Origin of the sequence: Streptomyces sp. G45 (assembly GCF_049542095.1) — a bacterium.
In the GTDB taxonomy this organism is placed as follows: Bacteria; Actinomycetota; Actinomycetes; order Streptomycetales; family Streptomycetaceae; genus Streptomyces.
Genome location: NZ_JBMUZU010000001.1, coordinates 5914375 through 5972045, shown reverse-complemented (window position 1 = coordinate 5972045; position 57671 = coordinate 5914375). Strand labels below are relative to the sequence as shown.

General features: G+C 74.2%; 36 protein-coding genes, 1 tRNA gene and 6 pseudogenes (2 of these 43 only partly in view). 19 read left to right on the top strand and 24 right to left on the bottom strand.

The annotated features are described in order from the left end of the window. The 3 genes and pseudogenes from ACOBQU_RS25155 to ACOBQU_RS25145 form a co-directional block, all read right to left on the bottom strand. A protein-coding gene (locus tag ACOBQU_RS25155) for a single-stranded DNA-binding protein (protein WP_423629747.1) crosses the window boundary here: on the bottom strand, window positions 1–223 show its beginning. Its footprint begins 305 nt before the window's first position; the window shows 223 of its 528 coding nt (coding positions 1–223); it begins with the start codon at window positions 221–223; its stop codon lies off the left edge, out of view. Between the two features lie 321 nt (window positions 224–544). Beyond that, window positions 545–2604: pseudogene (locus tag ACOBQU_RS25150) on the bottom strand (GTPase). A 5-nt stretch (window positions 2605–2609) separates the two neighbouring features. After that, window positions 2610–4261 (bottom strand): annotated as a pseudogene (locus ACOBQU_RS25145) (dynamin family protein). 308 nt (window positions 4262–4569) lie between these two features. On the opposite strand from ACOBQU_RS25145, the gene ACOBQU_RS25140 reads away from it, so the two are divergent. Together ACOBQU_RS25140 and ACOBQU_RS25135 are read left to right on the top strand one after the other, a co-directional pair. After that, window positions 4570–4645 (top strand) — tRNA-Arg (locus ACOBQU_RS25140). A gap of 390 nt (window positions 4646–5035) precedes the next feature. After that, window positions 5036–6778 carry a hypothetical protein gene (locus ACOBQU_RS25135; RefSeq protein WP_423629745.1) on the top strand — a complete coding sequence of 581 codons (1743 nt, stop codon included), beginning with the start codon at window positions 5036–5038 and terminating at the stop codon, window positions 6776–6778. 41 nt (window positions 6779–6819) lie between these two features. On the opposite strand, the gene ACOBQU_RS25130 is transcribed toward ACOBQU_RS25135, so the two are convergent. Continuing rightward, a complete protein-coding gene (locus tag ACOBQU_RS25130) occupies window positions 6820–9354 on the bottom strand; it encodes an ATP-binding protein (RefSeq protein ID WP_423629744.1) in 2535 nt (844 codons plus the stop codon). Between the two features lie 335 nt (window positions 9355–9689). On the opposite strand from ACOBQU_RS25130, the gene ACOBQU_RS25125 reads away from it, so the two are divergent. Continuing rightward, window positions 9690–9956 (top strand): hypothetical protein, encoded by a 267-nt coding sequence (locus ACOBQU_RS25125; RefSeq protein ID WP_423629742.1) that lies wholly within the window; start codon window positions 9690–9692, stop codon window positions 9954–9956. Between the two features lie 99 nt (window positions 9957–10055). Here the strand turns inward: ACOBQU_RS25125 and ACOBQU_RS25120 are convergent, their stop codons facing one another. Together ACOBQU_RS25120 and ACOBQU_RS25115 are read right to left on the bottom strand one after the other, a co-directional pair. Then, on the bottom strand, window positions 10056–11372 hold the full coding sequence (locus ACOBQU_RS25120) for an FAD-binding oxidoreductase (protein WP_423634710.1): 1317 nt from the start codon (window positions 11370–11372) through the stop codon (window positions 10056–10058). A gap of 274 nt (window positions 11373–11646) precedes the next feature. Next, entirely contained in the window at window positions 11647–12048 is a 402-nt protein-coding gene (locus ACOBQU_RS25115; protein ID WP_423629741.1) for a DUF3291 domain-containing protein, read from the bottom strand. A gap of 130 nt (window positions 12049–12178) precedes the next feature. Between ACOBQU_RS25115 and ACOBQU_RS25110 the strand changes: the two genes are divergently transcribed. Next, window positions 12179–12901, top strand: coding sequence for a MerR family transcriptional regulator (locus ACOBQU_RS25110; protein WP_423629739.1), 723 nt, complete (start codon window positions 12179–12181; stop codon window positions 12899–12901). Window positions 12902–12957: 56 nt separating this feature from the next. Here ACOBQU_RS25110 and ACOBQU_RS25105 read toward each other — a convergent pair whose 3' ends face one another. Further along, entirely contained in the window at window positions 12958–14877 is a 1920-nt protein-coding gene (locus ACOBQU_RS25105) for an AMP-dependent synthetase/ligase (RefSeq protein WP_423629737.1), read from the bottom strand. 275 nt (window positions 14878–15152) lie between these two features. After that, complete coding sequence (locus ACOBQU_RS25100) at window positions 15153–15911, bottom strand: TetR/AcrR family transcriptional regulator (RefSeq protein ID WP_423629735.1); 759 nt, start codon at window positions 15909–15911, stop codon at window positions 15153–15155. Between the two features lie 306 nt (window positions 15912–16217). Here ACOBQU_RS25100 and ACOBQU_RS25095 point away from each other — a divergent pair, with 306 nt between their 5' ends. Continuing rightward, on the top strand, window positions 16218–18122 hold the full coding sequence (locus ACOBQU_RS25095) for a hypothetical protein (RefSeq protein WP_423629733.1): 1905 nt from the start codon (window positions 16218–16220) through the stop codon (window positions 18120–18122). Window positions 18123–18701: 579 nt separating this feature from the next. Here the strand turns inward: ACOBQU_RS25095 and ACOBQU_RS25090 are convergent. Beyond that, window positions 18702–19727 carry an ABC transporter permease gene (locus tag ACOBQU_RS25090; RefSeq protein ID WP_423629731.1) on the bottom strand — a complete coding sequence of 342 codons (1026 nt, stop codon included), beginning with the start codon at window positions 19725–19727 and terminating at the stop codon, window positions 18702–18704. Between the two features lie 92 nt (window positions 19728–19819). After that, window positions 19820–22516 (bottom strand): alpha/beta fold hydrolase, encoded by a 2697-nt coding sequence (locus tag ACOBQU_RS25085; protein ID WP_423629729.1) that lies wholly within the window; start codon window positions 22514–22516, stop codon window positions 19820–19822. A gap of 157 nt (window positions 22517–22673) precedes the next feature. On the opposite strand from ACOBQU_RS25085, the gene ACOBQU_RS25080 reads away from it, so the two are divergent. Beyond that, a complete protein-coding gene (locus ACOBQU_RS25080; RefSeq protein WP_423629727.1) occupies window positions 22674–23924 on the top strand; it encodes a threonine synthase in 1251 nt (416 codons plus the stop codon). Window positions 23925–24063: 139 nt separating this feature from the next. Here ACOBQU_RS25080 and ACOBQU_RS25075 read toward each other — a convergent pair whose 3' ends face one another. From ACOBQU_RS25075 to iolC, 6 genes and pseudogenes are all read right to left on the bottom strand, one after another. Continuing rightward, window positions 24064–25485, bottom strand: a complete 1422-nt coding sequence (locus ACOBQU_RS25075) for an APC family permease (RefSeq protein ID WP_423629725.1) — start codon at window positions 25483–25485, stop codon at window positions 24064–24066. A 326-nt stretch (window positions 25486–25811) separates the two neighbouring features. Beyond that, entirely contained in the window at window positions 25812–27314 is a 1503-nt protein-coding gene (gene mmsA, locus ACOBQU_RS25070) for a CoA-acylating methylmalonate-semialdehyde dehydrogenase (RefSeq protein ID WP_423634708.1), read from the bottom strand. A gap of 22 nt (window positions 27315–27336) precedes the next feature. Then, window positions 27337–29213: pseudogene (gene iolD, locus ACOBQU_RS25065) on the bottom strand (3D-(3,5/4)-trihydroxycyclohexane-1,2-dione acylhydrolase (decyclizing)). After that, a complete protein-coding gene (gene iolB / locus ACOBQU_RS25060) occupies window positions 29210–30013 on the bottom strand; it encodes a 5-deoxy-glucuronate isomerase (protein WP_423629723.1) in 804 nt (267 codons plus the stop codon). The pseudogene iolD and the gene iolB overlap by 4 nt, the downstream one beginning before the upstream one ends. A gap of 67 nt (window positions 30014–30080) precedes the next feature. Continuing rightward, entirely contained in the window at window positions 30081–30968 is an 888-nt protein-coding gene (locus ACOBQU_RS25055; protein WP_423629722.1) for a Cgl0159 family (beta/alpha)8-fold protein, read from the bottom strand. After that, a complete protein-coding gene (gene iolC / locus ACOBQU_RS25050; RefSeq protein ID WP_423629720.1) occupies window positions 30965–31969 on the bottom strand; it encodes a 5-dehydro-2-deoxygluconokinase in 1005 nt (334 codons plus the stop codon). Before iolC ends, ACOBQU_RS25055 begins: the two co-directional genes overlap by 4 nt. 149 nt (window positions 31970–32118) lie before the next feature. On the opposite strand from iolC, the gene ACOBQU_RS25045 reads away from it, so the two are divergent. From ACOBQU_RS25045 to ACOBQU_RS25030, 4 genes are all read left to right on the top strand, one after another. After that, window positions 32119–33045 (top strand): sugar phosphate isomerase/epimerase family protein, encoded by a 927-nt coding sequence (locus ACOBQU_RS25045; RefSeq protein WP_423629718.1) that lies wholly within the window; start codon window positions 32119–32121, stop codon window positions 33043–33045. Between the two features lie 231 nt (window positions 33046–33276). Further along, window positions 33277–33477, top strand: coding sequence for a helix-turn-helix transcriptional regulator (locus tag ACOBQU_RS25040; RefSeq protein WP_423629716.1), 201 nt, complete (start codon window positions 33277–33279; stop codon window positions 33475–33477). Between the two features lie 157 nt (window positions 33478–33634). Then, complete coding sequence (locus ACOBQU_RS25035) at window positions 33635–33883, top strand: heavy-metal-associated domain-containing protein (RefSeq protein WP_423634706.1); 249 nt, start codon at window positions 33635–33637, stop codon at window positions 33881–33883. 106 nt (window positions 33884–33989) lie between these two features. Next, on the top strand, window positions 33990–36266 hold the full coding sequence (locus ACOBQU_RS25030; protein WP_423629714.1) for a heavy metal translocating P-type ATPase: 2277 nt from the start codon (window positions 33990–33992) through the stop codon (window positions 36264–36266). Window positions 36267–36973: 707 nt separating this feature from the next. On the opposite strand, the gene ACOBQU_RS25025 is transcribed toward ACOBQU_RS25030, so the two are convergent. Both ACOBQU_RS25025 and ACOBQU_RS25020 read right to left on the bottom strand, forming a co-directional pair. Beyond that, window positions 36974–38272, bottom strand: a complete 1299-nt coding sequence (locus tag ACOBQU_RS25025) for a citrate synthase (RefSeq protein WP_423629712.1) — start codon at window positions 38270–38272, stop codon at window positions 36974–36976. A gap of 260 nt (window positions 38273–38532) precedes the next feature. Next, entirely contained in the window at window positions 38533–40743 is a 2211-nt protein-coding gene (locus tag ACOBQU_RS25020; protein WP_423634705.1) for an ATP-dependent RecD-like DNA helicase, read from the bottom strand. Window positions 40744–40980: 237 nt separating this feature from the next. Here ACOBQU_RS25020 and ACOBQU_RS25015 point away from each other — a divergent pair, with 237 nt between their 5' ends. The 5 genes and pseudogenes from ACOBQU_RS25015 (at window position 40981) to rbsD (ending at window position 47402) form a co-directional block, all read left to right on the top strand. Then, on the top strand, window positions 40981–42048 hold the full coding sequence (locus tag ACOBQU_RS25015; RefSeq protein ID WP_423629710.1) for a LacI family DNA-binding transcriptional regulator: 1068 nt from the start codon (window positions 40981–40983) through the stop codon (window positions 42046–42048). Further along, window positions 42045–43544 (top strand): annotated as a pseudogene (locus ACOBQU_RS25010) (sugar ABC transporter ATP-binding protein); the annotation flags it as partial. The gene ACOBQU_RS25015 and the pseudogene ACOBQU_RS25010, both read left to right, overlap by 4 nt. Before the next feature lie 499 nt (window positions 43545–44043). After that, on the top strand, window positions 44044–45993 hold the full coding sequence (locus ACOBQU_RS25005) for a substrate-binding domain-containing protein (RefSeq protein ID WP_423634703.1): 1950 nt from the start codon (window positions 44044–44046) through the stop codon (window positions 45991–45993). A gap of 87 nt (window positions 45994–46080) precedes the next feature. Then, window positions 46081–47001 (top strand): ribokinase, encoded by a 921-nt coding sequence (locus ACOBQU_RS25000; RefSeq protein ID WP_423634701.1) that lies wholly within the window; start codon window positions 46081–46083, stop codon window positions 46999–47001. Continuing rightward, window positions 46998–47402 carry a D-ribose pyranase gene (rbsD, locus tag ACOBQU_RS24995; protein ID WP_423629708.1) on the top strand — a complete coding sequence of 135 codons (405 nt, stop codon included), beginning with the start codon at window positions 46998–47000 and terminating at the stop codon, window positions 47400–47402. The genes ACOBQU_RS25000 and rbsD overlap by 4 nt, the downstream gene beginning before the upstream one ends. 218 nt (window positions 47403–47620) lie before the next feature. On the opposite strand, the pseudogene ACOBQU_RS24990 reads toward rbsD, so the two are convergent. The 3 genes and pseudogenes from ACOBQU_RS24990 to ACOBQU_RS24980 form a co-directional block, all read right to left on the bottom strand. Further along, window positions 47621–48441, bottom strand: a pseudogene (locus ACOBQU_RS24990) (sugar phosphate isomerase/epimerase family protein). A gap of 32 nt (window positions 48442–48473) precedes the next feature. Then, entirely contained in the window at window positions 48474–49592 is a 1119-nt protein-coding gene (locus ACOBQU_RS24985; protein WP_423629706.1) for a dihydrodipicolinate synthase family protein, read from the bottom strand. Beyond that, on the bottom strand, window positions 49589–50785 hold the full coding sequence (locus ACOBQU_RS24980) for a Gfo/Idh/MocA family protein (RefSeq protein WP_423629704.1): 1197 nt from the start codon (window positions 50783–50785) through the stop codon (window positions 49589–49591). Before ACOBQU_RS24980 ends, ACOBQU_RS24985 begins: the two co-directional genes overlap by 4 nt. Before the next feature lie 164 nt (window positions 50786–50949). On the opposite strand from ACOBQU_RS24980, the gene ACOBQU_RS24975 reads away from it, so the two are divergent. Beyond that, entirely contained in the window at window positions 50950–51996 is a 1047-nt protein-coding gene (locus ACOBQU_RS24975; protein WP_423629702.1) for a LacI family DNA-binding transcriptional regulator, read from the top strand. Window positions 51997–52021: 25 nt separating this feature from the next. On the opposite strand, the gene ACOBQU_RS24970 is transcribed toward ACOBQU_RS24975, so the two are convergent. Beyond that, a complete protein-coding gene (locus ACOBQU_RS24970; protein ID WP_423629700.1) occupies window positions 52022–52210 on the bottom strand; it encodes a hypothetical protein in 189 nt (62 codons plus the stop codon). 133 nt (window positions 52211–52343) lie between these two features. Between ACOBQU_RS24970 and ACOBQU_RS24965 the strand changes: the two genes are divergently transcribed. Next, complete coding sequence (locus tag ACOBQU_RS24965) at window positions 52344–53141, top strand: sugar phosphate isomerase/epimerase family protein (RefSeq protein ID WP_423629698.1); 798 nt, start codon at window positions 52344–52346, stop codon at window positions 53139–53141. Window positions 53142–53205: 64 nt separating this feature from the next. Here the strand turns inward: ACOBQU_RS24965 and ACOBQU_RS24960 are convergent, their stop codons facing one another. Beyond that, a complete protein-coding gene (locus tag ACOBQU_RS24960) occupies window positions 53206–53913 on the bottom strand; it encodes a MerR family transcriptional regulator (RefSeq protein ID WP_423634699.1) in 708 nt (235 codons plus the stop codon). Window positions 53914–53988: 75 nt separating this feature from the next. Then, window positions 53989–54864 (bottom strand): annotated as a pseudogene (locus ACOBQU_RS24955) (EamA family transporter); the annotation flags it as partial. Window positions 54865–54955: 91 nt separating this feature from the next. Here ACOBQU_RS24955 and ACOBQU_RS24950 point away from each other — a divergent pair. Then, window positions 54956–55867: a LysR family transcriptional regulator gene (locus ACOBQU_RS24950; protein WP_423634697.1), complete on the top strand. Its 912-nt coding sequence runs from the start codon at window positions 54956–54958 to the stop codon at window positions 55865–55867. Between the two features lie 370 nt (window positions 55868–56237). Then, window positions 56238–57671, top strand: partial view of a glycoside hydrolase family 3 protein gene (locus ACOBQU_RS24945; protein WP_423629696.1) — the 5' portion only. It continues 312 nt past the right edge of the window; only the first 1434 of its 1746 coding nucleotides appear in the window; its start codon is at window positions 56238–56240; its stop codon lies off the right edge, out of view.

Here is a 57671-nt window from a genome sequence, read left to right as displayed (position 1 = left end):
CCTGTTCGCCGACCGACAGCGAACTCTGCGCGTTCACACCGAGGGTCCGCCTGGCCCACACCGTGAAGAAGTTGGTGTGGCCGTCCGCCCATTCGTTCCGCGCCCGGTCGAAGTGACGGGACGTCACCGCGATCCGGAAGCGCGTCACCGGGCCGGACGGAAGCTCGCGGAACACCGGCGTCGTCGCCACGTTCCCCACCACCGTCACCATCGTGTCGTTCATCGTCGAACCCCTCCCTCGTCCACCTCCGCGCGGGCCCCTCCCGCACGGCGCGCAGCCGCACGCCCGCCCCCGCTTCCGATTCCCGCGGTCGGCGCGGCGGCGGCTGCGATCCCAGACTGCGCCGAAGCCGCCCGAGCCCGCTGAGCGCTGTGCCCTACTCGCCGGTTGTGGACAACTCCGCCACCCGAAGGAGCCCCTCCGCTTCCCCTCCCCCGCCCCAGGGCCCCGCGCCCCCCGCCCAGCCTCCCGGCAGACCCCGGCAGACCCCGGCAGACCCCGGCAGACCCCAGCAGACGCCAACAGGCTCCGGCGGGCCCCCGCTCACCCCCGCCGAGCCACCCGCACGTACTGCTCCCGCACCTCCCGATACCGCAGCAGCTCCGCCGCCACCGGATCCAGCACCCGCGCCCGGCCGCACCCCGCAGCGGCCTCCCGCAGCCGCCGTTCCGCCTCCAAGCCGTACCGTCGCGCGGGACCCCGTGCCGCCACCCGGCTCAACCACTCCACGCACGGGCCGCCCACGATGCCCGCGAGCATCAGCAGCACCGGCACGCCCAGGTTCGGCGAGGCGACTCCCACGATCTGCGCCACCAGCCAGAGCCCGCCGACGACTTGGAGCAGCGTCATCGCCGCCTGCGCGAGGACCGCGACCGGCCACCAGCCGGGCCGGGGCGGGCGGCTGTCCGGCAGCCCCGCCCGCAGGGTCAGCTCGTCCAGCGCCTCGGGCAGCCCCTCGGCACCCCGCGCCGCCGCCTCCCGCACGGCCTGCCCCACGGGGTGGGCAGCCCCGCCGCGGCCTCGTCGGCCACCGTCCGCACGGCGTGCTCCACCCGCGCCCGGGCCGTGGCCTCCTCGTCCACGGGCGTGCGCGGCGCAGGCGGCCCCACCGTGGCGAACGGCGAGCGCCGCGCGTCGTACCAGCGCCACAGCCGGAGCCACGGAGTGCCGCACGCCTTACCCGCGTGCCGACGCCAGGCGCGCTCGGCGGCCTGACCCGCCGCCGCGGCGCCCACCGCCTCCGCGAGCCGGTCGGCGAACTCCTCGCGCGCCTCCTCGCTGAGCCCCACGCCGCCGCGACCGGACACCGACGCCGCGTCAGCTGCGTACACGGGTCGCAGCCGGGCGGCGGCCGCGTCCAGGTCGGCCTCAAGGCGGCGGGCAGCGGCCGCGCGCTCACGCGTGAGCTGGCCGAGCGCCTCGCGCAGCTCACCGACGCCGTCCCCGGTGAGCGCGGACAGCGCGAGGACCGTGGCGCCGGGTTCGCCGTGCTCTCCGAGGGCGATGCCGTCCTCGTCGAGCAGCCGCCGCAGATCGTCGAGCACTTGGTCGGCGGCGTCTCCGGGGAGCCGGTCCACCTGGTTGAGCACGACGAACATGACCTCGGCGTGGCCCGCCATGGGCCGCAGATAGCGCTCGTGGAGCATCGCGTCCGCGTACTTCTCGGGGTCGACGACCCAGATGACGGCGTCGACCAGGCCGAGGATGCGGTCCACGTGCTCACGGTGGTCCTCGGCCGCCGAGTCGTGGTCGGGCAGGTCGACGAGGACGAGCCCCTGGAGCGCCTGGGCGTCGGCTCCCTGGAGGGGCCGCCTGCGCAGCCGCCCGGGGATGCCGAGCCGGTCGAGGAGCCCCGCGGCGCCGTCCGTCCAGCTGCACCCGATGGGCGCCGCGGTGGTCGGCCTGCGCATGCCGGTCTCCGAGATCATCACGCCCGCGAGGGCGTTGAAGAGCGTCGACTTGCCGCTTCCGGTGGCACCCGCGATGGCGACGACGGTGTGCCGGTCGGACAGCCGCCGCCGCGCCGCCGCCTCGTCGAGCACGCGCCCCGCCTCGGCCAGCGTCCTGGTGTCGAGGCGGGTGCGGGAGAGCCCGACGAGTTCCCGCAGCGCGTCGAGCCGGGCGCGCAGCGGCCCTCCGTAGAGAGCGGTCTGCTCACAGGCAGCGCCGTTCGCGTAGGGGGCCGCCTTCTCCGGGGAGACGGATTTCCCGTACGCAGGGGTGGTGTCGTACGCGGGCGCCGCGTCGTACGAGGGCGCCGTACCGCGCGCGGACATCGCGTCATGGGCCCCTGTCGTGCCGTACGTGGCGTACGTGTCATGCGTGTCATGCGCGTCATGCGTGGACGTCTGGTCGTACGCCCCGGAGGCCCCGGATTCGGATGCTCCGGAACCGTCTCCGGGGGAACGTCCGGGGGAACCGGAAGCCGCTGTACCGGGCTCCCCGGAGTCGCGGCCCTCCGGAGGTGCGCTCACCTGGCGGCGGGCGATGAGCCCGTCGTCCCAGACGCCGTCGGCGTCCCGCGTCTTCGGGTCGGGTTCCTCGGCGCGGTCGGCGCGGTCGGTGTGGTCGGTGTGGTCGGTGTGGTCCGTGACGGCGGTCACCGCGGTCACCTCTCCTTCTGAAGCACCGACAGCGCGGCGATGAGTTCGGCCTGGGGTTCTGGGTGGACGTCGAGCGCGTCGAGGGGGGCGAGGCGCCGCTCGCGCTCCGCGCCGAGGACCTTGTCGAGGTAGTCGGTGAGCAGGCGGCCGCCGCGGTCGCGCAGGCGCAGCGCTCCGTGGGCGCCGATGCGCTCGGCGAGTGCCTCCCCCGCGGGGCGCCCGCGGCGGCCGCCGAGCAGGGCGGTGGCGAGCAGCGCGGCGGCGGCGTCGGGGTCGGGCGGGGCGCTCTTGTCGACGCGTTCGAGGCCGCTCACCTCGTCCTCGACGTACTCCTCCAGGACGCGCCGCCAGCGGCGTACGGCCATGCCAATGCGGTGCTCGGCGCCTCCGTAGCACCCGTCCTCGTCTTCGTAGGGGGTGCCGGGCGCGGGCTCCGGGGTGCCGCCCTGCCGGACGAGGCCGGGGAGCTGGGCGGCGGGCTCGCGCCGCCAGGCCTCGTCGACGCGTTCGTCGGCGGCGGTGACGGCGCACAGCAGAAGCGTCTCCAGGCCGCCGCAGAGGGCGTCGAGGAGTTCTCCGGGGCCGCAGTCGAGGGGGTAGGCCCGCAGGCGCTTCAGGGCGTCTCCGGCGAGCACGGCGCCTTCCTGGAGCCGGGCCCGTACGCGCGCGTGCTCGGCCTCGTAGGCGTCGTCGACGGCGGCCGTCAGGCGCAGGGCGGCCGCGTGCTGGGAGGCGACGGCGCTGGCCAGCTCGGGCATGCGGGAGGCGAGCGAGCCGAGCACTCCGTGGGCGGTGCGGGCGATGGCCTGCTCCCTGGCGTCGGGGTCCTGGGCGCGGTGGGCGAGCCAGGAGCGCAGCGGCGCCACGGCGGTCGCGGGCAGCAGTCCGCCGCCGCCCGCCGACTCCGGCAGCTCGGGCACGGTGAAGCGCGGCACGTCTCCGAGGCCCGCCTTGGTGAGCAGCGCCGCGTACTGCCGGGACACCTCGGTGACGACCTGGTGCGGCACCCGGTCGAGGACGGTGACGAGGCTGGCGTCGTGCTCCTTGGCGGAGCGCAGCAGGTGCCAGGGCACCGCGTCGGCGTACCGGGAGGCGGTGGTGACCATGACCCAGACGTCGGCGGCGCAGATGAGCTCGGCGGCGAGCACGCGGTTCTCGGCGACGAGGGAGTCGATGTCGGGGGCGTCCAGGAGGGCGAGCCCCGGGGCAGCGTGTCGGCGGTCTCCACCCGCAGCACCCGCTCCTGGGGGCCGCCGTCGTCCCCGTCCGCGTCCTGCTCGGGCACCCACACGCGGGTGAGGTCGGGCAGCACCCGCACGCCCGCGAACCAGTGGTGGTCCTCCGGGTGGCACACGAGGACCGGTGTGCGGGTCGTGGGCCGCAGGACTCCCGCTTCGCTGACCTGCCGCCCCACCAGGGAGTTCACGAGGGTGGACTTCCCGGCCCCGGTGGAGCCGCCGACGACGGCGAGCAGGGGTGCTTCGGGCGCTCTGAGCCGGGGCACCAGATAGTCATCGAGCTGAGCCAGCAACTCGTCCCGGTTGGCACGCGCGCGTGGCGCCCCCGGGAGGGGGAGCGGAAAGCGTGCGGCGGCGACACGCTCACGCAGGGCGGAGAGCGCGTCAAGCAGTTGAGGCCGTACGTCCAAGGTCACCACATGCGAAGAATGCCCAATTTTGGCGGCGTTCTGAAGCATATGGACATCCCTGCGCGCCGATCGGACAGACGTGACAGAAGGGACGACTGGGGCACAGGCATAACGAGTGCACAACACCCGGGGCGCGAGCCGCCAAAAGCGGTGCGCGATTCGCACCTGCCTGCGATTATCAGGACCGCTTCACCGAACCTCCACATCACGGCGCGGAGGTGAAGCACCAGGGACAAGGACCCGGGAGCCCTATCCTTGTCCCCGGCAAGGTCACGGACCGGCTCCACACCGGGCTCCAGGCCACCGGCCACCACCCGGCCCCCGTAGCTCAGTGGATAGAGCAGGCGCCTTCTAAGCGCTTGGCCGCAGGTTCGAGTCCTGCCGGGGGCGCCACGCAGAAGGTTGGCGGCGGAGGGATCCCCTCCGCGTGCGCCCCTTCTTCTTCCTCGACGCGCGCGACGCGCTCGACGCTCGGTCCGCTGGGCGCGTAGCTCGGCAGCCCTCCTGGCACACCCCGCCCCACCTGTCGGATGAGGACCAGGGCGACCGGCATCGCGGCCCTGAGGGGCGCCGTCTGGGCTGTGTCCGCTCCGTTGGCTACGGTGTACCAGCCCTCCCAGGCTGGACCACACCCGAAAGGTTGCCCGACAACTTGACATGTGATAGTCGCCCGCGAGCCGCGAGCCGCGAGCCGCGAGCCGCGAGCCGCGAGCCGCGAGCCGCGAGCCGCGAGCCGCGAGCCGCTGACCGGTGGTGGAGGCCGTGTCGTTAGCGGTGGCTGCCGTGTTCGGTAGCCAACCGCTCCGTGTTCCGGTCGGCCAGGACGCCCACCGCTGGAGCACGTTCCCCGCCGAGCGGACCCTGGTGGTCGCCGCGCGCACGGTCACCTCGACGGTGCGGATCCTCGAAACCCTGCCGGGCCTGCTGCGCGGTGACCACCGGGTCGCCGTCGTGTTCGCCTACGACCACACCTCCGCGTTCAACGCCGGTGTCCTGGACCTGCTGCACGCCGCCGGATGCCGGGTCATGCCCTGGGAGCAGCTGAAGGACGTCCGGCCCGACCTCGTCCTGACCGCCAGCGAGAACGTCGAGGTGCCGGAGGGCGACTACCCGGTCCTGGTGCTGCCGCACGGCATCGGCTTCCAGAAGCTCGTCCCGGACGCGCGCAGCCCGCGCGAGCGGCTGTCGGGCGTCGTACCGGACGCGCTGCTGGAGACGGGGCGCGCCTGGCTGGCCGTGTCGCACCCGGCGCAGGAGGAGCAGCTGCTCGCCTCGCACCCGAAGGCCGCCGGGCGCACCCTGCTGGTGGGCGACCCCTGCTTCGACGAGATCGTGGCCAGCCTGCCCCGCCGGGACGACTACCGCGACGCCCTGGGGCTCGCGGCGCACCAGCGCCTGGTCGTGGTCAGTTCCACGTGGGGGCCCACCTCGCTGCTCGGCCGCCATCCCGATCTGCCCGCGCGGCTGCTCGGCCAACTCCCCTTCGACGCCTACCGCGTCGCCGCCGTCGTCCACCCCAACGTCTGGTCCGCCCACGCGGCCTGGCAGATCCGCGCCCTCCAAGCGGCCGCCCTGGACGGAGGCCTGCTGCTGATGCCCGCCGTGCACGCCTGGCGGGCGGCGCTGGTCGCCGCTGACGTGGTCATCGGCGACCACGGGTCGGTCACGCTGTACGGGGCGTCAGCGGGCAAGCCGGTGCTGCTGGCCGCCCTCGGCCGGGACGCGGTCGCCGGGACGGCGGTGCACGACCTGGCCGCGGCCGCGCCCCGCCTCGATCCGCGCGGGGATGTGCTGGGCCAGGTGGAAGACGTCGTACGAGAGCACCGTCCCGACCGGTACGCGGCGGCCGCGGGGCACGCCTTCGCCGAACGGGGGCAGGCCCTCGCCCGGATCCGCGCGGCCCTCTACCAGTTGCTGAGGCTGCCGGAGCCGTCGGCCGCGCCACCCGCTCCGCCGCTGCTGCCGGTACCGGAGCCGCCCGGTGCGCCGGTGGCCTCCTGGCAGGTGACCACCGCCGTCAGCAGCGCCGACGGGCAGCCCACGGTCGTCGTACAGCGCGTTCCGGCCGCCGTGTGCCCGACCGGGGCGAAGGACACCGTGTGCCCGGCCGGAGCGGAGGACGCCGAGCAGCCCTCGTCCTGCACCCATCTCGCCTGCTCCGACGGCGAACGCGACACGCGGCTGCTGGAGAGCGCTTCGGTGATCCTCCAGCAACGCTGTGCCCCCACAACCGTCGGGGCGCTGCGCTGGCTGCGGGACACCCTCGCGCGGTTCCCCGGAAGCCTCGCCGCGGTGACGGCCGTACGCGCGGAAAGCTGTCTGGTGGCGCTGCGCGACGGCCGCGTCGTGGAAGCCGTGGCGACGGGGCTGGGCAGGGACCCGGGGCTGGCGGCGGCCGTCGTCTACGCCGGTCTGCGCGCACGGTTCCCCCTGGACGGTACCTGGGTGACGCTGCGGATCGCCGGAGTGGGAGACGAGGACGTCTTCCTGCGGCTACGGCCCTCGCCCCTGGGCGACGGCGACTGACGCGCGCTGGCCGACGGCTGCCGTACGCGTCCGTGGCGCACTCACCCGTCGAGGTCCGCGAGCCGTCGGCGCAGGCCGTCGGCCTCCCGGCTGCCGCCCTTCTCGTGGATCTCCAGGGCGCGGGACAGCCAGGCGCGCAGCTCTTCCTCACGGTCTCCCGCACGCTCCGCGATGTCGGCGAGCGCCACCAGGGCCTGGGCCTCGTAGTGCGTCGCCTCGATGTCGTGGAGGGTCTGTGCCGCGTCCTGGAGTGCGCGCACCGCCTCCTCGGTCTCCCCCTGGTGCGCGAGGGCGTTGCCGATCGCGACGAGGACCCGGGCCGCCATGCGGCGGTCGGGCTCGGGGCGGTTCAGCAGGTCCTCGCGGGCGCCGCGCAGCGTCTCCAAGGCGTGTGCGTGGTCTCCGCGTGCGTCGAGCGCGCAGCCGAGGAAGTACGCCGCGATCGCGGCACCGCGGTCCTCGCCCGCGCGGGTGTTCAGGTCGAGCGAGGCCCGGTAGGCCGTGACGGCGCGCTCGGGGTCCACGTGGTCCAGGTACCGGCCGAGGAATTCGTTCACGGACGCGCGCAGAACGAGGTGGTCGGTCACCTCGGAGCGGGCGGCGGCTGTCTGGAGTTCCGCCTCCGCCCGGCCGAGTTCGCCGAGGTCGGTGAGCGGACGCGAGAGCAGGCTGCGCAGCCGTGCCTCGGCCTGCGCCGCCTGCGCGACCTCCTCGGCCGTACGCGCGGCGGCCGCTGCCGCGGCGGCCGCCTGGGCGCCGAGGTCCAGCGACTCCTTCCACGCGGTGAGGTAGCGGCGGTGCAGGAAGAGGACGGTGAACGCCTCGGCCAGCGGCCACACCAGGTGGTGCAGGCCGTGCCGCGCGCCCGCGCGCAGGACGGCGAGGATCGCGAAGCGCTCGGCGTCCAGCCACTCCAGCGGCGACGGCCCGTCGGCGGCCGCGAACGGGTCGGCGGCATCGCTCAGCAGCGTCGACAGGTCCGCGATCCGCAGCCGGTCCCGTCGCAGCGCCCGGTCGGCCAGCGCGGCCAGCACGAGGTAGTGCGTGGCCACGCGCTCCGTCACGGCCCGCTCCTCCCCCGGCTCCTCCTCCCGCGTCGCGCGCTCCCTGGCGTGCAGGCGCACCAGGTCGTGCACGCGGTAGCGGTTCTCACGGGTGCGCTCCAGCAGGCACGCGGTCACCAGGGTGCCCAGCAGCCGCTTCGCCGACGCGGTGTCGAGCCGGGCCGCGGCGGCGGCCACACCGGCGTCGAAGGTGCCGGTGGGCAGCCAGCCGAGCAGCCGGTAGAGCCGGGCCGCCTCGGGGGCGAGCAGCCGGTACGACGAGTCCAGAACCGCCGACACTGAGTGCTCCTCGTCCTGGTGGCCGCCCTCGGGGTCTTGGTGGCCGCCCTCGGGCCAGGTGTCCGGGAGGGCCATGCCGGTCAGCCGCCGGGTCTCGTCCGCGAGTTCCTCGACGAGGTCCGCCATGGTCAGGCCGTCGTCGACGAGCAGGCGGGCCGCCACGATCTGCAACGCCACGGGCAGGCCCCCGCACAGGGCCACCAGGCGGGTCGCCGCCGCGGGCTCGGCGGCGACGGCCGCGTCTCCCAGCCGGTCCGCCAGGAGGGCAAGCCCGCCTGCGGCGTCCAGCGGCTTCAGCGGGATCAGCCGAGCGCCGTCCAAGGCGAGTTCCCCGAGGCGTCGCTGGCTGGTGGCGAGCACGGCACTGCCCGGCCCCTTCGGGATCAGCGCCCTGACCTGCGCGGGCTGGCTCACGTCGTCGAGGACGAGGAGCAGGCGGCGGTCGGCCGAGTGCGAACGGTAGAGCGCCGTCCGCTCCGCCAGCGACGGTGGGATGCAGTCGTCCTTCACGCGCAACGACCGCAGCAGCATGGCCAGGGCCTCGGAGACGTCGGCGCCGTTCGACCGGCCCCGCAGCCCCGCGAAGTCCACGTAGAGCTGTCCGTCCGGGAACAGCTCCCGGGCCGTGTCCGCCCACCGGCGAGCCATCGCGCTCTTGCCGACGCCGGGCAGGCCGTCCAGCACGCCCACGCCGACCGGGGCCCGCCCGCGCACCGGGCCCGCCGCGCCGAGCGCCTCGTCCAGCAGCCCCAGTTCGGCGGTGCGGTTGCTGAACCGCACGGTCAGCGCGGGCACCTGGTCCGGTCTGGCCGCCGGGCCCTCCGGCGGGGCTGAGGGCACGGTGAAGGTGATCCCGCCGTGGATGTGCGCCCCCTGGAAGCCCGGTCCGTGGTGTACGCCTCCCGCGACCACCGTGCGCGGCACCAGGGGTTCCAGTTCGGCGAGCAGCTCGCGCAGTTCCGCCGCGGCGCCCTGGTCCTCCTGGAGTACGTCGAGCAGTCGGCGCCGCCACTGGGCCTCGACCTCTGCCGCGGCCCCCTCCTCTCCGGCGGCGCGTGCCCTGCCCAGTTCCTCGCTAGACGCCTGGAGTTCGTCCTCGGCGCCCTCGCCAGCACGCCGCCGGGTGAGGAAGCGGGTCAGCCGTTCCCGCGCCTGCGTCCATGACTCCGAGACCATCAGGCCGACCAGGGTCGTCGCCCCCGACGCCGCGAGCATCGCCAACTCGGCTTCCACCGAACCCCCTTCGCACGCCGCCACCCTGACCAGGCAGTCGGAGCCCACCGTAGAACGATCACGCGGACATTCCCAGTCGGCCCGACGCGGCCCCACGGCACGGAAACGGAACGCGTACCGCGGGGTGCGCCGGTGGCGGTCGGGGCGGTCGTACGGGGGCAGCGACGGGTGCCAGGGCTGAACCGGCCCGCGCGCTGGGGAGTGGCGCAGGCAGATACGAGGCGGTGGGTCCCGGGCGGTCGCCAAGGCTTGACACCGACTGCTCCCCGGTACAGCGCCGTCCAGGGATGAGGTCACCACAACTCAGGGCGAGCGTCAGCACTAGAGTGCCCGGCATGCCGAGATTCGCCGAGTTCGACGCTTCGTCCCTCCGCCGCACGAGTTCCGTCGAAGGCGGGTTCCCCTGGCGCGGGCAGACCGTGACCCTGATATGGATCGACGCGAAGGGGACCGTCACCCAAGCGACCCGCATCACCGAGAAGCGGGCCGTGCTGGCCCAGGCAGGCCCGAAGGATCTGGTCCTCGCGGCCTGGCCGGGCCAGTGGTCTCAGGACGTGTTCGTGGTGGACGACCTCAAGGCCGCCCGCGAGCAGTGCGGCTGAGCCGAACAGGTACAGGTCCGTGTAGGGACGCCGTCAGCGGCGTCAGCGGCACCCGTTCACCACGGGCCGCGCTTCGGGGCCGCGCAGGCGGGTGTGGGGTCACGTCCGCTGCGAGGTGAGCACCTTTCCCGGGTTGAGGATTCCGTGGGGGTCCAGGGCCTGTTTCACCGCGTGGTGGAGGGCCAGGACCTCCGGGCCCAGTTCGGTGGCGGCGCCGCGGCGTTTGAGGAGGCCCACGCCGTGTTCGCCGGTGACGGTGCCGCCCAGGGCGAGGGCGTCGTCGAGGATGTCCTCGAAGGCGCGCTGGGCGCGGGTGCGCTGGTCGTCGTCGCCGGGGGGCGTGAGGATCAGGGGGTGCAGGTTGCCGTCTCCGGCGTGGGCGATGTTGGCGATGCGGACGTCGTGGCGGGCGGCGGCCCGTTCGACGCGGGACAGCATCTCGGGGACGAGGGCGCGCGGCACGCACACGTCCTCGGTGAGGACGGGGCCGAGGCGTTCGAGCGCCGGGTAGGCGAGGCGCCGGGCCTGGAACAGGGCGTCGGCCTCGTACGCGTCCGTGGAGTGGTCCGCCCAGGTCGCGCCCGCCGCGCGGAAGCAGTCGCGGACGCGTGCAGCCTCCGCGTCGCCCTCGGCGCCCGCGGTGTCGACGCGGGCGAGCAGCACCACCGCCGCCCGCGTCGACAGGCCCATCTTTTTCCAGGCGTCCACGGCGGCCAGGCAGTGGCGGTCGACCAGTTCCAGGGCGGACGGCGTCACCCCGGAGGCGACGACCGCGCTGACCGCCTCCCCCGCCGCGACGAGCGAGTCGAAGTGGCCCGCGACCGTGCGCTCCGGAGGGCGGGCCGGGCGCAGCCGCAGCGTGATGCCGGTGATCACGCCGAGCGTGCCCTCGGAGCCCACCATCAGGCCGCACAGGTCGTACCCCGCCACCCCTTTGGCGGTGCGGCGGCCGAGCGAGACGATCTCGCCGCGGCCGGTGACGACCTCAAGGCCGAGGACGTAGTCCCGTGTGACGCCGTACTTCACACAGCACATGCCGCCCGCGTTCGTGGCGACGTTCCCGCCGATCGTCGACCACGGGGAGCTGGCCGGGTCCGGCGGGTACCACAGGCCCCGCTCGGCGCACGCGGCCCGCAGGTCGTCGTTCACGACGCCCGGCCGCACGACCGCGAGCCGCTCGGCCGGGTCGATCTCGACGATCTCCGCCAGGTCCTCGAAGGAGACCACGAGGCAGCCGTCCACGGCGTTCGCGCCGCCCGACAGGCCGGTACCGGCGCCGCGCGGCACGAGCGGAACCCGGTGGCTGACGCACCAGCGCACCAGCGTCCGCACCTCCTCCGTGGAGCGGGGGCGCGCCACCGCGAGCGGAGTGCCGTACGGAGCCCACTCGGCCTCGTCATGGCGGTACGTCGCCATGGACTTCGGAGAGGTGATGACGCGTCCCTCGGGGAGGGCGGCCAGGAGGGACCGCACCGGCGGCGCGGGGGACACGGGCGGCGCGGGTGGCGCGGACGGGGCAGGGGGCACGGGAGCGGGGTCGGGTGGCGCGGGAGCGGGGTCAGGTGGCGCGGGGGCCGGGCGGGGTGGCCGCGTTCCGTCGGGTCTCGGCGCGGAGGTCCGGGCCCCGGGCTCTCGCTCTTCGTCCACCTCGTGCTCCTCGCGGCTCGCGGCTCCTGAACACCACCGACGTTCAGTGTGCCGCTGACGCTTGCTGTTCGAGGCGTTGTTTGGCGTCCGTCCAGGAGATCGGCAGCTCCTGGGCCGGGACTTCCCAGTACGTGAAGACGGAGTCGCGCATCGTGGGGCGCAGGCCCGTCATGATGCTCTTGTGGGGCTCCGCGCGGGCGTACGCGTACAGGGCGTCGCGGTCCTGCCAGGCCGACAGGGTGTAGAAGACGCCCTTGGTGAGCTGGGCCTCCAGGGAGCCGCCGAAGGCACCGGGCGCGGAGCGCAGTTGCTGCCACGCCGCGTACGACTTCCAGAGGAAGCGCGGCACATGCCTGAGGGACCTCACCTCCAGCCGGGAGGCCATGACGAACGCGGTGGCGGATGAGGGGGCTTCGCTCGGGCTCATCCAGGGAAGGGTCGGCATGCTCTTCCTCGATCCATAGTTGGAGAGTGGCACTATCTATATTAGATAGCGGCACTCTCTAAATGCCAGGGGGATCATGGAACAGCGTCAAAAATCATGAAGAGCGCTACAGAGATGGGGGCGGGAGCACGTGCGCATCTCCGAGTTGAGCCGCCGCAGCGGGGTGCCCAACGCGACGATCAAGTTCTATCTGCGTGAAGGACTGCTGCCGCCGGGCCGTGCCACCTCGGCCACACAGGCCGAGTACGACGAGACCCACCTGCGGCGGCTGCGGCTCGTACGCGCGCTGATCAGCACGCGGGGGCTGAGCGTCAGCGCCGCCAAGGAGATCGTGGGCAGCCTCTCCGAAGTCGAGGGCGACACCTATGAGTTGCTGGGGCTTGTCTTCGGGGTGTGGCCCGGGGCGGGGGGCGATGAGGGTGCGGGTGAAGGTGAGGGCGGCGAGGATGAGAGGGGCGGCGAAGAGGGCGGCGAGGGCGCCTCTACGGGGCCTGGACCCGGCTCCGGCACCGACTCCGGCTCCGGCTCCGGTTCCGGTTCCGGTTCCGAAGTGGACAGCCTGATCGCCGAGTTGGGGTGGGACGTCACCCCGCACAGCCCCGCCCGACGGACCGTCGCGCAGAGCCTGCGTACGCTGCGCGCCCTCGGCATCGACTACGACTGGCGCACCCTGATCCCCTACGCCCGGCTCGCCGAGCAGACCGCCGCGCTGGACCTCGACCAGATCGAGGGCCCCGCCGACCCCCTGGAGAAGGCGGAGCGCGCCGTCCAGCTCACCTACCTGCTGGAGCCCGCGCTGCTCGCGCTGCGGCGCCTCGCGCAGGAGTCGGAGGCGGCGGCACGGTACCGGTAGCGGTGGCACACGGGGGCGCCCCGTCGCCGTACGGCGTCTCCGTCGCGGTCAGCGGCTCAGTCCTCGTAGAGCGCCGCTATCTCCGTCTCGTACGCCGTCATCACCGCGCGCCGTTTGATCTTCATGGACGGGGTGAGCAGGCCGTTCTCCTCGCTGAACTCGCCCTCCACCACGGTGAACCGGCGGATGGACTCGGCGCGCGACACCGCCGCGTTGGCGTGGTCCACGGCCTTCTGGACCTCCGCCAGGAGCTGCGGGTCGCGGCACAGGGTGGACGCGGGCGTGTCCCTGGGGCGCTTGCGCACGGACAGCCAGTGGGCGACGGCCTCCGGGTCCAGGGTGATGAGCGCGGCTACGTAGGGGCGGTTGTCGCCGACGACGATGCACTGGCCCACGGGGGCGCGGCTGCGCAGCCGGTCCTCCAGGAGGGACGGTGAGACGTTCTTGCCTCCGGAGGTGATGAGGATGTCCTTCTTGCGGCCGGTGATGGTGAGGTAGCCGTCCTCGTCGAGGGACCCGAGGTCCCCGGTGGCGAACCAGCCCCCGGTGAGCGCCTCGTCGGTGGCCCGCTGGTTGTTCCAGTACGCGGTGAACACGATGCCGCCCTTGATGAGCACCTCACCGTCGTCGGCGATGCGCACGGCGGTGCCGGGGACGGGGCGGCCCACCGTGCCGGGGCGCGGCTTCAGGGGCGGGATGATCGTGGCGGCGGCGGTGGTCTCGGTCAGGCCGTAGCCTTCGTAGACGATGATCCCGGCGGCGAAGAAGAACAGGTTGAGGCGGCGGTCGAGCGGCGAGCCGCCGCTGATCGCGTAGCGCAGGCGGCCGCCGACCTCCTTGCGGATGCGCCGGTAGACCAGCGCGTCGTACAGCGCCCAGGCGAGGTACAGACCCGGCGACGGGCCGGGCCCGGTGCCGAGGAACCTGCTCAGGTACGCCTCCGCGAAGCGCACGCCGATCCGCTCGGCGCGGTCGAAGGAGGCGCCGCGGCCGATCCGCTCGGCGGTCGCGCGCCCGGTGTCGTGGATCTTCTCGAAGAGGTAGGGGACGCCGACGACGAACGTCGGCCGGTAGGCGCGGAGTTCCGGCCTCAGGTCGTCGGGCTTGATGCTCGGGCAGTGCCCCAGCTCGATGCGGGCGAGCAGGCAGGCGATCTGGATGGTGCGCCCCAGGATGTGGGCGAGCGGCAGGAACAGCAGCGTGGAGGCGGTCTGCCCGGTCACCTCCTTGAAGATCGGGTGGAGCAGGGCGACGGTGTTGGCCGCCTCGGCGCGCAGGTTGCCGTGGGTGAGGACGCAGCCCTTGGGGCGGCCCGTGGTGCCGGAGGTGTAGCAGATCGTGGCGACGGTCTCCGGAGTGAGCGCCGAGCGCCGCTTGGTGACCTCCTCGTCGCTCACCTCCCTCCCCTCCCGGGCGAGTTCGCGTACGGCGCCGTCGTCGATGACGCGCACGGACGGCGGCGCGTCCAGGGCCGCGACGGCCTCCCGCGCCGTCCGCGCGTTCTCGCGCGTCTCGGCGAGCAGCAGCGCGGCTCCGGAGTCCCGCGCGATCCACTCGACCTGCTCCGCCGACGACGTCGCGTACACCGGCACGGTCTGGCCGCCCGCCGCCCAGATCGCGAAGTCCAGGACCGCCCACTCATAGCGGGTACGGGACATCAGGGCGACCCGGTCGCCGGGTTCGAGCCCCGCCGCGATCAGGCCCTTCGCCGTGGCGGTGACCTCGCGGGCGAAGACGGCGGCGGTGACCGGACGCCACTGCCCGGCCTCCTTGCGGCGCAGGACGACGGCGTCGGGCGCCTCCGCGGCGTTGGTGAACGGGATGTCCGCCGTGCTGCCCGTCGTCGCCGCCGGGACCAGCGCCGCGCACCGCGCCTCGCGCACGGCACCCCGCGCGTCCCTCACCAGCTCGACCTTGACGCGCTCCAGCAGGTCGCTCCGGCGGCGGGCCTGCTTCATGTCCTTGCGTACGCCCATGACGGCTCCCGATGGCCTGACGCGTGCGGTGCGGTGCGGCGCAGTGCGGTGCGGCCCAGTGCGGGTGCTTCGCATTGCGGTGCGGTGCGGACGTGATGCGCACTTACTTTGCAGTCAACTTACCGATGCGTAGCGGAAATTCAATGGGGCGGGGGAAGTCCGAGGGCGTCCGGGACGCGGGCGCTCCGTCTCTATAGAGGGGTGGCCCGTCTCTACGGAGGGGCGGTCCGCCTCTACGGAGGGGCGGTCCGTTTCCACGGAGGGGCGGTCCGTCTCTACGGGGATGTGGGCTTCCCCGGAGGCCCAGGCGGGAGGGGTGTCCAGGACTCGCCCTTCAGGACCTGGCCCATGCCCACCCACACCATGTTCATCAGGCGCAGGCTGATCCTCTCCGGATCCTGGTCCGGGTGGCGGGCCATCCAGTCGGTGAGGGCGTCGGCGGCGCCTACGAGCGCGTGGGCGACGAAGTCGGCGTCGGTGGCGGAGAGTTGCGGGGCGGGGGCGTCCGCTTCGGGCTCCCCTGGGGCCGCCGTGACGTTTCTCCCGGCGCTCTCCTCGATGGTCGCCCAGACCAGCTCCGCCACCTGCGCCATCACCCCGCGCCGCGCCTCGGCCACCGCGGCGGCGATGGGCTCGCTCAGCTCGGAGGCCTGGCGGTGCAGCACCACCCAGCTGTCGCGGTGCTCGGCGACGAACGTGAAGAAGGCACGCAGGCCCGCGTACAGCCGCTCGTCGGGAGCGGGGGCGGGAACGAGAGCGGCAGCGGGCGCCGGGGCCTCGCGTGCGCCGGTCCGGCGGCCGGACCGGCCACCGGACCGGGCGGCGTCCTCGAAGGCCGCACCCAGGCGCTCCGCCTCACGGCGCAGACAGGCGAGGAACAGGCCCTCCTTGGAGTCGAGGTAGAGATAGACCATCGGCTTGGATATCCCGGCGCGTTCGGCGATCTCGTCGACGGACGCGGCGTGGTAGCCCCGCTTGGCGAAGACGCCGACGGCGACGTCGATCATCTGCTGCTCGCGCTCCTTGCGCGGCATGCGGCGCCTGCGGCCCTCCGCCGCGCCGGGCGCCCCCTCAGGCGCTCCCTCGGACGCCCCTTCCGCGCCCCCTCCGGCGCGGCCCCCGCGTCTCCCCCGCCCTCCGGAACCGCGCCCTCCACGGCGCCCCCGCTTCCCCGCTCCGCCCGCCACCACCCGGTCAACCTCCTTGATCCAGGCGCACCTTACCCCGGAGTAAGTTGGCTGCGCAGCGGATGCCCCTGAAGGCCCGGCGCCCGCGTACCGCTCCTCACGCTCCTGGCGTACGGGTTCAAGCCCGTGCTGACCTGCGCCGATGAAGGGTGCATGACGTCTACCCACACCTCTGCCCGAGACGCCCGTGCCCTCGCCGGGCTCTCCGCCGTCCGCGCGGGCGGGTCCGGCGCCACCGCGCAGCGCCCGCTGCGGATCGCGGTCTGCCTGCTGCCCGCCCTGGTGATCGCCGTCGCCGGGTTCCAGCGGCGCTGGATGTCCGACGACGCCCACATCTACGTACGCACCGTCCGACAGATCCTCGCGGGCAACGGGCCCGTCTTCAACGCGGGTGAGCGCGCCGAGTCCTCCACCGGCACCCTGTGGCAGTGGCTTCTCGCCCTCGCCGGGCTGCTCGGCGCGGACGTCGTGTCCGCCGCGGTGTACGGGGGGCTGCTGCTGACCGCCGCCGGGGTGGCGCTGGGGGCGTGGGGGGCGGTGCGGTTGCGCGATGGGGGCGTGGCGGGTGCGGAGGGCGTGGTCGGCGCGGAGGGCATGGTGGGCGTGGGGAACTTCGGGGGCGCGGTCGGCGTTGGAGGAGGGCGGGGGCGTGGGGCCTGGGTGCCCGTGCCGCTCGGTGTCCTCGTGCTGCTCGCCCTGCCGCCCGTCTGGGACTTCGCCACCTCCGGGCTCGAAACCGGGCTCGCCACCTGCTGGCTCGCGGGCGCCTGGCTGCTGCTCGTGACCCGGCCGCGGGCCCTCGTCACGGCCTTCGTCAGCGGGCTCGGGCCGCTCGTACGGCCCGATCTCGCGCTCGTGTCCGCCGTGTTCCTCGCCGCGCAGTGGCTGATCGCGCGGCCCACGCGGCGCGCCGCGCTCGGGGGCGCCGCGGTGGCCGGGGCGCTGCCCGTCGCGTACGAGGTCTTCCGCATGGGCTACTACGGCCACCTCGTGCCACTGCCCGCCGTCACCAAGGAGGCCTCCGACAGCCTCTGGGGGCGCGGCCTCGGCTACCTGGCCGACTTCGCCGGGCCCTATCTGCTGTGGCTGCCCGCGCTGTTCATCGTCGCCGCCGTGGTGCCCTCCGGGCGGGGTGCGCGGGGTCTACGGGGCGGCCGGGGTGTGCGGGGTGGGTACGGTGTGCCGCTCGTCCCCGCGGGCGCGCCCGTCGTCGCCGGGCTGCTGTGCTGGGGGTACGTCATCAAGGTCGGCGGGGACTTCATGCACGGGCGGATGTTCCTGCCCGGGCTGCTCCTGCTGCTCCTGCCCGTCTTCGTCGTGCCCGCCACCCGCGCGTGGGGGCTCGCCGCGACCGGGGTGTGCGCCTGGGCGCTGGTGTGCGCGGCCGTGCTCCGCGTTCCGTACGAGGGGCGCATCGGGCCCGGGGGCATCGCCGATGAACGCGGGGTGTACGTGCGGCAGAACGCCGCCGCGCATCCGCTGCGGCATACGTTCGCCGGGTACCCGTACAACGCCGGGTACGCCCGTGACGTACGGGATGCCGTGCGGCGCGGGGAGCCCGCGCTGTTCCTTGCCCGGACCGCCGTCCGGTCCGGTTCCCCTTCCGTGACCGGGGCGTACGTCACCCTCGGGCTCAACGGCACCGTCGTGCCCCTCGACGGGGCCGCCCTCGATCCCATCGGGCTCGCCTACCCCCTTGCCGCCCACTCCGAGCGGATCGCGGGGGCGCGGGTCGGGCACGACAAGCGGCTGCCGGATGAGTGGATCGTGGCTGATCGGGGGGTTGTGGGGGGCGTAGGGACTGCGGGGGGCTCGGGGGCGGTCGGGGGCGCGGGAGGCGGGGCGCGCGCTGGGGTGGTGCCCAAGGGGATGGACGCGGGGCGGGTTGCCGCGGCTCGGCGGGCGTTGGGGTGCGGGGGGCTTCGGGAGTTGCGGGAGGCTACGCGGGGGGAGCTTACGTGGGGGCGGTTCTGGCGGAACGTGGGTGGGGTGGTGGGCCGCACGCAGCTTCGGTTCCCGAATGATCCTGTGCGGGCGGAAGGGGTTCTCTGCCGGTGAGATGGGGCGGGGGCTCGCCCACCCGCCCGCCCGTTACCGCCCTCTTGGGGGTGGGCGCTCCTCGTGGGGGCCGAGCGCCGTTGGCGGCTGCCGCGTCGTGGTCGGCTTCTTTCCCCCACCCGCCCGCCCGTACCGCCCTCCTGGAAGGGGGGCGCCCCTCGCGGGGGTTGAGCGCCGTTGGCGTCTGGCGGTCCGTGCGTGGGTTTTCTCTCCCACCCGCCCGCCCGTTACTCCCCAGTGAGAGGTCGAGGCTCCTCGTGGGGGTGCTTCGCCGTCGGCGGGTGCGGGTCCGGGTTCGGGTGGAGGTTCGTTTCCCAGGCGGGTCCCTTCCTGGCCTTGGCCCAGGGCCAGGGCGGCAAGCCAGAGCGCGAAGGGCAGCCCAGCAGGACATCCAGCGGCAGGCCCGCCCCGTGGGCATGTCCGCCCCGAACAGCGAGCCCTCCCGAAGACGCGCCAGCCCACCGGCTCCCCCAGCCTTGACATGGGCGGGTAGGTGGGGCCAGGCGTTCCCCGGGTACCCGGCGGGAGGCACGCGGCAGCTGAGGGCGCGGCGGTGCATCGGGGCCGTGGGGCTGTCCTTCAGGACACCACGTCCTTGTGGGCGAAGCCCCGGAACGCCAGCGCCACGAGCACCACCGCGTACGTCGCCGACAGCACCGCTCCCTGGAGCATGCCGGACCACTCGGGCGTGGGCTGGAAGACGTCGGCCCAGGCGAACTGCCAGTGCGCGGGCAGGAAGTCCCGCCAGTCGCCGAGTGCCGTCACCGCGTCGAGCACGTTCCCGGCGATCGTGAGCCCCACCGCCCCGCCGACCGCCCCGAGCGGCGCGTCCGTCCTCGTAGAGAGCCAGAACGCGAGCCCCGCGGTGACGAGTTGCGACACGAAGACGTACGCGACGACGACGGCGAGGCGCCGCGTGGCCGTGCCCGCGTCGAGGGTGCCTCCGGTGGGGATCTCCAGCGGCCCCCACCCGTACGCCGCCGCGCCCACGGCCAGCGCGACCACCGGCAGCAGCAGGATCGCGGCGGCGCTCAGGCCCAGGGCGACGACGAGCTTGGACCACAGCAGCCGGGTCCGCGGCACGGGCGCCGCCAGCAGGTAGCGCAGGCTCGACCAGCCCGCCTCCGACGCCACCGTGTCCCCGCAGAACAGCGCCACCGGGATCACCAGCAGGAAGCCCGCCGACACGAACAGGCAGGTCGCGGCGTAGTTCGCCCCCGACGCCGTCGCCGTGTCCATCAGGGTCACCTCGTCGTTGCGGCCGCCCGGCGAACCGGCGACCGCGAAGGCGATCAGGAGCACGAAGGGCAGCAGGGCGAGGATCCCGCCCATCACCAGCGTGCGCCGCCGCTTGAGCTGGCGGATGGCCTCCACCCGCAGGGGCAGGGTGCGGCCGGGCCGGTATCCGGGAGCGGTGTCCCCCGCGGCGGTGCCGCGCGGCGGCCTCCCGGCGCGGCCGTCGGCCACCGCAACGCCGGGGGCGACCGCCACACCGCCGGACGGCCCGGCGCCGCCCGACACGCCCCCAGTCGAGCCGCCCCCCGGCACCCCCGAGCCCCCCGGCACCCCCGAGTCCCCCGGCATCTCCGCACCGCCTTCCGGCATCCCTGCTCCCTCCGCCTCCGTCGATCCCTCCGTCGATCCCTCCGCACGGCCCTCACCCGGACCCGTCCGGCCCGCCCGGCCCGTCCACGACGTCACGCCCCGCCACCCCCGATCAGGTTCAGGAACGCGTCCTCCAGGCGCCGGTGCGGCCCCACCGCCGCGACCGGGACCTCCAGGCGGACCAGCTCGGGCAGGAGGGCCGTCGACGTCGACGCGGGGGCCAGGCCGATGAGGAGGCCGCCTTCCGCGCGGGTCGCCGTCGCCACCGTCGGCAGGGAGGCGATCTTCTCCAGGAGCGGGTCGGAGACGTCGGAGGACAGCGTGACGAGGAGGGTGTCTCCGGAGCCGACGATCTCGGCGACCGGGCCCGCCTGCACGAGCCGCCCGCGGTCCATGACCACCAGGTGCGTACAGGACTGCTCGACCTCGGCGAGCAGATGGCTGGAGACGATGACCGTGCGGCCGCCCGCCGCGTACCGGATCATCACCTCCCGCATCTCGCGGATCTGGGGCGGGTCGAGGCCGTTGGTCGGCTCGTCGAGGATCAGCAGGTCGGGCAGGCCGAGCATGGCCTGGGCGATGGCGAGGCGCTGGCGCATGCCCTGGGAGTACGTCCGCACGGCGCGGGCCAGGGCGTCGCCGAGGCCCGCGATCTCCAGGGCCTCGTCCAGGTGGGCGTCCTCGGCGGGGCGGCCCGTGGCCCGCCAGTACAGCTCCAGGTTCTCCCGGCCCGACAGGTGCGGCAGGAACCCGGCGCCCTCGACGAACGCGCCGACGCGGGACAGGACCGGCGCGCCCGGCCGGATCGCCTGTCCGAAGACGCGGATCTCGCCCGCGTCGGGGCGGATGAGGCCCATGAGCATGCGCAGGGTGGTCGTCTTGCCCGCGCCGTTGGGGCCGAGGAGGCCGAGGACCTGGCCCTTCTCGACACGGAAGGACAGGTCACGGACCGCGTACCGGTCGGTGGACTTCGCGTACCGCTTGGACAGGCCGGTGATCTGGAGCGGGACGTCGGCGAGGGCGGGGTCCGGGGCGGGCGCGGTGGTGCGGCGGCGCCCGAGGGCGAGCAGGGCGGCGGCGACGGCCACGCCCGTGAGCGGCAGCCACCACACCCACGCGGGCAGCGGCGCCGCGGCGGTCGTCACCCCGGGGGCCGTCGGCACGCTCAACGGGCCCTTCAGGGAGACCGTGTACGCCGCCGGGGCGGCCGGAGAGGCGTAGCCGAGGTCCGTGGAGGCGACGACGAGGCGCAGCCGGTGGCCCTTCTTCACTTCGTGGTCGACGGCGGGCAGGGTCAGCTCGACGTCCTTGCCGTCGACGGCGCCGTCCACCCGCACCGGGGCGACGAGTTGGGCGGGCAGCACCCGCTGCTCGCCGTCGGGCGAGACGTCGTACACCTTCCCGAACAGGACCGTGTCCTCGCTGTCGGACTTCACGTGGGCGCGCACGGTCGGCGCGCCGGTGATCCGCAGGTCTTCGGAGAGGGGCCTCGACTCGAACGCGGCGTACTGGCCGGGGAAGTCGAGGGAGACGCCGATGCCGAGCGAGGAGAGCTGGCCGAGGCCGCCGCTGCCGCGGCCCGCGGCGCCGAGCCCCGGCAGTCCGGAGACGGCGGGCGGGGCGGCGCCCGGCGGGTTGTCGAACGTCTGGGGGCGCCCGGCGAGGGGGATCGTCCGGACGCCGTCGGCGAGCCCCGGATACCGGTCGGCGCTCGCGCCGCGCAGGGTCGCCGCGCCATCCGTGGAGTCGATGCCTCCGGTGCGGGTGACGCGGAAGGCGGGGCCGGTGTCGGCGCCCTTGTCGTCCTTCAGGTAGCGGTCGAACCAGGTGCTGACGCGGTCGCGGACGCGGTCGGTCTCCAGGTCGCCGCCGTCGTGGCCGCCCGCGATCCAGTCGACGGCCACGGGCGCGTGGTGGGCGCGGACGGCCCGGGCCATGGCGTCGGCGTGGCCGAGCGGGAACAGGGAGTCCTGCTGGCCCTGCACGATCAGCGTGGGCACCTGGATGCGGTCGGCGACGGCGGACGGGCTGCGCTCGGCGAGCAGGGCGCGGGCCTTCGCGTCGGGCTTCCCGGACACCGCCACGCGCTCGTACATCGCGCACAGGCGGGGCTCGAACCGGTCGCAGCCGCCGCCCGAGTTCATGAAGATCCCCGCCCACTGCTTCTTGAACACGCCCTGGGGGAACAGGGCGTCCGCCAGGTTCCAGTACGTGATCTGCGGGGCGATGGCGTCGACGCGGCGGTCGTGCCCGGCGGCGAGGAGGGCGACCGCGCCGCCGTACGAGGCGCCCGTGACGCCCACGCGCGGGTCGCCCGCCTTGTCGAGGCGGACCTCGGGGCGCTTCGCCAGCCAGTCGATGAGCCGGGAGACGTCGGCGACCTCGCCCTTGGGGTCGTTGAGCCCGATGTGGCCGGTGGATCTGCCGAAGCCGCGCGCGGACCACGTGAGGACCGCGAAGCCGTCGCGGGCGAGGCCCTCGGCCTGCTCGCGCACGTCGTCCTTGCTGCCGCCGAAGCCGTGCCCCAGGAGGACCGCGGGCCGCTTCACCGAGGCGTCGCCCGCGGTGAAGTACGACGTGTCGAGGCGCACCTGGCTTCCGCCGGGGGCCGCGCCGCCCGTGACGAGCGTGCGGTCCGAGCGGTGCACGGCCGGGCCGCCGTCCGCCGCGAGCACCCGCCAGGCGCCCGCGGCCACGAGCAGCACGACGGCCGCCACGGCGGCCAGCAGCCGCCGCGGCGTGCGCGGCACGGCCTTCCAGGCACCGGCCCGGGGCAGTCGGAGATCCATGCGTCAACGGTACGGGCGACCACCGACAGCGGCGGCAGCCGGTGGGCGGAACCGGGCCGCCTCCCCGGGGAGTACGGCGGGCCGCCCGCGTACAGCGGCAGGGGTAGCCGCCCGGCGCCCGAGCGCCAAATGTCAGGGGCGCATAGGCTGTTGACCCATGACATCCCCGCATCCGGCTCCTGAGGTGACCCCCGGCCCGCTGGGCTCCCTGGCCGTCGGCCAGCGCTCCCTGGGCGACCCGTCCGTGCGCTTCCCGCTGTGGCCGCCGCTCACCGAGGGCTGCCCGGTCACGAGCACGGACTCCGTCGCGCACCCCGTAGAGGTCGACTACGCCTACGACGAGGTCCCCGCCGACTACGTGGCGACGGCGGCGGACCGGCCGCGCGGCCACGAGCGCTGGGCCGCGCTGCTGCCGCCGCTGCACGCCCCGGGCCTCGCCGAGGGCGGCACGCCGCTGGTGCCCCTGGAGGACGGCGTGTGGGTCAAGGACGAGTCCCGCAACCCGACGTGGAGCCACAAGGACCGGCTGAACCGGATCACGGTGAGCGCGGCGGTCGGCGTCGGCGCGGAGGGCGTCGTCGTGGCCTCCTCCGGCAACCACGGGGCGTCTGCGGCGGCGTACGCCGCGCGGGCGGGGCTGCGCTGCGTGGTCCTGACGGCGGCGGAGGTGCCGCCCGCGGTCGACGCGTTCCTGCGTGCCTACGGAGCGACGGTGCTGCGCGTGCCCGCCGAGGCCCGGTGGCCGCTGCTCCGGAGGATCGTGGAGCGGTTCGGCTACCACCCGGTCAGCAACCAGACGCCCGCCGCGCACACCGGGCACGGCTTCGGCCCCGAGGGCTACAAGACCCTCGCGTACGAGGTCTTCGCCGACCTCGGTGCCGTCCCGAGCGCGGTGTTCGTGCCCACCGGCTACGGAGAGATGCTGTTCGGCGTCTGGAAGGGCTTCGCGGAGCTGGCGCGGCTCGGGTACGCGGACCGGGTGCCGCGGGTGTACGCCTGTGAGCCCGCGGCAGGGGGGCCGCTGGCCGCCGCCGTGCGCGCCGGGGTGCCCGCCGCGCACGTGCCCGTGGGGCCGACGGCCGCGTACGCCATCGCCTGCCCCGTGGGCAGCCACCGCGGGGTGGCCGCCGTGCGGGGCAGCGGCGGGGACGCGCTGCTCGTCACCGACGCGGAGATGGAGGCCGCGCGCCGGGAGCTGGCCCGCGCCGGGCTGTGGGGCGAGCTGTCCGCGGCGGCGGGCCTCGCCGGGTACCGGCAGCTCGGGCCGCAGGAGGGGCCGGTGGTGTGCGTCTCCACGTCCAGCGGCTTCAAGGACCAGGGCCTGCTCACGGCCCCGCCGTCACCGGAGGTGGACCCGGAGGACTGGCCATCCCTGGAGAGACGCATCCTGAGCGTCGCGGCGGGGTAAAGCCCGTCCGGCGTTTGAGGACGAGCCGCGAAGCGGCAATAACCGGGGGTGCCAGGGAGCGGCAGCCCCATGGTTTCGGGGAAGGGGCGCCCGCGCGCGGAGCGCGCTCATGGACACGGCGGGGCGCCCCCCGCGAGGGCTACTCCGTAGGGACGCTCACCAACCACCGCGTATCCCGCCGCGGCCGCAGATACACCGCCCAGTACACGGTGGCCACCGCCACGATCCCCCCGGTCCACACCAGGTACGCGGCGTCCTGCTGGCTGAGCACATACGCAAGCACGGCGATGAGCACCACCGGCACCCCGGGCCACAGCGGCATCCGCCAAGCGGCGGCGCTCCCGTGCGACCCGCGCCGCGCGAGCAGCGCGGCGACGGCCACCAGCAGGTACATCCCCGTCACCGACACGCCGGTCACTCCGTAGAGGGTGTCGAGGTTGACGAAGCACAGCGCGGCGCCGGGCACGCCGACGAGGAGCGTGGCGACCCACGGGGAGCCGAAGCGCCCGCCGAGCCGCGAGAGCACCGCGTTCACCGGCGCGGGCCACGCCTTGTCCCGCGCGGACGCGAACAGCACGCGCGAGTTCTGGATGACCATGACGATGCCCGCGTTGACGATGGCGAGGGCCACGCACAGGCTGATGAAGGTGCCGACGGCGGAGGACGACCAGGCGGCGACCATGCCGCTGATGTCGCCGCCGGTGAGGGTCGCGAGGTCCTGCGCGCCCATGGTGATCGCGGCGACCGGTACCAGCAGGACCACGGCCGAGATGCCGAGCGTGAGCAGCACCGTGCGGGCGACGTTGCGGCGCGGGTTCTCCATCTCCTCGGAGAGGTACACCGCCGTGGAGAAGCCCTGGGTGACGAAGAGGGCGATGGCGAGCCCGGAGACGATCAGCATGGCGGTGACCGCGTCGGGGCCGCCGCCCGCGCCCGCCACCTCCAGGCTGACGAGGCTGTCCGCGCCGCGCTCGGCGTGCGCGAAGCCGAGGACGGCGACGACGGCCGCGGCGACGACTTCGAGGACCAGGAAGATCCCGGTGATCCAGGCGTTGGCCCGCAGGTCGAGCAGGCCCGCGAGGGTGGCGAGGAGCATCACGCCCGCGCCCGCGTACCGCGCGTCGATGTGCACGAGCGGCGCCAGGTAGTCGGCCGTGCCCATGGCGATCACCGGCGGCACGATCATCACGACGAGCAGGGACAGGACGAACACCAGCCAGCCCGCGAGCCGCCCGGCCATCGTCGACACCATCGCGTACTCGCCGCCCGCGCTCGGGATGAGGGTGCCCAGCTCGGCGTAGCAGAAGGCGACGCCCACGCACAGCAGGGAGCCGATGGCGATGGTGAGGGCGGTGGCGGTGCCGAGCGAGGAGAACAGGTCGGGGACGACGACGAAGAGCGTGGAGGCGGGGGTGACGCAGGACAGCGTGAGCAGGGTGCCGCCGACGACGCCGATCGAACGCTTCAGCTTCCGCGGCTGTTGATCCGGCTCGCGCGTCGGCGCGAGGGGCGCGCCCAGGGCGGTCGCATCGGGCGGCGGCGTGTGAAGCGTTTCGGTCATACGGGGATTCCGATCGGCTCGTGCGAAGGGTGCGGCGTCATGGAAACCCCGGCGTAAGGGGAACGTCAATGGCCGATTACCTACGGAATCCGCAACCCCGCGGCCCGCTAACTCACCGTCGATTCCCAGCCGTTGACCTCTACGGGTGATGACTACATAGACCAGCCACCAAGCAGCCTTCGATAGCAAGGTCAAATCGAATAGACACCTTGGTCGTCCGTTTCGCACGCTCCGTACGGGAACCGCAGCCGGTCCCCGCAAAGAGACCGGAAAAAGAAAGGAAGCCGTCCGCGTCGCGGACGGCTTCCCTCACTGCTCGCTCACGGTCAGTGGTTGCGCGGGAACCCCAGGTCCACTCCCGCCGGGGCGTCCGCCGGGTCCGGCCAGCGGGTGGTGACGACCTTGCCGCGGGTGTAGAAGTGCGTGCCGTCGTTGCCGTAGATGTGGTGGTCGCCGAAGAGGGAGTCCTTCCAGCCGCCGAAGGAGTGGTAGCCCACCGGCACCGGGATCGGCACGTTCACGCCGACCATGCCCGCCTCGACCTCCAGCTGGAAGCGGCGCGCGGCGCCGCCGTCGCGGGTGAAGATGGCGGTGCCGTTGCCGAACGGCGAGGCGTTGATGAGCGCCAGGCCCTCCTCGTAGGTGTCGACGCGCAGCACGCACAGGACGGGGCCGAAGATCTCGTCCTTGTACGCGTCCGCCGTGACCGGCACCCGGTCGAGCAGGGACAGGCCGATCCAGTGGCCGTCCTCGTGGCCCTCCACGGTGAAGCCCGTGCCGTCCAGGACGACCTCGCAGCCCTGGGCCGCCGCCCCGGTGACGTACGAGGCGACCTTGTCGCGGTGCGCGGCCGTGATGAGCGGGCCCATCTCGGACGCCGGGTCGTTGCCGGGGCCGATCTTGATCTTCTCGGCGCGCTCCTTGATCTTGGCGACCAGTTCGTCGCCGACCGAGCCGACGGCGACGACGGCCGAGATGGCCATGCAGCGCTCGCCCGCCGAGCCGTACGCGGCCGAGACGGCGGCGTCGGCGGCCGCGTCCAGGTCGGCGTCCGGCAGGACCAGCATGTGGTTCTTGGCGCCGCCGAGGGCCTGCACGCGCTTGCCGTGGGCGGAGGCGGTGGTGTGGATGTACTTCGCGATCGGGGTCGAGCCGACGAAGGACACGGCCGCCACGTCCGGGTGCTCCAGGAGGCGGTCCACAGCCGTCTTGTCGCCGTGCACGACGTTGAAGACGCCGTCCGGCAGACCGGCCTCCGCGAGGAGTTCGGCGACCCGCATCGACGCCGAGGGGTCCTTCTCGCTGGGCTTCAGGACGAAGGTGTTGCCGCACGCGATGGCGAGGGGGAACATCCACATCGGCACCATCGCCGGGAAGTTGAACGGCGTGATGCCCGCGACGACGCCCAGCGGCTGCCGGATCGACGCCACGTCCACACGGCTCGCGACCTGCGTGGACAGCTCGCCCTTGAGCTGCACGTTGATGCCGCACGCCAGGTCGACGATCTCCAGGCCGCGGGCGACCTCGCCGAGCGCGTCGGAGTGCACCTTGCCGTGCTCGGCGGTGATCAGCTCGGCGATCTCGTCGCGGTGCGCGTCGAGCAGCGCCCGGAACTTGAAGAGGATCGACGTGCGCTGCGCCAGCGAGGACTGGCCCCAGGTCGCGTACGCCTCCTTCGCGGCGGCGACCGCCGCGTCCACCTCCGCCACGCTCGCGAAGGCCACCTTCGTGGTGACGGCGCCGGTCGCCGGATCGGTGACCGGGCCGTACGTACCGGACGTCCCCTCGACGGCCTTGCCACCGATCCAGTGGTCGACGGTCTTCGTCATGCTGGTCATGCCAGGTATCCCTTCACAGCTGGCGGCGCCGGGTGGACAGGTGCCGGTCGTACTCCTCGCGGGCCTTGACCGCCGACGGACGGGTCGCGATCTCGGCCACGGGCACATCCCACCACGCCTGTGCGGGGGCGGGCCCGACACTGTGTCTGCCGTTTCCGTCTCCACATAGACACATGTGGGGCCGTCCGCTTCGCGTGCTTCGCGCAGCGCCGCGCGCAGCTCGTCGACGGTCCTCGCGCGCCGCACCGGCAGGCCGAGCGAGGCGGCGTTGGCGGCGAGGTCCACGGGCAGCGGGGCGCCCGTGTAAGTCCCGTCCGCCACCCGGTAGCGGTAGGCGGTGCCGAAGCGCTCGCCGCCGACGGCCTCCGAGAGGCCGCCGATGGACGCGTACCCGTGGTTCTGCAGGATCACCACCTTGATGGGGACGTTCTCCTGCACGGCCGTGACGATCTCGGTGGGCATCATCAGATACGTGCCGTCGCCGACCAGCGCCCACACGGGCCGCCCGGGCGCGGCCAGCGACACGCCGATCGCGGCCGGGATCTCGTACCCCATGCAGGAGTAGCCGTACTCCACGTGGTACTGGCGCGGCGAGCGCGCCCGCCACAGCTTGTGCAGGTCGCCGGGGAGCGAGCCCGCCGCGTTGACCAGCACGTCCTCGTCGGTGACCAACGCGTCGAGCAGGCCGAGCACCTGGGCCTGGGTGGGCCGGGCGTCGGGCTCGTGCGCCTCGTAGGCGGCGTCGACGCGGTGCTCCCAGCGGGCCTTGTCGTCGGTGTACTCGCTGACGTACGCGTCCGGGACGCGGAAGCCGTCCAGGGCGCGGCGCAGCGCTTCGAGCCCCGCGCGGGCGTCCGCGACGACCGTGGCGCCCGCCATCTTGTGGGCGTCGAACGGTGCCACGTTGAGGTTCACGAAGCGCACCCCGTCGGCCGCGAAGAGGGTGCCGGACGCGGTGGTGAAGTCGCTGTAGCGGGTGCCGACGCCGATCACCAGGTCGGCGGTGCGGGCGAGTTCGTCGGCGGTGGCGGTGCCGGTGTGGCCGATGCCGCCGACGTCCGCGGGGTGGTCGTGGCGCAGGGAGCCCTTGCCCGCCTGGGTGGACGCCACGGGGATGCCGGTGGCGTCCGCGAAGTCCCTCAGGGCGTCCTCGGCGGCGCTGTGGTGGACGCCGCCGCCCGCGACGACCAGCGGCCGGGAGCTGGCTCGCACGGCGGCCGCGGCGGCGGCGAGTTCGGCCGGGTCGGGGGCCTGGCGGCGCACGGCCCACACCCGCTCGGCGAAGAACTCCTCCGGCCAGTCGTACGCCTCCGCCTGCACGTCCTGCGGCAGGGCGAGGGTCACCGCCCCGGTCGCGGCGGGGTCGGTGAGCACCCGCATCGCCTGGAGCGCGGCCGGAATCAACGCCTCCGGCCGGGTCACGCGGTCGAAGTACCGCGACACGGGCCTGAGGCAGTCGTTGACGGACACATCGCCCGCGTACGGCACTTCGAGCTGCTGGAGCACCGGGTCGGCGGGCCGGGTCGCGAAGACGTCGCCGGGCAGCAGCAGCACCGGCAGGTGGTTGACGGTGGCGAGCGCGGCCCCGGTGACGAGGTTGGTGGCGCCCGGCCCGATGGAGGTCGTCACGGCGTGCGTCGACATCCGCCCCGACTGCCGGGCGTAGCCGACGGCCGCGTGCACCGTGGCCTGCTCGTTGCGCCCCTGGTGGAAGGGCATGTCGTCCCCGTACTCGACGAGCGCCTGCCCGATCCCGGCCACGTTGCCGTGCCCGAAGATCCCCCAGGTCGCGCCGATCAGGCGCCGCCGCTCGCCGTCGCGCTCGGTGAACTGCCGGGCCAGGAAACGCACCAGGGCCTGCGCCGTGGTGAGGCGGACCGTGCCGGTCATCGGTATCCCTCCGTGTGGTCAGGGTGGAAACAGATCTTCCACTCCCGCTCGTCCCCCGGACCCGCCATCACATTCAGGTAGTACATGGTGTGTCCCGGCTGGGCGATGGACGGCCCGTGCCAGCCGTCGGGCACGAGCACCGCGTCTCCGGAGCGCACCTCGGCGAGCACGTCGGTGCCGCCCGCCCGCGAGGGGAAGACCCGCTGGTAGCCGAAGCCCGCGTCGCCCTCGATCTCGAAGTAGTAGATCTCCTCCAGCTCGGACTCCACGCCCGGGCGGTGCTCGTCGTGCTTGTGCGGCGGGTACGAGGACCAGTGGCCGCCGGGCGTGATCACCTCCACGGCGATCAGGCGGTCGCAGTCGAAGACGTCGGCCGCCGCGAAGTTGCGGACCTGGCGGGCGCAGGTGCCGCTGCCGCGCTGCTCGACGGGGACCTCCGGCGCGGGGCCGTAGCGGGCGGGGAGTCGGCGCTCGCACTTCGCTCCTGCCAAAGCGAAGCGGCCTCCCGCACCGGAGGCGATCTGGAGGTGGGAACCGCGGGGAACGTAAGCGAAGTCACTCGGTCCGCTGAACACGCTCTTCCGGCCCAGGAGTTCGATGATCTCGCCCTCCGTGTGCACCGTACAGCCGCCGGTCAGCGGGAGCACGATCCATTCACTCTCCCCAGTGTCGAAGGAGTGCATGCCGCCGGGCGGCAGTTCGAGCACGCGCAGGCTGGAGTGGGTCCAGGCGGCGCGCTCCGGGTCGACGGCGAGGGCGTAGGGGCCCTCGGCCGCGCTGCCCTTGGGTACGTACGTCATGCGGGCCTCCTCGTCTTCCGGCGTACGGTCACGGTCTTCGGGCGTACGGTCACGGCGTGCCCCACGGCTACAGCAGCCCGACGGCCGTGTCGACGGCGCCCGCCACGTTCCCGTCCGGCGGGTAGAGCAGCGTCCGCCCCGCGACCAGGCCGTACACGGTGGGCAGGCCCAGCGCGGCGCGCCACCTCTCGTACGCCGCGTCGGTGTCCCCGGCGCCGACGTCGCCGCCGAGCAGCACCGCGGGCAGCGTCGAGGCCTCCATGACGCGCGCCATGTCGTCGGGATTCTCGGTGACGGGCACCTTCAGCCAGGTGTACGCCGACGTCCCGCCGAGGCCGGAGGCGATGGCGAGGGACCGGGTGACCGCCTCGGCGCTCAGGTCGTTGCGCAGCGCGCCGTCGGGGTCCCTGCGGCACAGGAACGGCTCCACGAACACCGGAAGCTGACGCTCCGCCATGGCGTCGACGGCGCGGGCCGTGGCGTGCAGGGTGGCGAGGGACCCCGGGTCGTCGTAGTCGACGCGCAGCAGCAGCTTGCCCGCGTCGAAGCCGAGCCGCTCCAGGTCCGCGGGCCGGTAGCCGGTGAACCGGTCGTCCAGTTCGAAGGCGGCGCCCGCGAGCCCGCCCCGGTTCATGGACCCCATGACGACCTTGCCGTCGAGCGCACCGAGCAGCAGCAGGTCGTCGAGGATGTCGGCGGTGGCGAGCACCCCGTCGACGCCGGGCCGCTCCAGGGCGACGCACAGCCGCTCCAGGAGGTCCGCCCGGTCGGCCATGGCCAGGGGGTCCTTGCCGACGCCGAGCGCGCCGCGCGCCGGGTGGTCGGCCGCGATGACCAGCAGTCGTCCGGAGGGGCCGAGCAGCGGCCGCCGGGTCCTGCGGGCGGCGGCCTCGGCGATGGCTTCGGGGTGCCGGGCGCGGGTGTGCACGAGCGCGGAGACGTCGACGGCGCTCACCGGACCTCCCCGGCGGCGAGCGCGTCCTCGACCTCGGCGGCGTACGGCATGGCCGAGGAGCACTCCAGGCGGGAGGCGACGATGGCGCCCGCCGCGTTGGCGTACCGGACCGTGCGCTCCAGAGCCCAGCCGGAGAGCAGCCCGTGGCACAGGGCCCCACCGAAGGCGTCGCCCGCGCCGAGCCCGTTGAGGACCGTCACCGGCAGCGGCGGCACCTCGGCGGTCTCCCCCGCCCGGCTCATGGCGAGCACGCCGTGGGGGCCCCGCTTGACCACGGCCAGCTCCACGCCCGCGGCGAGCAGGGCCTCGGCGGCGGCGCGGGGCTCGCGCACGCCGGTGGCGACCTCCACCTCGTCGACGTTGCCGACGGCGACGGTGGCGTGCCGCAGGGCGGCGGCGTAGTGGGGGCGGGCCTCGTCCGGGTCGCGCCAGAACATGGGCCGCCAGTCGAGGTCGAAGACGGTGGTGGCGCCGGGCGGCCGGGCGGCGAGCGCGGCCAGGGTGGCCCCGCGGCTCGGCTCCTCGCTGAGGCCCGTCCCGGTCATCCAGAAGATCCGCGCCGCCGCGATCGCGCCGAGGTCCAGCTCGTCCGCGCGGATCTCCAGGTCGGGGGCCTTGGGCCGCCGGTAGAAGTAGAGCGGGAAGTCGTCCGGCGGGAACACCTCGCAGAAGGTCACCGGCGTCGGCAGCCCCGGCACCTCCGTGACCCACCGCTCGTCGACGCCGAACTCCCGCAGCTGCGCGCGCAGGTAGTCCCCGAAGGGGTCCTGTCCCGTCCGCGTGACAACGCCCGCGCGCCGCCCGAGCCGGGCCGCCGCCACCGCCACGTTCGTCGCCGAGCCGCCGAGGAACTTCCCGAAGGTCGTCACCCGCGCCAGCGGCACACCGGTCTGCAAGGGGTACAGGTCCACCCCGATCCGGCCCATCGTGACGAGGTCGTGCGGGTCGTACGGATCATGCGGGTCGTGCGGATCGGTGTAGGGATCGGTCACCCTGCACATCCCTTCATGGTCGCTCCCCGGGGGCTGATCCCGGTCCGGCACCGGTCTGGTCCAGGTCTAATCCCGCCCCAGGAACCCTGTCAACATTTTGTCCTGACATTCGGACCACTCCTTGACACCCTTCTCGGCCCGCGGCGAGGCTTGCGGCCATGGCACAGCAGACGGAGGTGGCCCGCTTGTCCCGGTTGTCCCGCATCCGCATCGGTTCGGCCCCCGACTCCTGGGGCGTGTGGTTCCCCGACGACCCCCAGCAAGTGCCGTGGAGCCGCTTCCTGGACGAGGTCGCCGCGTCCGGGTACGAGTGGATCGAGCTGGGCCCGTACGGCTATCTGCCGACCGACCCGGCCCGGCTCGCCGAGGAGACCGGCCGCCGCGGCCTGAAGGTCTCGGCGGGCACGGTCTTCACCGGCCTGCACCACGGCCCGGACGTCTGGGACCGGACCTGGGCGCACGTCTCCGCCATCGCCGAGCTGACCCGCGCCACGGGCGCCCGCCACCTGGTCGTCATCCCGTCCTTCTGGCGCGACGACAAGACCGGCGAGGTCATCGAGGACGCGACGCTCACCCCCGAGCAGTGGCGCCACCTCACCCAGGGGACCGAGCGCCTGGGCCGCGAGGTGCGCGAGCGCTACGGCCTGCGGATCGTCGTCCACCCGCACGCCGACACCCACATCGACACCGAGGACAACGTCACGCGCTTCCTCGACGCCACCGACCCCGCGCTCGTCTCGCTGTGCCTGGACACCGGCCACTACGCCTACTGCGGCGGCGACAGCGTCAAGCTCATCGAGACCTACGGCGAGCGCCTCGGCTATCTGCACCTCAAGCAGGTCGACCCGGCCGTCCTCGCCGAGGTCCGCGAGCGGGACGTGCCGTTCGGGCCCGCCGTCGCGCGCGGCGTGATGTGCGAGCCGCCCGCCGGTGTGCCCGCCCTCGAACCCGTCCTGGCGGCGGCCCAGCGGCTCGGCGTCGACCTGTTCGCCATCGTCGAGCAGGACATGTACCCGTGCCCGCCGGACAAGCCGCTGCCCATCGCCCGCCGCACCCGCGCCTTCCTCCGCTCCTGCGGGGCGTAGGGGGACCCGGCCCGTCCGGCGCCTGAGGCGCGCGTCACTTCCGTCACGGAAACCACCATCGCGTCACACATGTCGCACGTACGCGAGTTTCCCGTCACAGTCGGTCGACAGCGCTCCGCCCGTGGTCACTCTCCGTCGTCCACGGGGCACAGGCTGAGTGACGCCACTGCCGCGCCCAGCTCCCCCGTCGGCCCTCCGGCCGCCCTGGGCGCGCACAGGGAGGAGCCACCGATGACCGACCGCAGGCTCTGGTCGTACAAGGACATCGCCGCGCACATCCGCGTCCAGCCGGACACCGTGCGCTCCTACCGCAAGCACGGCCTGCTGCCCGAGCCCGACCACGTCGAGAGCGGCAAGCCGTACTGGTACGCCGACACCATTCGCGCCTGGGTGGCGTCCCGACCCGGCAACCGCACCCGCAAGGGAGAGTGACACCCGCCCCGGACTCCTCCCGGATTCCCTCCCGAGCCCTCTTGGAACGTACCCCCCAGGGGTATAGTGTGGGGTGTGTCGGGGAGTTCCCTTGAGCGATCGGGGACTCGTCGCGACAGAAGTGCCGCACGACCACACCTTCACTGAGGAGTACGACATGACCGCCAACGCCCAGACCTCGCAGACCGGCGCCGTCACCACCGTGTACGACGTGACCGGGATGACCTGCGGTCACTGCGAGGGCGCCGTCAAGAGCGAGATCTCCGAACTGCCGGGCGTCAGCTCCGTCGAGGCGGTGGCCGCCACCGGCAAGGTGACCGTGGTCTCCGCCGCCCCGCTCGACGAGGCCGCGGTGCGCGCCGCGGTCGACGAGGCGGGATACGAGCTGGTCGGCGAGGCCGCCTGACCCCTCGCCTCCCACCGGGCCCCGCGGCACGCCACCGCCGCGGGGCCCCCGCCCCTTTCCCGGCCCCCTTGGCGTACGCGTCCCGTACGCAGCGGAGAGAACCGCCATGAACACCTCCGAGGTCGAACTCGCCGTCGGCGGCATGACCTGCGCCTCCTGCTCGGCCCGCATCGAGAGGAAGCTGAACCGGCTCGACGGCGTCACCGCCACGGTCAACCTCGCCACCGAGAAGGCGAAGGTCTCCTACCCGGAGGGCGTCGACGTCGCCGACCTGGTCGCCACCGTCGAGAAGCTGGGCTACACGGCGCACGAGATCGTCCCGCCGAAGCCGGACGCCCTCGCCGCTTCCGACGCCCCGAACGCCCCGTCGGAGGCGGCCGACGCGCCCGCCGAGGCCGACGCGCTGCTGCGCCGCCTGCTGGTGAGCGCCGCGCTCGCGGTGCCGGTCATCGTGCTCGCCATGGTCCCCGCGCTCCAGTTCACGTACTGGCAGTGGCTGTCCCTGACGCTCGCCGCGCCGGTCGTCGTGTGGGGCGGGCTGCCCTTCCACCGGGCGGCGCTCGTCAACGCCCGGCACGGCGCGGCCACCATGGACACGCTGGTGTCGCTCGGCACGCTCGCCGCCTTCGGCTGGTCGCTGTGGGCGCTGTTCCTCGGCACGGCGGGCGAGCCGGGGATGCGGCACGGCTTCGACCTGACCGTCGAGCGCGGCGGCGGATCCTCCGCGCTCTACCTGGAAGTGGCCGCCGGGGTCGTCACCTTCATCCTGCTCGGCCGCTACCTGGAGGCGCGCTCCAAACGGCGGGCGGGCGCGGCCCTGCGGGCACTGCTCGACCTGGGCGCCAAGGACGTCGCCGTGCTGCGCGAGGGGCGGGAGGTCCGCGTCCCCGTAGCGCGGTTGGCGGTCGGTGACCGCTTCGTGGTGCGGCCGGGCGAGAAGGTCGCCACGGACGGGCGGGTCGTCGAGGGCGCGTCCGCCGTCGACGTGTCCCTGCTGACCGGCGAGTCCGTGCCCGTCGACGTCGCCGTGGGGGACGCGGTGACCGGCGCCACCGTGAACGCGGGCGGGCGGCTCGTCGTCGAGGCCACCCGCGTGGGCGCCGACACGCAACTCGCCCGCATGGCCAAGCTGGTGGAGGACGCGCAGAGCGGCAAGGCCCGGGTGCAGCGGCTCGCGGACCGGGTGTCCGCCGTGTTCGTGCCGGTGGTGATCGCGCTCGCCGTCGGCACGCTCGGCTTCTGGCTCGGCAACGGCGCGGGCCCGGCCGCCGCGTTCACCGCCGCCGTCGCCGTCCTGATCATCGCCTGCCCCTGCGCGCTCGGCCTCGCCACCCCGACGGCCCTGCTCGTCGGCACCGGCCGCGGCGCCCAGCTCGGCATCCTCATCAAGGGCCCCGAGGTCCTGGAGTCCACCCGGCGGGTCGACACCGTCGTCCTGGACAAGACCGGCACGGTGACGACGGGCCGGATGACGCTGCACGAGGTGTACGCCGTGTACGCCGCCGACGGCACCGGCACCGGCGAGAAGGAGCTGCTGCGCCTCGCGGGCGGCCTGGAGCACGCCTCCGAGCACCCCGTCGCCCGCGCGGTGGCCGCCGGGGCCGCCGAGCGGCTCGGGCTCTCCGTGGACGCGCTGCCCGCGCCCGAGCGGTTCGTGAACGTGCCCGGCTCCGGGGTGCGCGGCACCGTCGACGGGCACGCGGTGCTCGCGGGGCACGAGCGGCTGCTCGCCGACGCGGGCGTCACCGGCCTCGACGCGCTCACCGAGGCGCGGGCGCGGGCCGAGGCGGCGGGCCGCACCGCCGTGCTCGTCGCCTGGGACGGGGCCGCGCGCGGGGTGCTCGCGGTCGCCGACGCGGTCAAGGACACCAGCGCCGACGCCGTGCGCGCCCTGCGCGAACTCGGGCTCTCCCCCGTCCTGTTGACCGGAGACCACCAGGCGGTCGCCGAAGCCGTCGCCGGGCGCGTCGGCATCGAGACCGTGTACGCGGACGTGCTCCCCGAGGACAAGGCCGCCGTGGTGCGGCGCCTCCAGGGCGAGGGGCGGGTCGTGGCGATGGTCGGGGACGGGGTGAACGACGCGGCGGCCCTCGCCACCGCCGACCTGGGCCTGGCCATGGGCACCGGCACGGACGCCGCGATCGAGGCGGGCGACCTGACCCTCGTCCGCGGTGACCTGCGGGCCGCGGCGGACGCCATCCGGCTCTCCCGCAGGACCCTCACCACCATCAAGGGCAACCTCTGCTGGGCCTTCGGCTACAACGTCGCCGCGCTGCCGCTCGCCGCCGCCGGGCTGCTCAATCCGATGCTCGCCGGGGCGGCCATGGCGTTCTCCTCCGTGTTCGTTGTCACCAACAGTCTCCGCTTGCGGTCTTTCACATAGCCGCGCGATCCTTCACACTGTCTTCGCGGGACTCTCACCTCGGGGTCGTATCCGCATATGAGCCCTCTTGTGCACGGACACGACATATGCAAGAGACGTAGATCACAACGATGGGAACGTAACCATCAGGGGGGCTCGCGAGTCTAAGAGGGCGACACCAGAGGGATCTTGGGGGATCCATCCGGTGTCGGGGGCATCTTGGGGGATGTCCCCGGAGTGTTGGCCGGGGCACGTGCACCGGGGAGCTTTGAGCGGCCCTCCCGATGTCGTACGCGTCCCGGCAGACCGCGATGGGCCCACCCAGACGCCCGGCCGGATCCCGTGGGGGAATCCGCACCGGGGCACAGGAAAGCACCCCGACCGTCGACCCGTGGGGGGATCGACGGCGGGGTGCTTTTCGCTGGCGGGGGCGCCTTCAGCAGGGCCCGTGGGCGCCGCCCACGGGACGCCCCGAAGGGGCACGGCCGCAGCCGCCACCCACAGAAGCGCCCCGAAGGGGCACAGCCGCAGCCGCCGCCCACAGAAGCGCCCCGAAGGGGCGCGGGAACTGCGCGACCAGCCATGGCAAAAGCCGCGGTCGCGTCTGCCGAGTCACCTGGCAGACGCGACCGCGGCTTTTCGCTGGTTGCGCGCGCAGTTCCCCGCGCCCCTTCGGGGCGCTGTTCGCACCGCCCTTCGGGGGCCGGAAAAGCAGCCGCGGCCGCAGGCTAGCGCGACTCGACCGGGACGAAGTCCCGGATGACCTCGCCCGTGTAGATCTGGCGGGGGCGGCCGATGCGGGAACCCGGCTCCTTGATCATCTCGTGCCACTGGGCGATCCAGCCCGGCAGGCGGCCGAGGGCGAACAGGACCGTGAACATCTCGGTCGGGAAGCCCATCGCGCGGTAGATCAGACCCGTGTAGAAGTCCACGTTCGGGTAGAGGTTGCGCGAGACGAAGTAATCGTCGGAGAGCGCGTGCTCCTCCAGCTTGAGCGCGATGTCAAGCAGTTCGTCGGACTTGCCGAGGGCCGACAGGACGTCGTGCGCCGCCGCCTTGATGATCTTGGCGCGCGGGTCGAAGGACTTGTACACCCGGTGGCCGAAGCCCATCAGGCGGACGCCGTCCTCCTTGTTCTTCACCTTGGTGATGAAGGAGTCGACGTCGCCGCCGTTGGCCTGGATGCCCTCCAGCATCTCCAGGACGGACTGGTTGGCGCCGCCGTGCAGCGGGCCCCACAGGGCGGAGATGCCCGCGGAGATCGAGGCGAACATGTTCGCCTGCGAGGAGCCGACCAGGCGGACCGTGGACGTCGAACAGTTCTGCTCGTGGTCCGCGTGCAGGATGAGCAGCTTGTCCAGGGCGTTGACGACGACCGGGTCCAGGTCGTACTCGGCGGCCGGGACGGAGAACGTCATCCGCAGGAAGTTCTCGACGTAGCCGAGGTCGTTGCGCGGGTAGACCACCGGGTGGCCGACCGACTTCTTGTACGCGTACGCCGCGATCGTCGGGAGCTTGGCGAGCAGGCGGATCGTGGAGATGTGCCGCTGCTTCTCGTCGAACGGGTTGTGGCTGTCCTGGTAGAACGTCGACAGCGCGCTGACCACGGAGGACAGCATGGCCATCGGGTGGGCGTCGCGCGGGAAGCCGTCGTAGAACCGCTTGACGTCCTCGTGCAGCAGCGTGTGCTGGGTGATCTCGTTGCGGAAGGCGGCCAGCTCGTCGACCTTCGGGAGCTCGCCGTTGATGAGCAGGTACGCCACCTCGAGGAAGGTGGAGCGCTCCGCGAGCTGCTCGATCGGGTAGCCGCGGTAGCGCAGGATGCCCTGCTCGCCGTCGAGGTAGGTGATGGCGGATTTATACGCGGCGGTGTTGCCATAGCCGCTGTCCAGGGTCACCAGACCGGTCTGGGCGCGGAGCTTGCCGATATCGAAGCCCTTGTCGCCGACAGTGGACTCGATCACCGGGTAGGTGTACTCGCCATCGCCGTACCGCAGTACTACAGCCTTGTTAGCGTTCTCGCTCACGTCATCCCTCACCGACGTTGTGCCTCTTCTTCGAGGTGCCTTGACTGTCTCTACCATCCCCCATTTGGCCCTGGAGAGTGCACTCGGGGTCGACCATTGGGCCTAATGGCGGCACTCAGTGCCGCCAACCTGCTCATCCTGCCCCCTTCGCCCTGGTTCCGAAAGTGCTCTGTGACCTTTGCGACTCAAATGATCGATCAACGGTCGCGCGCCTTGACGCGGGGCGGCGCGCGGGGGCGCCCGCGGCCGGGCGGGCGCCGTCAGGGCACCCGGCGGCCGGAGAGCCGGTGGTCCAGGGCCGTGCAGCGGCGGCCCGCGGAGACCGTGCGGACCGCCTGGCCCAGGGCCTTGCGCGAGCCCACGAGGACCACCAGCTTCTTGGCGCGGGTCACCGCCGTGTAGAGCAGGTTCCGCTGAAGCATCATCCAGGCCCCGGTGGTGACCGGGATCACCACCGCTGGATACTCACTTCCCTGTGAGCGGTGGATTGTCACCGCGTAGGCGTGGGCGAGTTCGTCGAGTTCGTCGAAGTCGTAGCCGACCTCCTCGTCCTCGTCGGTGACGACCGTGAGGCGCTGCTCGTCGGGGTCGAGGGCGGTGACGACACCCACCGTGCCGTTGAAGACGCCGTTTCGCCCCTTCTCGTAGTTGTTCCTGATCTGGGTGACCTTGTCGCCGACGCGGAAGACGCGGCCGCCGAAGCGCTTCTCCGGCAGGCCGGGGCGGCCGGGCGTGACGGCCTGCTGGAGCAGGCCGTTGAGCGTGCCCGCGCCCGCCGGGCCGCGGTGCATGGGGGCGAGGACCTGCACGTCCCGGCGGGGGTCGAGGCCGAACTTCGCGGGGATGCGGCGGGCGGCGACGTCCACGGTGAGCCGCCCGGCCTCCTCGGTGTCCTCCTCGACGAAGAGGAAGAAGTCCTTCAGGCCCTGGGTCAGGGGCGGCTTCCCGGCGTTGATCCGGTGGGCGTTGGTGACCACGCCGGACTCCTGGGCCTGGCGGAAGACGCGGGTGAGCCGCACGGCGGGCACCGGGCTGTCCTCGCTGAGCAGGTCCCGGAGCACCTCGCCCGCGCCGACGCTCGGCAACTGGTCCACGTCGCCCACGAAGAGCAGGTGGGCGCCGGGCGGGACGGCCTTCACCAGCTTGTTGGCGAGCAGCAGGTCCAGCATGGACGCCTCGTCGACCACCACCAGGTCGGCGTCCAGGGGGCGGTCCTTGTCGTACGCCGCGTCGCCGCCGGGCTTCAGCTCAAGCAGGCGGTGCACCGTGGAGGCCTCGGCGCCGGTCAGCTCGGCGAGGCGCTTGGCGGCGCGGCCCGTGGGCGCGGCGAGGAGGACCTTGGCCTTCTTGGCGCGGGCCAGCTCCACGATGGAGCGCACCGTGAAGGACTTGCCGCAGCCGGGGCCGCCGGTGAGGACGGCGACCTTGCGGGTCAGGGCGAGGCGCACGGCCTGCTCCTGCTCGGGGGCGAGGTCCGCGCCCGTGCGCCCGGCGAGCCAGGTGAGGGCCTTGTCCCAGGCGACGTCCCGGAAGGCGGGCATCCGGTCCTCGTCGGTGCGCAGCAGGCGCAGCACCTGGACGGACAGGGAGAGTTCGGCGCGGTGGAAGGGGACCAGATAGACGGCCGTGACCGTCGTGCCGTCGCCCTCGGGGCCGGGCACCGGCTCGCGCACGACGCCCTCCTCCTCGCCCGCCAGCTCGGCGAGGCAGTCGATGACCAGGCCCGTGTCGACCTGGAGGAGCTTGACCGCGTCGGCGATCAGGCGCTCCTCGGGCAGGAAGCAGTTGCCCTGGTCGGTGGATTGCGACAGCGCGTACTGGAGGCCCGCCTTGACGCGGTCGGGGCTGTCGTGCGGGATGCCGACGGACTGGGCGATGCGGTCGGCGGTGAGGAAGCCGATGCCCCAGACGTCGGCGGCCAGGCGGTACGGCTGGTTCTTCACCACGGAGATGGAGGCGTCCTCGTACTTCTTGTAGATCCGCACCGCGATGGACGTGGAGACGCCGACGCCCTGGAGGAAGACCATGACCTCCTTGATGGCCTTCTGCTCCTCCCAGGCGGCGGCGATCTTCTTGGTGCGCTTGGGGCCGAGGCCGGGGACCTCGATGAGGCGCTTCGGCTCGTGCTCGATGACGTCGAGGGTGTCCACTCCGAAGTGCGTGGTGATGCGGTCGGCCATGACGGGGCCGATGCCCTTGATGAGGCCGGAGCCGAGATAGCGGCGGATGCCCTGGATGGTGGCCGGGAGGACCGTCGTGTAGTTCTCCACCGTGAACTGCTTGCCGTACTGGGGGTGGGAGCCCCAGCGGCCCTCCATGCGCAGGGACTCGCCGACCTGGGCGCCGAGGAGGGAGCCGACGACCGTGAGCAGGTCTCCGGCGCCTTTGCCGGTGTCCACGCGCGCCACCGTGTACCCGTTCTCCTCGTTGGCGTACGTGATGCGCTCCAGGACGCCCTCGATGACGGCCATGCGGGGCGCGGGCACCCCGGGCGCGTCCCGCCGTGCAGCAGTCGACATGATCCGACGCTACCGCCGGGGACTGACAACGCGTACGGGCCCCGCGCCCCGAGGTGCGCGAGGGGCCGCCGAGGCGGGGGTCACGATCTGGTTTCGGCCGGGGGGCGAGGGGTTGCCAGGGGTTCGTGTAATCGATTCCAATCGGCCGTGGCGGTCTTGTAATCGATTCCACAAGGAGGTGGCATCGGCGTGGCGAGCGTGGGCATCAAGGACGTCGCGGCCCGGGCCGGAGTGTCCGTCGCGACGGTGTCACGGGTCCTGAACGGGCACGCGTCGGTCAGCCCCACGGCCCGCGAGCGGGTCCTCGGCGCCGTGGCGGCGCTCGGCTACCGGCCCAACGCCCTCGCGCGCTCCCTGCGCACCGACCAGACCCGCACCCTCGGCCTGGTCATCAGCGACGTCCTGAACCCGTACTTCACCGAACTGGCCCGCTCCGTGGAGGAGGAGGCCCGCGCGCTCGGCTACAGCATCATCTTCGGCAACGCCGACGAGCGCCCCGACCTCCAGGACCACCACGTGCGCACCCTCCTGGACCGCCGCATCGACGGGCTGCTCGTCTCCCCCGCCGACGGCGGCTCCCCGCTGCTCCTGGACGCCGCCCGCGCGGGCACCCCCATGGTCTTCGTCGACCGCTGGCTCCCCGGCGCGGACGTGCCCGTCGTGCGGGCCGACGGCCGCGGCGCGGTGCGCGACCTGGTGGCGCACCTGCACGGGCTCGGGCACCGCAGGCTCGCCATCATCGCGGGCCCCGCCGCCACGACCACCGGCAGCGAGCGCGTGGCCGCCTTCCGGGACGCCCTCGCGGCGTACGGGCTCGACCTGCCCGGCGCCTACGTGGGGCAGGGCGACTTCCAGGCCGCCAGCGGGCGCCGCGCCACCGAGCGGTTCCTGGATCTGCCCGAGCCACCGGACGTCGTCTTCGCCGCCGACAACCTGATGGCGCTCGGCGCGCTCGACGCCATCCGGGCGCGGGGGCTCAGGGTGCCCGACGACATCGCGCTCGCCGCGTTCGACGACATCCCCTGGTTCGTGCACACCGACCCCCCGGTCACGGCGATCGCGCAGCCCACCGGGGAGCTGGGGCGGGCCGCCGTGCGGGCGCTCGCCGACCGCATCGAGGGGCGCGCGCCGCGGTCGGTGACGCTGCCCGCGCGGCTGGTCGTGCGGCGCTCGTGCGGCGCCCCCGCCGAGGGCGGCGCCCCCGTGTCCCGTACCGAGGAACCCCCTGCTGGAAGGAGCCACCCGTGCAACCCGTGAGGCACGACGGTGAGGTGCTGCGCGTCGAGGGCGTCCGCAAGGCCTTCCCGGGCGTCGTGGCGCTCGACGGCGTCGACTTCGACCTGCGCGCGGGCGAGGTGCACGTGCTGCTCGGCGAGAACGGCGCGGGCAAGTCCACGCTCATCAAGACGCTCTCCGGCGCCCACCAGCCCGACGCGGGCCGGATCCTCGTCGACGGCGAGGAAGTCCGCATCCACGGAGCGCAGGACGCCGAGCGTATGGGTATCGCCACTATCTATCAGGAGTTCAATCTCGTCCCCGATCTGACGGTCGCCGAGAACATCTTCCTGGGGCGCCAGCCGCGCCGCTTCGGCCTGGTCGACCGGCGCGGGATGGAGGCCGACGCGGCCGAACTCCTCGCCCGCGTGGGCGTGGACGTCTCCCCGCGCGCCCGCTGCCGCGACCTGGGCATCGCCCGCCTCCAGATGGTGGAGATCGCCAAGGCGCTCAGCCTGCACGCGCGCGTGCTCATCATGGACGAGCCGACCGCCGTCCTCACCTCCGAAGAGGTCGACCGGCTCTTCGCCCTCGTACGGGCGCTGCGCGCGGACGGCGTGGGGGTGGTGTTCATCACGCACCACCTGGAGGAGATCGCCGTGCTCGGCGACCGCGTGAGCGTGATCCGGGACGGCCGGAGCGTGGGCCAGGTACCCGCGTCGACGCCCGAGGACGAGCTGGTGCGCCTGATGGTGGGCCGCTCCATCGAGCAGCAGTACCCGCGGGAGCGGCCCGAACTCGCCGACGCGGACGCCCCGTTGCTGCGGGTGCGCGGGCTGACCCGCCACGGCGTCTTCCACGACGTGGACTTCGAGGTGCGCGCCGGTGAGGTCGTCGGCGTCGCGGGCCTCGTCGGCGCGGGCCGCACGGAGGTCGCGCGGGCCGTCTTCGGCGCCGACCCGTACGACGCGGGCTCGGTGGAGGTCGCCGGGCGGGCCGTGCCGCGGCACGACGTGTACGCCGCGATGACCGCCGGGATCGGCCTCGTACCGGAGGACCGCAAGGGCCAGGGCCTGGTCCTCGACGCGTCCGTCGCGGACAACCTGGGCCTGGTGACGCTGCGTTCGGCGACCCGGGCGGGCCTGGTGGACCGGGGCGCCCAGCGCGCCGCCGCCGAGCGGATCGCCGGGCAGCTCGGCGTGCGCATGGCGGGCCTGCACCAGCATGTGCGGACGCTGTCCGGCGGCAACCAGCAGAAGGTCGTCATCGGCAAGTGGCTGCTCGCCGAGGCCCGGGTGCTGATCCTCGACGAGCCGACGCGCGGCATCGACGTCGGCGCCAAGGTCGAGATCTACCAGCTCATCAACGAACTCACCGCCGCCGGACACGCCGTCCTGATGATCTCCAGCGACCTGCCCGAGGTCCTCGGCATGAGCGACCGGGTCCTGGTCATGGCCCAGGGCCGGGTGGCGGGCGAACTGCCCGCGGAGGAGGCGACGCAGGACGCGGTGATGGCCTTGGCGGTCAGCACCGGGGCCGCCGGGGCCGCCGGGGCGCCAGGGAGGAGCGGCGCGTCCGGCGCCGCGGGCGCCGCAGGTGACGGCGCCGGGACAGGTGCGACCGACGGCTCCGACGACGCCCCCGTCAGGGGCACCGCGCCCGCCGCCAACGACAGCGCCCACCCCGCCGAAGGCGATGCCCGGCCCACCGGAGGCAGCGCCTCCGCCAGCGCGAACAGCGTCCGCCCCGCCGAAGGCGGCGTACGCACCGCCCACAGCGAACCGCGTCCTGCCGAAGGCGCTGGCGCAGGCGGCGCCCACCCCACCGGAGGCAATCCGCGCCCCGCCCAAGGCGACCCGCGCCCGGCCGAGGGCGGTGCGCCCGCCCCCGAAGGCGACCCGCGCCCCGGCGCGGACGCCCCCGTCCCCGGCGGCGCGTCCACCCCCGAAGACCGCACCCACCCCTGCGAAGACGGCGGCGGAGCCTCCGTCGTGGACGGGGACGACGAGAAGGGAGCCTCCCGTGGCGACCAGTGACATCCGGCCGGGCAAGGCGGCCAGTGGCGGTGTGCGCGGGGGTGAGCTGCGGCGGCTGTTGCTGGACAACGGGGCGCTGACCGCGCTCGTGGTCCTGGTGGTGGCGCTGTCGCTGCTGTCCGGCGACTTCATGACCACGCAGAACCTGCTGAACGTCGGCGTGCAGGCGGCCGTCACGGCGATCCTCGCGTTCGGCGTCACCTTCGTCATCGTCTCCGCGGGCATCGACCTGTCGGTCGGCTCCGTGGCGGCGCTGTCGGCGACGGTGCTCGCCTGGTCGGCGACGAAGGAGGGGCTGCCCGTGGGGATCGCGGTGGTCCTGGCCGTCGCGACGGGGCTGGCCTGCGGTGTCGTCAACGGCGTCCTCGTCTCGTACGGCAAGCTCCCGCCGTTCATCGCGACGCTCGCGATGCTGTCGATCGGCCGGGGCCTGTCCCTGGTGATCTCGCAGGGCAGCCCGATCCCGTTCCCCGAGTCGGTCTCCAAGGTCGGGGACACGCTCGGCGGCTGGCTGCCGGTGCCGGTGATCGTGATGGTGGTCATGGGGCTGCTCACCGCGCTGATCCTGGCGCGCACGTACATCGGGCGCTCCATGTACGCGATCGGCGGCAACGAGGAGGCGGCACGCCTTTCGGGGCTGCGCGTCAAGCGGCAGAAGATCGCCATCTACGCGCTGTCCGGCCTGTTCGCGGCGGTCGCGGGCGTCGTGCTGGCCTCCCGTCTGGTGTCCGCGCAGCCGCAGGCCGCGCAGGGCTACGAGCTGGACGCCATCGCGGCCGTCGTCATCGGCGGGGCCAGCCTCGCGGGCGGCGTCGGCAAGGCGTCGGGCACGCTCATCGGCGCGCTGATCCTTGCGGTGCTGCGCAACGGCCTCAACCTCCTGTCGGTGTCGGCGTTCTGGCAGCAGGTCGTCATCGGCGTGGTCATCGCGCTCGCGGTGCTGCTGGACACGGTGCGCAGGAAGGCCGGGGCCACGGCGGGCGCGCCGGTGGGCAGTACGTCGTCGGGGGCGGGCCGCAAGGGCCCGCAGGCCCTGAAGTACACGGTCGCGGCCGTGGTCGCGGCGGCCGTCGTCGCCGCCGTCTCCCTGTGGAACCCGGGCGGCTCGGGCTCGTCGACGAAGGTCGGCCTGTCCCTGTCCACGCTGAACAACCCGTTCTTCGTACAGATGCGGCAGGGCGCGCAGGCCGAGGCCGAGAAGGCGGGCGTCGACCTGACCGTCACCGACGCGCAGAACGACGCCTCGCAGCAGGCCAACCAGCTCCAGAACTTCACCAGCGGCAGCATGAGGGCCGTCATCGTCAACCCGGTGGACTCCGACGCGATCGGCCCGGCCGCGCGCGCCGCGAACAAGGCCGACATCCCCGTGGTCGCCGCCGACCGGGGCGTGAACAAGGCGGACGTCGCCACGCTCGTCGCCTCCGACAACGTGGCGGGCGGCCGCCAGGCCGCGAAGACCCTCGCGGACAAGCTCGGCGGCAAGGGCACGGTGGTGGTCCTCCAGGGCACCGCGGGCACCTCCGCGAGCCGGGAGCGCGGGCAGGGCTTCGCCGAGGGCATCAAGGCGTTCCCCGGCATCAAGGTCGTCGCCAAGCAGCCCGCGGACTTCGACCGCGCCAAGGGTCTGGACGTGATGACGAACCTGCTCCAGTCGCACCCGGACGTCGACGGCGTGTTCGCGGAGAACGACGAGATGGCGCTCGGCGCGGCCAAGGCACTCGGCGGCAAGGCAGGGACGTCGGTGTCGGTGGTCGGCTTCGACGGCACGCCGGACGGCCTGAAGGCGGTCGAGGACGGGTCGCTGTACGCGTCGGTGGCGCAGCAGCCCCGCGAGCTGGGCCGGATCGCGGTGCGCAACGCCGTGGCCGCGGCGGACGGCGAGAAGGTCGCCGCGACGGTGAAGGTGCCGGTCAAGGTGGTCACGGCGCGGAACGTGAAGGACTTCCAGTGACCGCGCGGCGCTGATGGCGGACCGTACCGTTGGCGTCGTAAGAGCCGTGAGTGAGGCGCCGTGAACAGGGTGAAGGGCAGTACGGGAATGCACGAGTACGACCTGCTGGTCGTGGGGTCGGCCAACGCCGACCTGGTGACGGCCGTGGAGCGGCGGCCGGGCGCCGGTGAGACGGTCCTCGGCTCCGACCTGGCCGTCCACCCGGGCGGCAAGGGCGCGAACCAGGCGGTGGCGGCGGCCCGCCTCGGCGCGGCCACGGCCCTGCTGGCGCGGGTCGGCGACGACGCGTACGGGCGGCTGCTGCTCGACGCGCAGCGGTCGGCGGGCGTGGAGACGGTGGGGGTCCTGGTGGGCGGCGCGCCCACGGGGGTCGCGCTGATCACGGTGGACCCGTCGGGCGACAACAGCATCGTGGTGGCGCCGGGCGCCAACGCGCGGCTGACGCCCGCGGACGTGCGGGCCGCGGCGTCGCTGTTCGCGGCGGCGAGGGTGGTGTCGACGCAGCTGGAGATCCCGCTGGAGACGGTCGCGGAGGTGGTGCGGGCCCTGCCGTCGGGCGCGCGCCTGGTGCTGAACCCGTCGCCGCCCGCGCCGCTGCCGCCGGAGGTCCTGTCGGCCTGCGACCCGCTGATCGTGAACGAGCACGAGGCGCGGGTGGTCCTGGAGGGCGCCGGGGCGCCGGTGCCGGACGAGCCGGAGGACTGGGCGAGGGAGCTGCTGGCGCTGGGCCCGCGCTCGGTGGTGGTGACGCTCGGCGAGCGGGGCGCGCTGGTGGCGACGGCCGGGCAGTGCGAGCGGGTGCCGTCGGTGGCGGTGGACGCGGTGGACACGACGGGCGCCGGGGACGCGTTCACGGCGGCGCTGGCGTGGCGGCTCGGCGCGGGCGAGGACCTGGCGGCGGCCGCGCGGTACGCGGTGAGGGTGGGGGCGCTCGCGGTGACGCGGGCCGGGGCGCAGGTGTCGTATCCGACGGCGGCGGAGGTCGCGGCGCTCGGGGCGGCGCGGTGAAGCGGGCCGGGATACTCAACCGCCGCCTGGCGGGCGCCCTCGCGGAGCTGGGCCACGGCGACCGGGTGCTGGTGTGCGACGCGGGCCTGCCGGTGCCGATGGACGCCCGGGTGGTGGACCTGGCGTTCGTCGCCGGGGTGCCGTCGTTCGCCGACGTGCTCGCGGGGCTGCTCGACGAGCTGGTGGTGGAGGGCGCGACGGCGGCGGACGAGGTCCGCTCGGCGAACCCCGCGGCGGCGGGCCTGCTGGCGGCCCGCTTCCCCGGAGCGCCGGGGCCGTGGCTGTCGTACGTCCCCCACGAGGAGTTGAAGGCCCGCTCGGCCTCGGCCCGCCTGGTGGTCCGCACCGGCGAGGCACGGCCGTACGCGAACGCCCTGCTGACCTGCGGCGTCTTCTTCTGACGGCGTCCTTGTTCCGACGGCGTCTCCTGACGGCGTCTTGGTCTGCCGAGCGCCGTCCGCTCGCCGGACGCTTCGAGGGGACCCGGTCCGTCGACCGGGCCCCCTCGGGTTTCCCCTCCCGTGCCAGCGCCCCTTGGATCCCCCAGATCCCCCCTCCGGGGCCGCTGACGTCCCCTACGACACCCGGAAGCGGAAAAGGGTTGCACGACTCCGGAAAGTTACGCCGGACGGTGTCGGCGGGCCGTCGCGCACAGCCGCGCGTACCGCTCGGCCGTCTCCGCGAGGACGTCGTGGCCGTCTCTCGCCCACACGTCGTCGTTGAAGAGTTCGACCTCGACGGGGCCCGTGTAGCCGAGGCGGGTCATGAGGGCGTGCCAGTGGGGGAGGTCGATGGTGCCGTCGCCGAGTTGGGCGCGGCCGGTGAGGGCGCCGGGGGCAGGGGGGTGGTCCAGTCGGCGAGCTGGAAGGCGTGCAGGCGGTGTTCGGCGGCGGCGCGGGTGAGGGCGGCGGGGGCCTGGTCGTCCCACCAGACGTGGTACGTGTCGACGCACAGGCCGACCTGTTCGGCGGGGAACGGGGCGGCGAGGTCGAGGGCCTGGGTGAGGGTGGAGACCACGCAGCGGTCGGCGGCGTACATGGGGTGGAGGGGTTCGAGGGCGAGGCGGACGCCGTGGGCGGCGGCGTGCGGGGCGAGGGCGGCGAGGGCGTCGCCCACGCGGGCGCGGGCGCCGGGCAGGTCGCGGCTGCCGGGCGGCAGGCCCCCGGAGACCAGGACGAGCGTGTCGGTGCCGAGCGCGGCCGCCTCCTCGATGGCCGCGCGGTTGTCGGCGAGGGCCCGCTGCCGCTCCCCGGGGTCGGCGGCCGTGAAGAAGCCGCCCCGGCACAGCGTGGTGACGGTCAGGCCCGCGTCCCGCATGAGCCGGGCCGCCGTCTGGACGCCGTACTCCCGTACGGGCTCCCGCCACAGGCCGACGCCGCGGATGCCCAAGGCGGCGCAGGACGCGGCGAGTTCGGGCAGCGTGAGCTGCCGGACCGTCATCTGGTTGACGCTGAGGCGCGCCGGGGGCGGGGTCACCGGGTCGCTCCGTGGACGGTGAGGAAGGCGCGCATGCGGTGCTCCGCCAGGGCCGGGTCGGGGAACAGGGCGAGGGCGTCGGCGAGTTCGTACGCCCGGGTGAGGTGCGGCAGCGAGCGGGCCGACTGGAGGCCGCCGACCATCGTGAAGTGCCGCTGGTGGCCCGCGAGCCAGGCGAGGAACACCACGCCCGTCTTGTAGTGGCGGGTGGGCGGCTCGAAGAGGTGCCGGGCCAGGGCGAGGGTCGGGTCGAGCAGCGCGCGGAAGCCGCCGGGGTCCCCCGCGTCCAGGGCGCGGACCGCCCGCGCCGCGATCGGCGCCAGCGGGTCGAACACGCCGAGCAGCGCGTCGCTGTGGCCCTGGTCGTCGCCCGCGATCAGCTCCGGGTAGTGGAGGTCGTCGCCCGTGTAGCAGCGCACTCCGGGCGGGAGGCGGCGGCGCAGGGCGATCTCGCGGTCCGCGTCCAGGAGGGAGACCTTCACGCCGTCGACCTTGTCCGGGTGGGCGGCGATCACGGCGAGGAGCGTGTCCGTGGCCGCGTCCAGGTCCGTCGCGCCCCAGTAGCCTTCGAGCGCCGGGTCGAACATCGGGCCGAGCCAGTGCAGGATCACCGGCGCGGCCGTCTGGCGCAGCAGCGCGTCGTACGTCGTCAGGTAGTCGTCGGGGCCGCGGGCCGCCGCCGCGAGGGCGCGGGACGCCATCAGGACGGGCTGCGCGCCCGCCGCCTCGACGTGCGCGAGCTGCTCCTCGTACGCGTGCCGCACGTCCGTCAGCGACGCGGGTCCCGGCGGGAGGTGGTCGGTGCCCGCGCCGCACGCGATGCGGCCGCCCACCGCCCGGGCCTCCGCCGCCGACCTTCGGATCAGCTCCGCCGCGCCCGGCCAGTCGAGGCCCGCGCCCCGCTGGGCGGTGTCCATCGCCTCGGCCACGCCCAGGCCGTGCGCCCACAGGTGGCGGCGGAAGGCGAGCGTCGCGTCCCAGTCGACGGCGGCCGGGCCGTCCGGCGACACGTCCGCGTGGGGGTCGGCCACGACGTGGGCGGCGGCGAGGACGCTGCGGGAGCGCGGCGGGGGCGACGCCACCCCGGTCGCCGCCCCGATCGGCGCCCCGGTCACAGGGTGATCTCCGGTACGTCGACGCGGCGGCCCCGCGCCGACGACCTGAGGCCGAGTTCCGCCAGTTGCACGCCGCGGGCGCCCGCCAGCAGGTCCCAGCGGTAGGGCGCGTCCGCGTACACGTGCCGGAGGAACAGCTCCCACTGGGCCTTGAAGCAGTTCACCGGCTCCCCCGTGCCGTTGACGTCGGGGCCGTCGGGGCCGTCGGGGGCGTCGGGGTCGTCGGGGACCTCCTGCCACTGCTCGCGGAACGGGTGCGTGTGCGGCAGGTCCGGGTTCCACACCGGTCGCGGCGTCGTCGCCCGGTGCTGGACGCGGCAGGAGCGCAGGCCCGCGACGGCCGAGCCGTCCGTGCCGTCGACCTGGAACTCGACCAGCTCGTCCCGGTGCACCCGCACCGCCCACGAGGAGTTGATCTGCGCGACCGCGCCGCCCTCCAGCTCGAACACGGCGTACGCGGCGTCGTCCGCCGTCACCGCGTACGGCTCGCCGCGCTCGTCCCAGCGCCGCGGGACGTGCGTCGTGGCCAGCGCCTGGACGGTGCGCACCCGGCCGAACAGCTCGTGCAGGACGTACTCCCAGTGCGGGAACATGTCGGTCACGATGCCGCCGCCGTCCTCGGCCCGGTAGTTCCACGACGGGCGCTGCGCGGGCCGCTCGTCGCCCTCGCACACCCAGTACCCGAACTCGCCCCGCACGGACAGGACCCGCCCGAAGAAGCCGCCGTCCACCAGGCGGCGCAGCTTGCGCAGGCCCGGCAGGAACAGCTTGTCCTGCACCACGCCGTGCCGCACTCCCGCCGCGTGGGCGCGCCGCGCCAGGTCGAGGGCGGCGGCGAGGCTGGTGGCGGTGGGCTTCTCCCCGTACACGTGCTTGCCCGCGGCGATCGCCCGCCGCAGGGCGTCCTCGCGGGCCGGGGTGGCCTGCGCGTCGAAGTAGACCTCCACGTCCGGGTCGGCGAGCGCCGCGCCGAGGTCGGTGGTCCAGTGCTGAAGGCCGTGGCGCTCGGCGAGCGCGCGCAGCGCGTCCGGTCTGCGGCCCACCAGGACCGGCTCCGGCCACAGCCGGGTGCCGTCGCCCAGGTCGAGCCCGCCCTCGGCGCGCAGCGCGAGGATGGAGCGGACCAGGTGCTGGTGGTGGCCCATGCGTCCGGTCACGCCGTTCATGGCGATGCGGACCGTCCTGCGTGTCACGTGCGCTCCTCCGTGGGGCCGGGGGCTGCCCTGGGCGGGCGGGGCTGCCGCCCTGGGCGGGCGGGGCTTTCCGGTGAGTACGGGGCCTCAGTGAATAGCAAGCGCTTTCTAGTGGGGAAAGCTAGCCTGCCGGACAACGTGCGTACAAGACCGGAGGACACCAGATGACCGTGACCCTGGCGGACGTGGCGGCCCGCGCCCACGTGTCCCCCGCCACCGTCTCCCGCGTCCTGAACGGCAACTACCCCGTCGCCGCCGCCACGCGCGAGCGCGTGCTGCGGGCCGTGGACGAGCTGGACTACGTCCTCAACGGACCCGCCAGCTCCCTGGCCGCCGCGACCTCCGACCTCGTCGGCATCCTCGTCAACGACGTCGCCGACCCCTTCTTCGGCATCATCGCCAGCGCCGTGCAGTCCGAGATAGGCGGGCCCGGCGGGCGCGCCGGGGGCGAGCGGATGGCCGTCGTCTGCAACACCGGCGGCTCGGCCGAGCGGGAGCTGACCTATCTGACCCTGCTCCAGCGGCAGCGGGCCGCCGCCGTGGTGGTCACCGGCGGCGCCAGCGAGGACCCCGCGCACGCCGCCGCGATCGGCGCCAAGCTGCGGCGGCTCGGGGACGCGGGGGCGCGGGTCGTCCTGTGCGGGCGGCCCCCGGCGCAGGGGGCGCCGGACGCGGTGGCCCTCACCTTCGACAACCGCGGCGGCGGGCGGCGGCTCACCGAGCACCTGCTCGCGCTCGGGCACCGGCGGATCGGCTATGTCGCGGGGCCCCTTGAGCGGACCACGACGCGGCACCGCCTTGAGGGGCACCGGGAGGCCCTGGCGGCGGCCGGGGTCGCGGACGACCCACGGCTGACGCTGCACGGCCCCTACGACCGGCGGTCCGGGTACGACGCCACCGTCGAACTCCTGCGGCGCGAGCCCTCGTTGACGGCGGTGGTCGCCGCCAACGACACCGTGGCGCTGGGGGCGTGCGCCGCGCTGCGGGACCGGGGGTTGCGCATCCCCGGGGACGTGTCGGTCGCCGGGTTCGACGACCTGCCGTTCAGCGTCGACGTGGTGCCCGCGCTCACCACCGTGCGGCTGCCGCTGGCTCAGGCGGGGGCGCGGGCCGGGCGGCTCGCCATGGGCCGGGAGGAGGAGCCGCCCGGGGGGATCGCCGCGGTGCACGGGGAGTTGATGGTGCGGGGGTCGACCGGGGTGCCCCGGTAGGGCCCCTTCCGCGGCGGGGCCGGGGTCAGGACTCGGTGATCTCCCAGGTGCCCACGGGGGTGTACGAGGAGTCGGTGACCGTTTCCCGCGTGCCGGGGGTCAGGTCGTAGTGGTGCAGGTTGCCCGCCCAGTAGCGGAGGATCCGGCCCAGCTCGCGGATCGTGGTGTCGGCGGGCGCCGTCGGGTCGAGGGTGATGTCAAGTCGGAAGTTCATGGGTTCCATCGTTTCATTGAAGTTCCTTTGGGGACTTTGGCGCGGAGGCCGGGTGCAGGAGGCGGGAAAGTCTCAAGTCCGGTTCCGAGGCGGGATGTCGGCCGGTGCGCTCGGAGGGCTAGGGTCCGGGGCCATGAGACTCGCCTTCTCCACGCTCGGCGTGCCCGGGCTGCCCGTCACGGACGTGGTGTGGCTCGCCGCCACGCACGGCTACCACGGCGTCGAGCTGCGCGCGCACCCCGAGGAGCCCGTGCACCCGGGCCTCGGGCCCACCGAACGGGCCGACGTGGCCGCCGCGTTCGCGGACGCGGGCGTCGCCCTGCTGGGGATCGCCGGGTACGCGCGCGTCGCCGCCCCGGGCGACGACGGCCCCGTACTCGACGAACTGCGCGCCCTGCTGGCCCTCGCCCGCGACCTGGGGGCGCCCTACGTGCGGGTCTTCCCCGGCGGCGGCGAGCAGGGCCCCGAGGAGGCCGACGCGACGGCCGCCCGGCGGCTCGGCACCGCCGCCGAGTACGCCGCCGAGTGCGGCGTGCGGATCCTGGTCGAGACCCATGACTCGCACCGCACCGGCGCCGACGTCGCCCGGATCCTCGGCCTGGTCGGCCACCGGAACGCCGGGGCGCTGTGGGATCTCCTGCACCCCTGGCTGGGCGGCGAGCAGGTCGACGACACCTACGCCGCGCTCGCCCCCTATCTGGGGTACGTCCAGGTCAAGGACGTCGCCGGGACCCACGACACCGCTCCCCTGCCCCTCGGCGAGGGCGCGCTGCCGCTCGCCGAGTGCGTGGAGCTGCTCAGCCGCAAGGGCTGGGACGGGTGGCTGTGCTGGGAGTACGAGAAGCGCTGGTACGCGGAGGCGGCCGACCTTCCGGGGCTGCTGGGGGCGGGCCGCGAGGTGCTGGGCCGGTTGCTGACGGAGTCGGCGTGAGGGGCGGGCCCCGGGCGGAGGGTCAGGTGTCGTCCGCTGTGAGGGGCGGGCCCCGGGCGGAGGGTCAGGCGTCGTCCGCCGTGAGGTAGGCGTGCAGGCGGCTCGCGCCCTCCAGCATCGCGCGGGCGCGGCGGGTGAGTTCGTCCTGGCGGTGGGCGAGGGCCGCGCGCAGGGCCGTCACGCTGCCCGACTCGCGCAGGTCGTCCAGGACGGGCCGGATCTGCGGCAGCGGGTAGCGGGCCTGGCGGAGCAGGCCGATCATGCGGGCGTCGCGCAGGTCCCCGGTGTCGTAGCGGCGGTAGCGGGTGCCGCGCTCGCGCGCCGGGGACAGCAGGCCCGCCGCCTCCCACACCCGCAGCGTCGAGGGGCGCACGCCCAGGTGCGCGGCGGCCTCGCCGACCGTGAGGGGGCCGCGCGCCTGGGGGTGCGCCCGGCCGCTCGCCGCCGCCTCCAGGGCCTCGCCGGTGGCCCGCAGCGCCCGCCGCTGCTCGTGCAGGGCGGCGTGCGCGGCGTCCACGGCCGCCAGCGCCGCCGGTACGTCGTCGGCGTGCACCGCCCGCATGACCTGCCGGGCGGTCTCGGCGCCGAAGCCCCGTGCCAGGGCGCGGTACGTCAGCAGGGCGCGGCCGTGCACGGGGTGGAAGCGGCGGTAGCCGGAAGGGGTGCGCTCGGTGGGCGGCAGGATGCCCGCGTCGGCGTAGTCGCGCACCAGCTGGGTGGAGACGCCCGCCATCCGGGCCAGGTCGACGGGGCGCAGGGCGCGGGGCGTCATCCGGGGGTCACACCGGCGTCGAGGACTTCCGAGGCATGTCGGCAGCGTACGCCGTGGGGGCGGGCGGCGCGGCCGAGGGGGTGGGGGCGGGGCGCGGGTGCCGAGCGGCAGCGACGTGAGCGCCACACCGCCCACGAGCAGCGCCGCCGCGCACCACTGGAGGCCGCCCACCGACTCGTCCAGGAACAGCGCCGCCGACGACATGCCGAAGACCGGCACGAGCAGCGAGAAGGGCGCCACCGTGGAGGCGGGGTGGCGGCGCAGCAGATAGCCCCAGACGCCGAAGCCGAACACGGTCGTGACCCAGGCGACGTACACGATGACGCCCACGCCCTGCCAGTCGAGGGAGCGCAGCGCGTCCAGGTCACGGTCCGGGCCCTCGAAGAGCAGGGAGAGCGCGAGCAGCGGCAGGACCGGGACGGTGCTCACCCACACCATGAAGTTCAGGGCGTCGGGCGGGGCCGCCTTGCGGGTGAGGACGTTGGACACGCCCCAGCAGGCGGCGGCCGCGACGGTCAGGCCGAACGCGGTCAGCGGCCCCGAGGCGCCCTCGTGGACGGCGGCCACGCCGATGCCCGCGAGCGCCACGGCCATGCCCGCGAGCCGCACCGGCGCCGGGCGCTCGCCCAGCGCGACGAAGGCGACCAGCGCGGTGAACACGGCCTGGACCTGGAGCACGAGCGAGGAGAGCCCGGCGGGCATGCCCGCGTCCATGCCGACGAACAGCAGCCCGAACTTGGCGACCCCCAGGGCCAGGCCCACGCCGATCAGCCACTTCCAGGCGACCTTGGGGCGGCCGACGAAGAACACCGCGGGCAGCGCCGCGACGAGGAACCGCAGCGCGGAGAAGAGCAGCGGCGGGAAGTGGTCGAGGCCGATCTCGATGACGACGAAGTTGACGCCCCACAGGGCGGCGACGAGGACGGCGAGACAGATGTGGGAGGGACGCATGCGTCGAGGATCACGCGCCGGGAGCGTGTAGCACCAGCGCGGATCTCTTCATGATTGGATTTAGGAACGCTTAGGTATGGAGGTGGTGGGGGTGCTGGACCTGGGGCGGCTGCGGGCGCTGCACGCCGTGTCCGTGCACGGCACGGTCGGCGCGGCCGCCGCGGCGCTCGGCTACACGCCGTCCGCGGTGTCGCAGCAGATCGCCAAGCTGGAGCGGGAGACCCGCACGACGCTGCTCGAACGGCGCGGGCGCGGCGTCGCGCTCACCGAGGAGGCGCTGCGGCTCGCGGAGACGGCGCGGGAGCTGCTGGCGATCGTGGAGCGCGCCGAGACTGAGCTGGAGGAGCGGCGCGGGCTGCCCGCCGGGCGGCTGACCGTGGTGGCGTTCGCCTCCGCCGCGCGGGGGCTGCTGCCCGGGGTCCTCGCCGAGCTGGGGCGGCGCCATCCCGCGCTGGACGCCCGCCTGTCGGAGGTGGAGCCGCACCTGTCGGTGGACCTCGTCGCCAAGGGCGCCGTCGACCTGGCGGTCGCGCACGACTGGGACATCGCGCCGCTGCCCGCGCCGCCCGGCGTCGAACAGGCCGTCATCGGCGACGACTTCTGCGATCTGCTCGTGCCGCGGGGGCATCCGCTGGCGGGGCGGACGGCGGTGCGGCGCGAGGATCTGACGGGCGAGCGGTGGATCTCGCAGCCGCCGGGGCGGGTGTGCCACGACTGGCTGGTGCGGACCATGCGGGCCGCCGGGCGCGAGCCGGAGATCGTCCACCGGGCCGAGGAGAACCCCACGCTGATCGCGCTGGTCGCGGCGGGGCTCGGCGTCGCCGTGGTACCGCGGCTCGGGCGGGGGCCCGTGCCGCCGGAGGTGGTGGCCGTCCCCCTTGATCCGCTGCCGTCCCGGCGGTTGTACGCGGTGTGGCGCGCCGGGGCGGCCCGGCGCCCCGCCATCGCGGAGGCGGTACGAGCGCTGCGCGACGCCTGGCCTGGCGGGGGCGCCCCAGGCTAGGGGCTGCGACCCCTGGCATCCCCGCCCCACGATTGGCGCTCCGCGCCTCGTCCTCAAACGCCGGACGGGCTGAAACGTGCCGGTGCGGCAGAGTTTCAGCCCGTCCGGCGTTTGAGGACGAGGCCGAAGGCCGATTTCCCGGCGGACCACCCGGCAGGGAACCCGCGCGGCGGCTTCGACGTCCAACCCCCGAGTCGCCGGAGAGTCACCGCGGCGCGGTGTCGGCATCGCTGCTGGCTGCGACCGCTGACCCACCCTCTCCACCGCCCGCGGCCGGCGACCCGGCCGCCACCGGCGCACCCCCTCCACCGCGCCGGTGGCGGCCCCCGTACACCTTGACCCGCCGCACCCCACGGGATATGCGTGGCGGGTGCCTCATGACTCCCACAGCGCCCCGCGAGCCCCGCAGACCCCCCAGACCCCGCAGGCCCTGCTGTCCCGCATGACGCTCGAAGAGAAGGTCGGCCAGCTCTTCGTGCTGCACGTGTACGGGCACCACGCCACCGATCCGGACCCCGCCGACGCCGCGCTCAACGAGAAGGAACTCGGGGTGCGCACGGCGGCGGAGGCCATCGCCAAGTACCGCCCCGGCGGCCTCATCTACTTCGGCTGGGCCCACAACACCCGCGACCCGCACCAGATCGCCACCCTCTCCAACGACGTGCAGCGCGCCGCCCTCGGCCAGAGCCCCGGCGTGCCGCTGCTGCTGACCATCGACCAGGAGCACGGCGTCGTCGCCCGCGTCGGCGCCCCGGCCACGCTGCTTCCTGGCGCGATGGCGCTCGGCGCGGGCGGCTCACGGGACGACGTGCGCGAGGCGGCCCGCATCGCGGGCGCCGAGCTGCGCGCGCTCGGCGTCTTCCAGAACTACGCGCCGTCCGCCGACGTGAACGTCAACCCGGCCAACCCGGTCATCGGCGTCCGCTCCTTCGGCGCGGGCCCGGACGCCGTCGCCGCGCACGTGACCGCCCAGATCGAGGGCTATCGCGACGCCGGGATCGCCGCCGCCGCCAAGCACTTCCCCGGCCACGGCGACACCGAGACCGACAGCCACTCGGCGCTGCCGCACATCCACCACACGCGCGAGCAGTGGGAGGCGCTGGACGCCCCGCCGTTCCGCGCCGCGCTGGCCGCCGGGGTCGACGTGGTGATGACCGCGCACATCGTGGTGCCCGCCCTCGACCCGGCGCTCGACCCGGCGACGCTCTCGTACCCGATCGTCACCGGCGTGCTGCGCGAGCAGCTCGGCCACGACGGCGTGATCGTCACGGACTCGCTGACCATGCGGGGCGTGCGCACCAAGTACGGCGACGACCGGGTCGCCGTACTCGCCCTCAAGGCGGGCGTCGACCAGCTGCTGCACCCGCCGCAGCCCGAACTCGCCCGGAACGCGGTCCTGGCGGCGGTGCGCGACGGCGAGCTGACCGAGGAGCGCATCGACGCGTCCGTGCTGCGCGTCCTGCGGCTCAAGGAGAAGCTGGGCCTGTTCGCCGACCCGTACGCCGCGCCCGACCGCGTCGGGGAGACCGTCGGCGGCGCCGCGCACCTGGAGGCCGCCGACCGCATCGCCGAGCGCACCACCACGCTGCTGCGCAACGACGGCGGGCTGCTTCCGCTGCGCCCCGACACCCGCCGCAGGCTGCTCGTCACCGGCGCCGACCCGGTCTCGCCGTCCGGCACCACCGGCCCGCCGACCGCCGTGCTCGCCGCCGCGCTCACCGAACTCGGCTTCGCCGCCACGGCCTTCACCACCGGCACCGAGCCCGCCCCGGAGGCGGTCGCCGAGGCCGTGTCGCTGGCCGGT

Bases quoted from the DNA above. Each gene is read 5' to 3' on its own strand.
- ACOBQU_RS25125 (WP_423629742.1), top strand. From the start codon at position 9,690: ATGCCGAGATTCGCCGAGTTCGACGCTTCGTCCCTCCGCCGCACGAGT.
- ACOBQU_RS25120 (WP_423634710.1), bottom strand. From the start codon at position 11,372: ATGGCGACGTACCGCCATGACGAGGCCGAGTGGGCTCCGTACGGCACT.
- ACOBQU_RS25115 (WP_423629741.1), bottom strand. From the start codon at position 12,048: ATGCCGACCCTTCCCTGGATGAGCCCGAGCGAAGCCCCCTCATCCGCC.
- ACOBQU_RS25105 (WP_423629737.1), bottom strand. From the start codon at position 14,877: ATGGGCGTACGCAAGGACATGAAGCAGGCCCGCCGCCGGAGCGACCTG.
- ACOBQU_RS25100 (WP_423629735.1), bottom strand. From the start codon at position 15,911: ATGCCGCGCAAGGAGCGCGAGCAGCAGATGATCGACGTCGCCGTCGGC.
- ACOBQU_RS25095 (WP_423629733.1), top strand. From the start codon at position 16,218: ATGACGTCTACCCACACCTCTGCCCGAGACGCCCGTGCCCTCGCCGGG.
- ACOBQU_RS25090 (WP_423629731.1), bottom strand. From the start codon at position 19,727: ATGCCGGAAGGCGGTGCGGAGATGCCGGGGGACTCGGGGGTGCCGGGG.
- ACOBQU_RS25085 (WP_423629729.1), bottom strand. From the start codon at position 22,516: ATGGATCTCCGACTGCCCCGGGCCGGTGCCTGGAAGGCCGTGCCGCGC.
- ACOBQU_RS25080 (WP_423629727.1), top strand. From the start codon at position 22,674: ATGACATCCCCGCATCCGGCTCCTGAGGTGACCCCCGGCCCGCTGGGC.
- ACOBQU_RS25075 (WP_423629725.1), bottom strand. From the start codon at position 25,485: ATGACCGAAACGCTTCACACGCCGCCGCCCGATGCGACCGCCCTGGGC.
- mmsA (WP_423634708.1), bottom strand. From the start codon at position 27,314: ATGACGAAGACCGTCGACCACTGGATCGGTGGCAAGGCCGTCGAGGGG.
- iolB (WP_423629723.1), bottom strand. From the start codon at position 30,013: ATGACGTACGTACCCAAGGGCAGCGCGGCCGAGGGCCCCTACGCCCTC.
- iolC (WP_423629720.1), bottom strand. From the start codon at position 31,969: ATGTGCAGGGTGACCGATCCCTACACCGATCCGCACGACCCGCATGAT.
- ACOBQU_RS25045 (WP_423629718.1), top strand. From the start codon at position 32,119: ATGGCACAGCAGACGGAGGTGGCCCGCTTGTCCCGGTTGTCCCGCATC.
- ACOBQU_RS25040 (WP_423629716.1), top strand. From the start codon at position 33,277: ATGACCGACCGCAGGCTCTGGTCGTACAAGGACATCGCCGCGCACATC.
- ACOBQU_RS25035 (WP_423634706.1), top strand. From the start codon at position 33,635: ATGACCGCCAACGCCCAGACCTCGCAGACCGGCGCCGTCACCACCGTG.
- ACOBQU_RS25030 (WP_423629714.1), top strand. From the start codon at position 33,990: ATGAACACCTCCGAGGTCGAACTCGCCGTCGGCGGCATGACCTGCGCC.
- ACOBQU_RS25020 (WP_423634705.1), bottom strand. From the start codon at position 40,743: ATGGCCGTCATCGAGGGCGTCCTGGAGCGCATCACGTACGCCAACGAG.
- ACOBQU_RS25000 (WP_423634701.1), top strand. From the start codon at position 46,081: ATGCACGAGTACGACCTGCTGGTCGTGGGGTCGGCCAACGCCGACCTG.
- ACOBQU_RS24975 (WP_423629702.1), top strand. From the start codon at position 50,950: ATGACCGTGACCCTGGCGGACGTGGCGGCCCGCGCCCACGTGTCCCCC.
- ACOBQU_RS24970 (WP_423629700.1), bottom strand. From the start codon at position 52,210: ATGAACTTCCGACTTGACATCACCCTCGACCCGACGGCGCCCGCCGAC.
- ACOBQU_RS24965 (WP_423629698.1), top strand. From the start codon at position 52,344: ATGAGACTCGCCTTCTCCACGCTCGGCGTGCCCGGGCTGCCCGTCACG.
- ACOBQU_RS24960 (WP_423634699.1), bottom strand. From the start codon at position 53,913: ATGACGCCCCGCGCCCTGCGCCCCGTCGACCTGGCCCGGATGGCGGGC.